Annotated in this window: 52 protein-coding genes and 1 pseudogene (2 of these 53 only partly in view); 21 read left to right on the forward strand and 32 right to left on the reverse strand. The window is 72.4% G+C overall.

Annotated elements, in window-relative coordinates; translation table 11 throughout:
* Positions 1-2221: the 3' portion of a lysylphosphatidylglycerol synthase transmembrane domain-containing protein gene (locus ACWCXX_RS15445; RefSeq protein ID WP_451127284.1), read on the forward strand. The gene continues 626 nt to the left of window position 1, outside the view; the window shows 2221 of its 2847 coding nt (coding positions 627-2847); its start codon lies off the left edge, out of view; the stop codon is at positions 2219-2221.
* A 56-nt stretch (positions 2222-2277) separates the two neighbouring features.
* Here ACWCXX_RS15445 and ACWCXX_RS15450 read toward each other — a convergent pair.
* A pseudogene (locus ACWCXX_RS15450) lies at positions 2278-3073 on the reverse strand (zinc-binding dehydrogenase); the annotation flags it as partial.
* Positions 3074-3239: 166 nt separating this feature from the next.
* Between ACWCXX_RS15450 and ACWCXX_RS15455 the strand changes: the two are divergent.
* Together ACWCXX_RS15455 and ACWCXX_RS15460 are read left to right on the forward strand one after the other, a co-directional pair.
* On the forward strand, positions 3240-4841 hold the full coding sequence (locus tag ACWCXX_RS15455; RefSeq protein WP_451127286.1) for an alpha/beta hydrolase: 1602 nt from the start codon (positions 3240-3242) through the stop codon (positions 4839-4841).
* Between the two features lie 242 nt (positions 4842-5083).
* A complete protein-coding gene (locus ACWCXX_RS15460; RefSeq protein ID WP_451127288.1) occupies positions 5084-6664 on the forward strand; it encodes an alpha/beta hydrolase in 1581 nt (526 codons plus the stop codon).
* Positions 6665-6749: 85 nt separating this feature from the next.
* On the opposite strand, the gene moeZ is transcribed toward ACWCXX_RS15460, so the two are convergent.
* The 12 genes from moeZ to ACWCXX_RS15520 all read right to left on the reverse strand — a co-directional run bounded on the left by moeZ (position 6750) and on the right by ACWCXX_RS15520 (position 21773).
* Positions 6750-7928 (reverse strand): adenylyltransferase/sulfurtransferase MoeZ, encoded by a 1179-nt coding sequence (moeZ, locus tag ACWCXX_RS15465; RefSeq protein WP_451127290.1) that lies wholly within the window; start codon positions 7926-7928, stop codon positions 6750-6752.
* Between the two features lie 85 nt (positions 7929-8013).
* On the reverse strand, positions 8014-8844 hold the full coding sequence (locus ACWCXX_RS15470) for a spherulation-specific family 4 protein (protein WP_451127292.1): 831 nt from the start codon (positions 8842-8844) through the stop codon (positions 8014-8016).
* Positions 8832-9797, reverse strand: coding sequence for an NAD-dependent epimerase/dehydratase family protein (locus ACWCXX_RS15475; protein ID WP_451127294.1), 966 nt, complete (start codon positions 9795-9797; stop codon positions 8832-8834). Before ACWCXX_RS15475 ends, ACWCXX_RS15470 begins: the two co-directional genes overlap by 13 nt.
* 229 nt (positions 9798-10026) lie before the next feature.
* Positions 10027-11394, reverse strand: coding sequence for a hypothetical protein (locus tag ACWCXX_RS15480; RefSeq protein ID WP_451127296.1), 1368 nt, complete (start codon positions 11392-11394; stop codon positions 10027-10029).
* A 94-nt stretch (positions 11395-11488) separates the two neighbouring features.
* Positions 11489-13357 (reverse strand): DUF3492 domain-containing protein, encoded by a 1869-nt coding sequence (locus ACWCXX_RS15485; protein ID WP_451127298.1) that lies wholly within the window; start codon positions 13355-13357, stop codon positions 11489-11491.
* Positions 13358-13547: 190 nt separating this feature from the next.
* Positions 13548-15248: a dipeptide ABC transporter ATP-binding protein gene (locus tag ACWCXX_RS15490; RefSeq protein ID WP_451127300.1), complete on the reverse strand. Its 1701-nt coding sequence runs from the start codon at positions 15246-15248 to the stop codon at positions 13548-13550.
* Complete coding sequence (locus tag ACWCXX_RS15495) at positions 15245-16234, reverse strand: ABC transporter permease (RefSeq protein WP_451127302.1); 990 nt, start codon at positions 16232-16234, stop codon at positions 15245-15247. Before ACWCXX_RS15495 ends, ACWCXX_RS15490 begins: the two co-directional genes overlap by 4 nt.
* Positions 16231-17280 (reverse strand): ABC transporter permease, encoded by a 1050-nt coding sequence (locus ACWCXX_RS15500; protein WP_451127304.1) that lies wholly within the window; start codon positions 17278-17280, stop codon positions 16231-16233. The genes ACWCXX_RS15495 and ACWCXX_RS15500 overlap by 4 nt, the downstream gene beginning before the upstream one ends.
* Before the next feature lie 2 nt (positions 17281-17282).
* Positions 17283-19007: an ABC transporter substrate-binding protein gene (locus tag ACWCXX_RS15505; protein ID WP_451127306.1), complete on the reverse strand. Its 1725-nt coding sequence runs from the start codon at positions 19005-19007 to the stop codon at positions 17283-17285.
* Between the two features lie 216 nt (positions 19008-19223).
* Positions 19224-19319 (reverse strand): Ms4533A family Cys-rich leader peptide, encoded by a 96-nt coding sequence (locus ACWCXX_RS15510; RefSeq protein ID WP_451127308.1) that lies wholly within the window; start codon positions 19317-19319, stop codon positions 19224-19226.
* A gap of 169 nt (positions 19320-19488) precedes the next feature.
* Positions 19489-20823, reverse strand: a complete 1335-nt coding sequence (locus tag ACWCXX_RS15515; protein ID WP_451127310.1) for a DUF3152 domain-containing protein — start codon at positions 20821-20823, stop codon at positions 19489-19491.
* Positions 20808-21773 (reverse strand): alpha/beta fold hydrolase, encoded by a 966-nt coding sequence (locus ACWCXX_RS15520; protein WP_451127312.1) that lies wholly within the window; start codon positions 21771-21773, stop codon positions 20808-20810. The genes ACWCXX_RS15515 and ACWCXX_RS15520 overlap by 16 nt, the downstream gene beginning before the upstream one ends.
* Before the next feature lie 109 nt (positions 21774-21882).
* On the opposite strand from ACWCXX_RS15520, the gene ACWCXX_RS15525 reads away from it, so the two are divergent.
* The 4 genes from ACWCXX_RS15525 to ACWCXX_RS15540 all read left to right on the forward strand — a co-directional run bounded on the left by ACWCXX_RS15525 (position 21883) and on the right by ACWCXX_RS15540 (position 23787).
* Positions 21883-22098 (forward strand): hypothetical protein, encoded by a 216-nt coding sequence (locus tag ACWCXX_RS15525; RefSeq protein ID WP_451127314.1) that lies wholly within the window; start codon positions 21883-21885, stop codon positions 22096-22098.
* A gap of 168 nt (positions 22099-22266) precedes the next feature.
* Entirely contained in the window at positions 22267-22908 is a 642-nt protein-coding gene (locus ACWCXX_RS15530) for a TetR/AcrR family transcriptional regulator (RefSeq protein WP_451127316.1), read from the forward strand.
* Positions 22909-23050: 142 nt separating this feature from the next.
* Complete coding sequence (locus ACWCXX_RS15535; protein WP_451127318.1) at positions 23051-23278, forward strand: DUF3107 domain-containing protein; 228 nt, start codon at positions 23051-23053, stop codon at positions 23276-23278.
* Positions 23279-23517: 239 nt separating this feature from the next.
* Positions 23518-23787: a hypothetical protein gene (locus ACWCXX_RS15540; RefSeq protein ID WP_451127320.1), complete on the forward strand. Its 270-nt coding sequence runs from the start codon at positions 23518-23520 to the stop codon at positions 23785-23787.
* A 94-nt stretch (positions 23788-23881) separates the two neighbouring features.
* Here ACWCXX_RS15540 and ACWCXX_RS15545 read toward each other — a convergent pair whose 3' ends face one another.
* Entirely contained in the window at positions 23882-24628 is a 747-nt protein-coding gene (locus ACWCXX_RS15545) for a ferritin-like fold-containing protein (RefSeq protein ID WP_451127322.1), read from the reverse strand.
* Between the two features lie 485 nt (positions 24629-25113).
* On the opposite strand from ACWCXX_RS15545, the gene ACWCXX_RS15550 reads away from it, so the two are divergent.
* Positions 25114-26946, forward strand: coding sequence for a DEAD/DEAH box helicase (locus ACWCXX_RS15550; RefSeq protein ID WP_451127407.1), 1833 nt, complete (start codon positions 25114-25116; stop codon positions 26944-26946).
* 260 nt (positions 26947-27206) lie between these two features.
* Positions 27207-28052 (forward strand): alpha/beta fold hydrolase, encoded by an 846-nt coding sequence (locus tag ACWCXX_RS15555; protein WP_451127324.1) that lies wholly within the window; start codon positions 27207-27209, stop codon positions 28050-28052.
* Between the two features lie 102 nt (positions 28053-28154).
* Here the strand turns inward: ACWCXX_RS15555 and ACWCXX_RS15560 are convergent, their stop codons facing one another.
* Positions 28155-29042: an NYN domain-containing protein gene (locus ACWCXX_RS15560; RefSeq protein ID WP_451127326.1), complete on the reverse strand. Its 888-nt coding sequence runs from the start codon at positions 29040-29042 to the stop codon at positions 28155-28157.
* 220 nt (positions 29043-29262) lie between these two features.
* Here ACWCXX_RS15560 and ACWCXX_RS15565 point away from each other — a divergent pair, with 220 nt between their 5' ends.
* The gene (locus tag ACWCXX_RS15565; RefSeq protein WP_187438837.1) at positions 29263-29415 is read left to right on the forward strand and encodes a hypothetical protein; all 153 of its coding nucleotides are present in this window, start codon (positions 29263-29265) and stop codon (positions 29413-29415) included.
* A gap of 77 nt (positions 29416-29492) precedes the next feature.
* Here the strand turns inward: ACWCXX_RS15565 and ACWCXX_RS15570 are convergent, their stop codons facing one another.
* From ACWCXX_RS15570 to ACWCXX_RS15580, 3 genes are all read right to left on the reverse strand, one after another.
* Positions 29493-30098 carry a MarC family protein gene (locus ACWCXX_RS15570; protein ID WP_451127328.1) on the reverse strand — a complete coding sequence of 202 codons (606 nt, stop codon included), beginning with the start codon at positions 30096-30098 and terminating at the stop codon, positions 29493-29495.
* Positions 30099-30245: 147 nt separating this feature from the next.
* On the reverse strand, positions 30246-31112 hold the full coding sequence (locus ACWCXX_RS15575) for a PHP domain-containing protein (protein ID WP_451127330.1): 867 nt from the start codon (positions 31110-31112) through the stop codon (positions 30246-30248).
* 201 nt (positions 31113-31313) lie between these two features.
* On the reverse strand, positions 31314-31958 hold the full coding sequence (locus tag ACWCXX_RS15580) for a DUF6758 family protein (protein WP_451127332.1): 645 nt from the start codon (positions 31956-31958) through the stop codon (positions 31314-31316).
* A 157-nt stretch (positions 31959-32115) separates the two neighbouring features.
* Between ACWCXX_RS15580 and ACWCXX_RS15585 the strand changes: the two genes are divergently transcribed.
* Positions 32116-33348 (forward strand): MFS transporter, encoded by a 1233-nt coding sequence (locus tag ACWCXX_RS15585; RefSeq protein ID WP_451127334.1) that lies wholly within the window; start codon positions 32116-32118, stop codon positions 33346-33348.
* Positions 33349-33499: 151 nt separating this feature from the next.
* Here ACWCXX_RS15585 and ACWCXX_RS15590 read toward each other — a convergent pair whose 3' ends face one another.
* Complete coding sequence (locus ACWCXX_RS15590; RefSeq protein ID WP_451127336.1) at positions 33500-34084, reverse strand: suppressor of fused domain protein; 585 nt, start codon at positions 34082-34084, stop codon at positions 33500-33502.
* A 411-nt stretch (positions 34085-34495) separates the two neighbouring features.
* Here ACWCXX_RS15590 and ACWCXX_RS15595 point away from each other — a divergent pair, with 411 nt between their 5' ends.
* Together ACWCXX_RS15595 and ACWCXX_RS15600 are read left to right on the forward strand one after the other, a co-directional pair.
* Positions 34496-35611 (forward strand): magnesium and cobalt transport protein CorA, encoded by a 1116-nt coding sequence (locus ACWCXX_RS15595; protein WP_451127338.1) that lies wholly within the window; start codon positions 34496-34498, stop codon positions 35609-35611.
* A gap of 74 nt (positions 35612-35685) precedes the next feature.
* Complete coding sequence (locus tag ACWCXX_RS15600; RefSeq protein WP_451127340.1) at positions 35686-36210, forward strand: hypothetical protein; 525 nt, start codon at positions 35686-35688, stop codon at positions 36208-36210.
* Between the two features lie 206 nt (positions 36211-36416).
* Here the strand turns inward: ACWCXX_RS15600 and ACWCXX_RS15605 are convergent, their stop codons facing one another.
* Positions 36417-37181, reverse strand: a complete 765-nt coding sequence (locus ACWCXX_RS15605; RefSeq protein WP_451127342.1) for a hypothetical protein — start codon at positions 37179-37181, stop codon at positions 36417-36419.
* Between the two features lie 205 nt (positions 37182-37386).
* Here ACWCXX_RS15605 and ACWCXX_RS15610 point away from each other — a divergent pair, with 205 nt between their 5' ends.
* The 3 genes from ACWCXX_RS15610 to ACWCXX_RS15620 all read left to right on the forward strand — a co-directional run bounded on the left by ACWCXX_RS15610 (position 37387) and on the right by ACWCXX_RS15620 (position 40438).
* A complete protein-coding gene (locus tag ACWCXX_RS15610; protein ID WP_451127344.1) occupies positions 37387-38661 on the forward strand; it encodes a magnesium transporter MgtE N-terminal domain-containing protein in 1275 nt (424 codons plus the stop codon).
* Complete coding sequence (locus ACWCXX_RS15615) at positions 38651-39208, forward strand: DUF1003 domain-containing protein (protein ID WP_451127346.1); 558 nt, start codon at positions 38651-38653, stop codon at positions 39206-39208. The genes ACWCXX_RS15610 and ACWCXX_RS15615 overlap by 11 nt, the downstream gene beginning before the upstream one ends.
* Before the next feature lie 96 nt (positions 39209-39304).
* Positions 39305-40438: an Mrp/NBP35 family ATP-binding protein gene (locus tag ACWCXX_RS15620; RefSeq protein ID WP_451127348.1), complete on the forward strand. Its 1134-nt coding sequence runs from the start codon at positions 39305-39307 to the stop codon at positions 40436-40438.
* 64 nt (positions 40439-40502) lie between these two features.
* On the opposite strand, the gene ACWCXX_RS15625 is transcribed toward ACWCXX_RS15620, so the two are convergent.
* The 5 genes from ACWCXX_RS15625 to sigE form a co-directional block, all read right to left on the reverse strand.
* Entirely contained in the window at positions 40503-41162 is a 660-nt protein-coding gene (locus ACWCXX_RS15625) for a hypothetical protein (RefSeq protein ID WP_451127350.1), read from the reverse strand.
* A gap of 119 nt (positions 41163-41281) precedes the next feature.
* Positions 41282-41767: a sec-independent translocase gene (locus tag ACWCXX_RS15630; RefSeq protein ID WP_451127352.1), complete on the reverse strand. Its 486-nt coding sequence runs from the start codon at positions 41765-41767 to the stop codon at positions 41282-41284.
* Positions 41768-41866: 99 nt separating this feature from the next.
* The gene (locus tag ACWCXX_RS15635; RefSeq protein WP_451127354.1) at positions 41867-43717 is read right to left on the reverse strand and encodes a trypsin-like peptidase domain-containing protein; all 1851 of its coding nucleotides are present in this window, start codon (positions 43715-43717) and stop codon (positions 41867-41869) included.
* Positions 43718-43827: 110 nt separating this feature from the next.
* Positions 43828-44886 (reverse strand): anti-sigma factor family protein, encoded by a 1059-nt coding sequence (locus tag ACWCXX_RS15640; protein ID WP_451127356.1) that lies wholly within the window; start codon positions 44884-44886, stop codon positions 43828-43830.
* Positions 44883-45644, reverse strand: coding sequence for an RNA polymerase sigma factor SigE (gene sigE, locus ACWCXX_RS15645; RefSeq protein ID WP_451127358.1), 762 nt, complete (start codon positions 45642-45644; stop codon positions 44883-44885). Before sigE ends, ACWCXX_RS15640 begins: the two co-directional genes overlap by 4 nt.
* 185 nt (positions 45645-45829) lie before the next feature.
* On the opposite strand from sigE, the gene ACWCXX_RS15650 reads away from it, so the two are divergent.
* Positions 45830-46495, forward strand: a complete 666-nt coding sequence (locus tag ACWCXX_RS15650) for an O-methyltransferase (protein WP_451127409.1) — start codon at positions 45830-45832, stop codon at positions 46493-46495.
* Between the two features lie 105 nt (positions 46496-46600).
* Here the strand turns inward: ACWCXX_RS15650 and ACWCXX_RS15655 are convergent, their stop codons facing one another.
* Positions 46601-46768 (reverse strand): DUF3117 domain-containing protein, encoded by a 168-nt coding sequence (locus tag ACWCXX_RS15655; protein WP_003966491.1) that lies wholly within the window; start codon positions 46766-46768, stop codon positions 46601-46603.
* Positions 46769-47082: 314 nt separating this feature from the next.
* On the opposite strand from ACWCXX_RS15655, the gene chcB reads away from it, so the two are divergent.
* On the forward strand, positions 47083-47892 hold the full coding sequence (chcB, locus tag ACWCXX_RS15660; protein ID WP_451127360.1) for a 2-cyclohexenylcarbonyl CoA isomerase: 810 nt from the start codon (positions 47083-47085) through the stop codon (positions 47890-47892).
* A 114-nt stretch (positions 47893-48006) separates the two neighbouring features.
* Here the strand turns inward: chcB and ACWCXX_RS15665 are convergent, their stop codons facing one another.
* Both ACWCXX_RS15665 and ACWCXX_RS15670 read right to left on the reverse strand, forming a co-directional pair.
* The gene (locus tag ACWCXX_RS15665) at positions 48007-48594 is read right to left on the reverse strand and encodes a DNA-3-methyladenine glycosylase I (RefSeq protein ID WP_451127362.1); all 588 of its coding nucleotides are present in this window, start codon (positions 48592-48594) and stop codon (positions 48007-48009) included.
* On the reverse strand, positions 48591-49013 hold the full coding sequence (locus ACWCXX_RS15670) for a DivIVA domain-containing protein (protein ID WP_451127363.1): 423 nt from the start codon (positions 49011-49013) through the stop codon (positions 48591-48593). Before ACWCXX_RS15670 ends, ACWCXX_RS15665 begins: the two co-directional genes overlap by 4 nt.
* A 179-nt stretch (positions 49014-49192) precedes the next feature.
* On the opposite strand from ACWCXX_RS15670, the gene folP reads away from it, so the two are divergent.
* Positions 49193-50065 (forward strand): dihydropteroate synthase, encoded by an 873-nt coding sequence (gene folP, locus ACWCXX_RS15675; RefSeq protein WP_451127365.1) that lies wholly within the window; start codon positions 49193-49195, stop codon positions 50063-50065.
* A 105-nt stretch (positions 50066-50170) separates the two neighbouring features.
* Here folP and ACWCXX_RS15680 read toward each other — a convergent pair whose 3' ends face one another.
* Positions 50171-50920 carry an LOG family protein gene (locus ACWCXX_RS15680; protein WP_451127367.1) on the reverse strand — a complete coding sequence of 250 codons (750 nt, stop codon included), beginning with the start codon at positions 50918-50920 and terminating at the stop codon, positions 50171-50173.
* A 102-nt stretch (positions 50921-51022) separates the two neighbouring features.
* Complete coding sequence (gene dapE, locus ACWCXX_RS15685; RefSeq protein ID WP_451127369.1) at positions 51023-52102, reverse strand: succinyl-diaminopimelate desuccinylase; 1080 nt, start codon at positions 52100-52102, stop codon at positions 51023-51025.
* Between the two features lie 293 nt (positions 52103-52395).
* Here dapE and ACWCXX_RS15690 point away from each other — a divergent pair, with 293 nt between their 5' ends.
* Together ACWCXX_RS15690 and ACWCXX_RS15695 are read left to right on the forward strand one after the other, a co-directional pair.
* Positions 52396-53349: a hypothetical protein gene (locus ACWCXX_RS15690; RefSeq protein WP_451127411.1), complete on the forward strand. Its 954-nt coding sequence runs from the start codon at positions 52396-52398 to the stop codon at positions 53347-53349.
* A gap of 296 nt (positions 53350-53645) precedes the next feature.
* A complete protein-coding gene (locus ACWCXX_RS15695) occupies positions 53646-54044 on the forward strand; it encodes an ATP-binding protein (RefSeq protein WP_451127371.1) in 399 nt (132 codons plus the stop codon).
* Between the two features lie 122 nt (positions 54045-54166).
* On the opposite strand, the gene dapC is transcribed toward ACWCXX_RS15695, so the two are convergent.
* Together dapC and fdxA are read right to left on the reverse strand one after the other, a co-directional pair.
* On the reverse strand, positions 54167-55264 hold the full coding sequence (gene dapC, locus ACWCXX_RS15700; RefSeq protein ID WP_451127373.1) for a succinyldiaminopimelate transaminase: 1098 nt from the start codon (positions 55262-55264) through the stop codon (positions 54167-54169).
* 284 nt (positions 55265-55548) lie between these two features.
* Positions 55549-55646, reverse strand: the 3' portion of a protein-coding gene (fdxA, locus tag ACWCXX_RS15705; protein WP_028438930.1) for a ferredoxin. It continues 223 nt past the right edge of the window; 98 of the gene's 321 nt are visible here — the last part of the coding sequence; its start codon lies beyond the right edge, outside the window; it ends in the stop codon at positions 55549-55551.

Raw genomic sequence — 55646 nt, forward strand, 5'->3', positions numbered from 1 at the left:
GCACGGCTATCTCGCCCCCGTGATCGCGTACATGACGGCGGTCGGGATGGCGAGACGGCCGCGCTGGCGGGTGGTGCTGTGGGTGGTGCTGCTGCTCGACGCGTTCGCCATGCTGGTCGGCGGCTACACGACCCCGTTCTCGATCGTCCTGACCGTGCTGATCGGCTGGACCGTCGCGTACGGCACGCTGTACACGGTCGGCTCGCCCAACGTCCGGCCGACCGGTCAGCACCTGATGGCCGGCCTGCGTCACGTCGGCTTCCGCCCCGTCACCGCGATGCGCGCCGAGGACACCCCCGACTCGGGCGACCAGAGCGACCGGGGGCGCCGCTATCTGGTGTCCCTGGAGGACGGGGCGCCGCTCGACGTCACGGTCGTCGACCGCGAACAGCAGGCCCAGGGCTTCTTCTACCGGCTGTGGCGCAGGCTCACCCTGCGCGGCATCACCCAGCGCAGTTCCATCCAGTCGCTGCGCCAGGCCCTGGAGCAGGAGGCGCTGCTCGCGTACGCGGCGATCGCCGCCGGGGCCAACGCCCCCAAGCTGATCGCCACCTCCGAGCTCGGTCCCGACGCCGTGATGCTGGTGTACGAGCACATCGGCGGCCGTTCCCTGGACGCGCTGGAGGACTTGGAGATCACCGACGAGGTGCTGCGCGGCGCCTGGCGCCAGGTGAAGTCGCTCCAGTCACGAAGAATCGCGCACCGCAGGCTCACGGGTGACGCCATCCTGGTGGATCGTTCCGGCAAGGTGTTCGTCACCGATCTGCGCGGCGGCGAGATCGCGGCCGGCGATCTGGTGCTGCGGATGGACGTGGCCCAGCTGCTCACCACCACCGGTCTGCGGGTGGGTGCCGAGCGGGCCGTGGCCGGAGCCCTGGAGGTCCTCGGCCCCGATGCCGTCGCCGACTGTCTGCCGCTGCTCCAGCCGATCGCGCTGAGCCGCTCGACCCGTGCGACGCTGCGTCGGCTGGCCCGGGAGCGTTCGCAGCGGGAGCGCGAGGCGGTGCTGGAGGCGTCGGACGCGGCCCGGCGGGCCAGGGCCCAGGAGCACGCTGCCCCGGAGGGGGCGGCCGACACCGTCACCGAGGCCGAGGCCGACGACCGTACCGGCCGGAAACCGGGCCGCAAGGCCGACCGAAAGGCACTCCGCAACCAGAAACAGGCCGAGAAGCGGGCCCTGGACGACGCGCTGGAGGGGGCCCGCGAGGAGGACCTGCTCTCCCAGATGCGGCAGCAGGTGCTGCTGATCCGGCCGCAGGCGCCGGTCGAGCCGGTGCGGCTGGAGCGCATCAAGCCGCGCACCCTCGTGAGCTGCATCGCCGGTGCGATCGCCGCGTACTTCCTCATCTCCCAGGTCACCCAGGCCGACTTCGGCGCGGTCGTCGAGCAGGCGGAGTGGGGCTGGGTGGCCGCCGCCGTCGGCTTCTCCGCCCTCAGTTATGTGGCGGCCTCGATGAGCCTGCTGGGCTTCGTGCCCGAGCGGGTGTCGTTCGGCAAGACGGTGCTGGCGCAGGTCGCCGGGTCCTTCGTGAAGATCGTCGCCCCGGCCGCGGTCGGCGGGGTGGCGCTGAACACCCGCTTCCTGCAGCGGGCCGGGGTGCGGCCGGGGCTCGCCGTGGCGAGTGTCGGCGCCTCGCAGCTCTTCGGTCTCGGCTGCCACATCCTGCTGCTGGCGGCGTTCGGCTATCTGACCGGCACCGAGCGGACCTCGTCCTCGCTCACCCCGTCCAGGACCGTGATCGCCGGGCTGCTGACGGTCGCCGTGCTGGTGCTGGTGGTGACGGCGGTTCCGTTCCTGCGGAAGTTCGTGGTGACGCGGGTGCGGTCGCTGTTCGCCGGGGTCGTGCCGCGGATGCTCGACGTGGTGCAGCGGCCGCAGAAGCTGCTGACGGGCATCGGCGGGATGCTGCTGCTGACCCTCCTGTTCGTGCTGTGCCTGGACGCCTCGATCCGGGCGTTCAGCGGCCCGGACGTACCGCACCTCAGCTACGCCAGCGTCGCGGTGGTCTTCCTGGCCGGCAACGCCCTGGGCTCGGCGGCGCCCACGCCGGGCGGCATGGGCGCGGTGGAGGGCGCGCTGACCCTGGGCCTGATCGCGGTCGGCCTGCCGAAGGAGGTCGCGGCCCCGGCCGTGCTGCTGTACCGGCTGCTGACGCTGTGGCTCCCGGTGCTTCCCGGCTGGCTCTGCTTCAACCACCTGACCCGCAAGGGCGAACTCTGACGGTTCCCCACTCCCCCGGGAAGACGCTCCCCGGGGGAGGGCGGGGAGCGGTCGGGTCAGGGCTTGAGGAGGGCCTTGACGGCGCGGCGTTCGTCCATGGCCCTGCAGCCCTCGGCGACCCGGTCCAGGGGCAGGACGAGGTCGAAGACCCTGCCCGGGTCGATGCGGCCGGTCAGGACGCGTTCGATCAGGTCGGGCAGGTAGCGGCGTGCGGGGGCGGGACCGCCGCGCAGGCCGACGTGGGAGAAGAACAGTTCCTGCCCGTCGATCGCCACTTCGTGGGAGACGCCGACGAAGCCGACGTTTCCGCCGGGCCGGGCCGAGTGCAGCGCCTGCCGCATGGCCTGGGCGGTACCGACGCACTCCAGCACGCTGTCGGCGCCGATCCCGCCGGTGAGGTCCTTGATCCGGGCGATGCCCTCCTCACCGCGCTCGGCGACGATGTCGGTGGCGCCGAACTCGCGGGCGAGGTTCTGCCGGGACTCGTGGCGGCTCATCGCGATGATCCGCTCCGCACCCATCTCCTTCGCGGCGATCACCCCGCACAGGCCGACCGCCCCGTCGCCGACGACGACGGCGGTGGAGCCGGGCCCGACCTCGGCGGCCAGGGCGGCGTACCGACCGGTGCCCATCGCGTCGGAGACGGCGAGCAGACCGGGCAGGACGCGTCGGCCGGGTGACCGTCCGTGGCGACCAGGGTGCCCTGGGCGTGGGGATGCGCACGTAGTCGGCCTGGCAGGTGCTCATGAACTCGCGGTGCAGGCAGTTGGACTGCCAGCCGCCCCGGCAGTTCGCGCAGGTGTTGTCCGAGGTGGCGAACGAGCCGACGGCGAACTGGCCCGGCCGGACGCGGGAGCCTGACGCCCCCTCTCCTCCCGGTCCACCGAACGTGTCCTGACGGCTCCTCAGCCTCCGGACGGGTGGTCGGCGAGGCCAGTCGGGCGACGGTCCGTGTCCCGACCACCCGCTTGGACCGGTGTCCCGTGCACCCCTCCGGTTCGCCCCGCACGATGGGCCCATGAGGACCTCCCCCGCCCTGCGCGCCGCCGCTCTGGCCGCCGTCGTCACCGTGCTCCTGCCCGTCACCGCCTGCTCGAAGAGCGGCACCGAGGAAGGCACCGGGCCGCGCAGCTCGCCGCTGGCGGCGAACGCCGCCGAGACGACCGGCTCCGGCGACCTCGCCTCCCAGGAACTGACGTGGAAGCCCTGCCCCGCCCCGGTCCCGGCGCAGGGCGGCGGAAAGGCGCCGACCCCGCTGCCCGGCGGCCCTCCCTGGGAGTGCTCGTTCATGCGGGTCCCGCTCGACCACGCGAAGCCCGACGGCAGAACGATCCAGCTGGCGCTCATCCGGGCCAGGGCCCGGGACCAGAGCAAGCGGATCGGTTCCCTCGTCTTCAACTTCGGCGGGCCCGGCGCCTCCGGCGTCGCCACCCTGCCCGCCTTCGGCAGGGACTACGACAAGCTCCGCGCCCGCTACGACCTGGTCAGCTTCGACCCGCGCGGCGTGGGCCGCAGCGCGGGGGTGCGGTGCGAGAGCGACAAGGAGCTCGACGCCCGCTACGAGATCGACGGCACGCCGGACACCCCCGCGGAGGTGAAGACCCTCGTCAAGAGCACCAGGACGTTCGCGGAGGCCTGCGAGCGGAACTCCGGCAACCAGCTCCCCCACGTCGGCACCACCGAGGCCGCCCGTGACATGGATCTGATCCGCCAGGTGCTCGGCGACAAGAAGCTGTACTACTTCGGCATCTCGTACGGCACCGAACTGGGCGGTGTGTACGCCCACTTGTTCCCGAAGAACGTCGGCAGGGCGGTGCTGGACGCGGTGGTGGACCCGACCCAGAACTCCGAGCAGTCCTCGCTCGGCCAGACCAAGGGCTTCCAGCTCGCGCTGGACAACTTCGCCCAGGACTGTGTGAACCGCGGTGCCAACTGCAAGCTCGCCGGTTCCACCCCCGCGGAGGTCGAGCAGGGCATCTCCGGTCTGCTCGCCTCGCTGGAGAAGAAGCCGGTCGAGGGTCTCGGCTCGCGCCCGCTGACCCAGACCCTGGCCATCACCGGCATCGCGACCGCGCTCTACTCCAGGGAGACCTGGCCGCTGCTGGAGCAGGGGGTGGACGAGGCCGAGGGCGGCAACGGAGCGCTCCTCCTCGCCCTCGCCGACTCGCTGAACGGCCGTTCGCAGGACGGCCGTTACGACAACTCGATGGCCGCCAACACCGCCATCAACTGCGCCGACTCCAAGGAGCGGTTCACCGCGGAGCAGACCGAGGCCAAGCTCCCGGAGTTCCGGTCCGCCTCGAAGATCTTCGGGGACTACCTCGGCTGGGGTCTGCTGGCCTGCACCGACTGGCCGGTCGCGGGCGCCTGGAAGACCCCGGACGTCAGTGCCCCGGGCTCGGCCCCCATCCTCGTCATCGGCAACACCGGCGACCCGGCGACGCCGTACGAGGGCGCCAAGGCGATGACGGACGCGCTGGGCGATGACGTCGGCGTGCAGATGACGTACAAGGGCCAGGGGCACGGCGCGTACAACAGCGGCAACGCCTGTGTGCAGAAGACCGTGGGCAGCTATCTGCTGGACGGCAAGGTTCCGGCGGCCGGAACCGTCTGCGCGTAGGAACGCTCCCCCTCGTGACCCGGGGCCCGTCCGGCGAGCGGAACCGGACGGGCCCGTCGCGCCGCGTCCGGGCGCCACGGCCGGACACCACGCCCGGACCCGGCGCCCGGCCGCGGCCCGTGGGACAGCCCTTAGCATGAGCGGACTTCTGCACGCCTCAGCTGCAGGCACCGCCGTACGCCACGACGACAGGCACGCCCCGTGCGCCGTGGGTACGGGCAACAACGGGGAGGACGTACGACGTGGCCGCACACGCACGCGCCGGAGCTCTGGCCGGCACCGCACTTCTGCTGACGGGCCTGCTCGCGGGCTGCGGCGGGGAGACGGACGACAAACCGGCCGACCGCACGGACCGCGGCGCGGCGTCCCCGGCCGGCGATCCGTCGGCCGCGCCGGAGGAACAGGCCGGTCTGCCCCCGCTGCCCGCCTCCCTCACCTCCCAGCAGCCGGACTGGAAGCGCTGCGAGGCCCCGGAGGGCGGCAGCGCGCCCGGCCCTCAGTGGCAGTGCTCGACGGTCCGGGTGCCGCTGGACTACACGAAGCCGGACGGCGGGACGGTCGGGATCGCGCTGATCCGCAAGAAGGCCGAGAACACGGGGCGGCGCCTCGGTTCGATGCTGTTCAACTTCGGCGGCCCCGGCGGTTCGGGGGTCTCGATACTGCCGCGCGCCGCCGGTTCGTACGGGGAGCTCAACTCCCGGTACGACCTGGTGGGCTTCGACCCGCGCGGGGTCGCGGCCAGCGAGGGGGTGAACTGCCGCACCGACAAGGAGCAGGAGGACTCCTTCCGGAAGATCGACATGACTCCGGACACGGCGGCGGAGGAGGCGGCGTTCCTGAAGGACGGCGCGGACTTCGGCGCCGGTTGCGAGCGCCGCTCCGGCAGGCTCCTGCCGCACGTCGGCACGGTGAACGCCGCCCGCGACATGGACCTGGTCCGCCAGGTGCTCGGCGACCGGAAGCTCACCTACTTCGGCATGTCGTACGGCACCGAGCTCGGCGGCACCTACGCCCACCTCTTCCCCCGGAACGTCGGACGCACCGTCCTGGACGCCGTCGTCGACCCGACCGCGGACGTCGTCGGGCACGCCCGCAACCAGGCGACCGGCTTCCAGCGGGCCCTGGAGAACTACCTCAAGGACCGGGGCCAGGACCCGAAGGCGGGCACGCGGCGCATCGCACGGCTGCTGGAGCGCATCGACAAGAAGCCGCTGCCCACCGCCTCGGGCCGCGAGCTGAACGACTCCCTGGCCGTCACCGGAATCGTCATGCCGCTCTACTCCAAGAGCAACTGGCCTTATCTGACACAGGCGTTGGACGAGGCGGAGAAGAGCGGCACCGGCACCAGGCTGCTCCAGCTCGCCGACTCGTACAACGGCCGTGACGAGAAGGGGCACTACGACACCCAGAGCCACTCGCAGCGCGCCATCTCCTGCGCGGACAGCAGGCTCCGGCCGACGGCGGACGAGGCCAGGGCGCTCCTGCCGGAGTTCCGGAAGCTGTCCCCGGTGTTCGGGCCGTTCCTGGCGTGGGACACGGCGGGCTGGTGCTCGCAGTGGCCGGTGGAGGGTGAGCACGACAACCCGGAGACGAGCGCTCCGGGCGCCGGTCCGATCCTGGTCGTGGGCACGACCGGTGACCCGGCGACGCCGTACGAGGGTGCCCGGAAGATGGCGGACGAGCTGGGCAGGGGTGTCGGCGTCCTGCTCACCAACAAGGGCGAGGGGCACGGCGCGTACGGCGGGAACGCCTGTGTGACGTCGGCCGTGAACACGTACTTCCTCGACGGGAAGGTCCCGGAGGACGGGAAGACCTGCTCGTAGGGCGGTCCACAGAATCGATACGGCGAGGGGGCCGGTCCGTGCGGACCGGCCCCCTCGCCGTGTTCGGTGTTCCGGTGCGTCGTGCTCAGTACACCGGCTTCTCGGGCTCGATCTGGTTGACCCAGCCGATCACGCCGCCGCCCACGTGCACCGCGTCGGCGAAGCCTGCCGACTTGAGGACCGCGAGGACCTCGGCGCTGCGGACGCCGGTCTTGCAGTGCAGGACGATGCGCCTGTCCTGCGGGAGGTCCTGGAGGGCGTTGCCCATCAGGAACTCGTTCTTCGGGATCAGCTTGGCGCCGGGGATCGAGACGATCTCGTACTCGTTCGGCTCGCGGACGTCGATGATCTCGATCTTCTCGTCCGTGTCGATCCACTCCTTGAGCTGCTTGGGAGTGATCGTGGAACCGGCCGCCGCCTCCTGGGCCTCCTCGGACACGACGCCGCAGAAGGCCTCGTAGTCGATGAGCTCGGTGACGGTGGGGTTCTCGCCGCAGACCGCGCAGTCGGGGTCCTTGCGGACCTTGACCTGGCGGTACTGCATCTCCAGGGCGTCGTAGATCATCAGCCGGCCGACCAGCGGGTCGCCGATGCCGGCGATCAGCTTGATGGCCTCGTTGACCTGGATGGAGCCGATGGAGGCGCAGAGCACCCCGAGCACGCCGCCCTCGGCGCAGGAGGGAACCATGCCCGGCGGGGGCGGCTCCGGGTAGAGGCAGCGGTAGCAGGGGCCGTGCTCGGACCAGAAGACGGACGCCTGGCCGTCGAACCGGTAGATCGAGCCCCAGATGTACGGCTTGTTCAGCAGTACGGCCGCGTCGTTGACCAGATAGCGGGTGGCGAAGTTGTCCGTGCCGTCCACGATCAGGTCGTACTGGGCGAAGATGTCCATCACGTTGTCGGCTTCGAGCCGTCCCTCGTGAAGGACCACGTTCACGTACGGGTTGATGCCGAGCACCGAGTCCCTGGCGGACTCGGCCTTGGAACGGCCGATGTCGGACTGGCTGTGGATGATCTGGCGCTGCAGGTTCGATTCGTCGACCTCGTCGAACTCCACGATGCCGAGCGTGCCCACACCGGCCGCGGCCAGGTACATCAGGGCCGGCGACCCCAGACCGCCGGCGCCGACGCAGAGCACCTTCGCGTTCTTCAGCCGCTTCTGTCCGTCCATCCCGACATCCGGGATGATCAGGTGGCGGGAGTACCTGCGGACCTCGTCGACGGTGAGCTCAGCAGCTGGCTCGACCAGGGGTGGCAGCGACACAGGAACCTCAACAATGCAGGTGGTCGGTTTCTACGTACTTCAACGGCGTACGGTTGTTCTTCCGGTAACACTGCCACGCCCCTTCTCATTCCGAGATACCTGGTCCGATCCGCGAGACGATTTCGTCCCAGTACCTGGGCAGCGTCGCGAATGGGTCCATTCGTCCGCGTTGACCGTCTCGATCCGTGAAGAAGATCGTGCCTGCTCCCTGCCAGCGGGCGATGCGCATGGCCTCTTCGAGGTGGGTGCGCGGGACGCCGTGGACGAAGTGCGCGAACTTCTCCGGCGGATAGGCCGCGGTCCACTCCGCCACCTGCGACCAGCGGTAGTCGGTCCACGGGCCGCAGAAGGTCACCAACTGGTCGGCGGCCTCCGCGTAGCCGGGGTACGGGTGGGTGCCGGGCGCGAGCACCAGTGGCCCGCGCCCCTCCCCGCGCGGCCGGTCCCCGGCGTCGAGGAGCGCGGCAAGCGTGCCGGTGAGACGGCGCACCGCCGGGAGCCCGGCGCGTTCGGCCGGGCAGCGGTCGAGGTAGAAGCCGTCGACGCGGTACCAGTCGAGGAAGGACCGCGCGTCGGCGATCAGCTCCTCGAAGGGCCGGCCGCCGAGGGCCAGGTCGAGGTGGCCGAGCAGCCTGCCGCCCGCCGCCCGGACCGAGTCGCGCGGGTCCTCGTCGTGCACGGCCCGCTCCCGTGCGTTGCGCAGTCGGCCCGCGGCCTCCAGGCAGTGCGGATCGGGGCGGCTGCCGGGGCCGTTGTCGATGTTGAGGACGGCCCAGTGCAGCGGGGTGCCGGGGCGGGCCAGTTCGGCCCATTCGGCGGGGGCGAGCAGCGGGTGCGCGCAGCCGGGGACGCCGAAGCCGACCTGCTCGGCGCCACAGGTTCTGGGGGCTGTTCCGGTGGCGGTCAGATACGGCACGCCGCCTCCATCCAGATGTCGGCGAGGGACTCCTCCAGATTGATCCGGGGGCGCCAGCCGAGCCGGTCCCTGGCGGTGCGGACGTCGGCCTGCTGCCAGGCTCCGCAGCCGTCGGGGTAGGGGGACGGGGTCGCCGAGAGGTGCTCGATGACCGACTCGTTGGAGGTGCGCTGGGCGCCGATGGGCAGCCGGGGCGGGGGCCCGTCCAGCTCGTGGAGCGCGCCCGCGTATCCGGCGACCCTGGCGAGGACGGCGGCCGCGTCCCGCAGGCGCACGGCGCGTCCGGTACCGATGTTGACGACGCCCTGGGCGGCGGAGAGCGAGGCGGCGTGCACGGCGCGCGCGACGTCGCGCACATCGACGAAGTCGCGCTGCACACCGAGGCCGCTGAGCTTCAGCTCGCCGTCCCCGGACTGCATGGCCCGGCGCATCGCCTCGGCGAGCCTGCCGAGCGGGGAGCCGGCCGGGGTGCCGGGCCCGACCGGGGAGAAGACCCGCAGCACGACCGCGTCGAGGTCGGAGCCGAGGACGAGTTCGGTGGCGGCGAGCTTGCTGACGCCGTACGGGCCGCCGGGCCGCGGCAGCGCGTCCTCGGCGGTGGACGAGCCGGGCTGCGAGGGCCCGTATTCCGAGGAGCAGCCGACCTGGACGAGGCGGGCCTTGCAGCCGCTGCGTCGCATCGCCTCGCAGACGGTGGCGACGGCGACGGTGTTGTGACGGGTCAGCTCGCGCGCGCCACCGCGGGTGGCGCCCGCGCAGTTGACGACGACGCCGGGGTGGACGGCGTCCAGGAAGCGGGTCAGCGCGCCGGGGCTGCCGCTGGCCAGGTCGAACCGCACGTCGGCGTCGTCACCGCGACCGAGTGCCGTGAGGTGCACGGCGGGGTCGGCGAGCAGGCGGTCGGCCACGAAGCGGCCGAGGAACCCGTTGGCTCCGAGCAGCAGCACCCTCATCGCGCGCCCCCTCGGCGCCGACGGCGACCTGCCGGTGAAGGGGATTGGGGGGTCATGTTCGTTGTCTCCTCGATGAAGTGAGATGTGGTGACGCGGCAGCGACCCGCGACGTCGGCTCCGCGGGGCGTGCGTGTGTCCGTATGAAAGGTGAAGGGGGTGGTGGGGGGGGTGATCGCGGGTGCCGCTCGTACCGGGCGGGGTCGGCGATCACGGGGTGGAGCGGCTGTGGTCACCCGGCGGTGCCGCTTTCGTCGGCTCGGGCGGGGGTGTGGGCGGACGCCCGGGGGAGGAGGACGGTGGCGGTGACGAGCAGCCCGAGAGCGGGGACGCCGCAGGCGACGGCGGGGACGGCTCCGGTGCCGCCCGCCACGACGAGGGCGTCGACGGGGCGGGCCAGGAAGTGCAGACCGGGCAGTCTCCCGGCCAGGATCAGGGCGGGCACCAGGGCCTCGACGGCGCAGGCGGTGGCGAGCGCGGCGGTGGCCGGTCCGGGGAAGCCGTGCACTGTCAGCAGCCGGGCCAGCAGGAGCAGCACTCCGAGCGCGGCCGCTCCGACGAACGCCCCGCCGCCCCCGTGCCCGAGGCGGGCGAGGTGCAGCAGGCCGGTGAGGACGCACAGGTGGAGTGCGACGGCGCCGAACAGCAGGGGGCGCACACCGGCGGCGAACTCCTCCAGCGCGCGGCTGCTGTGGAGTTTGCGGTGCGCGTGCACGGAGAAGAGGTGGGCGCACCAGGCGGCCGGGGCGAGCGAGAGGGCCAGCCCCAGCAGCGGTGCGGGGGTGATCGCCCAGGGGCCTTCGGGGCCGCCGCTGAGCACCTGGTCGATCAGGGGTTCGCCGTACAGGACGTAGCCGAGGAGCCAGCAGCCGTACAGTCGGGCCGCGACCGGGGAGCGGCCTTCGGCGCGCAGGGGGCCGTCGCGCAGGGCGAGGGCGAGTCCGGCGAGCACGAGGAGCGCGCCGGTGAGGGCGAGCGCGATCCGGGCCCGTCCTCCGAGCGTCCCTTCGGTGAGTTCGAGGGCGTCGAGGGTCGCGATGCAGACCGCCCCCGGCAGCAGGGCGCGGAACGACCAGGCGGCGCGCGTCTCGACGTCGCGCTCCGGCGCACCGGGGCGGGTCACGGGCTCCGTGGCCGCGCCGGGCACCCGTGCGAACAGCTCCTCGGCGAGCGAGAAGACGTCGCGGTGCCGGTAGCGGGCGGCGACCCGGTCGGTGACGCCGTGGGCCTCCAGCCCGGCGGCGATCTCCAGCGGGTCGACGGCCCGTTCGCACAGCTGCCGGTGCCGGTGCATCAGCGACTTCACGGGGTCGGCGGTGCCGCGCCGCGCGGCACCGGGCCGCCGGGCCGCAGTGGCCCCCGCGATCTCGGGAGCCCGGCGGGCCCCGGCTCCGGCTCCGACCCCGGTGACGAGAGCTCCGGCCCCGGCTTCGCAGACCCCGGACTCGACCTCGGCCCCGGCCCCGGCCCCGGGCTCGGCCTCGGCGACGCGGGTCCCGGCGGTCGGGGGTCGGGTGCTCCCCCTTCCGGCGGTGACCGGCGTGCTTCCACCGGTGACCGGTGTGACGGGTGCGTCGGACACCTCGGTCGGGCGGCCCATGGTGACTCCTCCGTGCTCGTCGCCGGCCGTGCCGGACCCTCCCGGCCCGCCGCGCCCCGGCCCGGCCGCCTCCGGCCCCTGCCGCTGCTCCTGTTCACGCATCCGTGCCACCCGCTCCCCGCACTCCCGCGCAGACGGTCCGGGGCTCGGCGGCCCAGCTCGGCGTGCGCCCGGCCGGAGCGGCGTACAGGTCCGGCCACGGGCCCATGACGTGTGCCTCGGGCGGGGTGGCGAACGGACGCGGTCCGCCGTCGGCCTCCACCGTCTCGGCCTTCCGGCGCACCGGGGCGTGCGCCATCAGCTCCAGGTAGATGCCACGAAATGCCACGAGATTCTGTTCGACGGTGAAGAGTTCGAGTGCGCGGGCCCGCGCCGCCGCTCCGAGCCGTGCGCGCCGCTCGGGGTCCCGCAGCAGCGCGAGACAGGCGTCGGCCAGTGCCTTGGGATTGCGCGGGGGCACCACGAGGCCGGTGCCGCCGATGACTTCGACGACCGCGCCGACGTCCGTCGAGACCGTGGCCCTGCCGCAGAACATCGCCTCGACGAGGCCGGTGGGGAAGCCCTCGGTCACGCTGGAGAGGACGACGACCCCGCCCGCCCCGTACGTCGTCACGGGGTCGGCCGCCCCGAACTCGCCGGGGTCCTCGAAGGAGACCGGCCGGCCGTCGACGGCGTCCGTGCCCGTCGCCCCGCCGGAGAACGGCCCGTCGGAGAACGGCCGATCGGGAAACAGCCGGTCGGCGAGCGCCCGGCAGTGCGCGAGGTAGCCAGCGCCCTCCGGTCCCGGTGCCGGGGCGCCGACGATCCGCAGCCGGGCGGCCGGGGCGGACTTCCGGATCTCCACGAAGGCGTGCAGCAGCGCGATCAGGTCCTTGGCCGGCTCGATCCGGCCGACCCAGACCAGGGTGTCGTCCGGACCGCCGTCGCCGCTCTCCCCCAGCGCCGCGAAGCGGTCGCACTCCATGCCGGGGTGGACGGTGCGCAGCTTCTCGCGCCCGGCCCCGCACCGTTCCTGCCAGCGGCGGGCGTGGGTGTCGCCGGGGGTGACGATCGCGGCCTGCCGGTACACCTCGGCGGCGATCAGCCGGTGGAAGTTGGCGAGCAGGGCGCGCACCGGCGCACTCGATCCGGTGCCGGCCGCGGCGAGGTGGTGCGCCCGCAGCCGTACGCCGTACTCGGTGACCAGCAGGGGCACCCCGAAGAAGCGTTTGGCCAGCAGCCCCGGCAGCGCGGCGGCGCCGCCGGACGTCGCGTGGCAGAGGTCGACCGCGCCGAGGCTCTCCTCGTCGTACCAGTCGAGCGAGAGCGGGCGCAGCGCCCGGCCGAGCTCCCGGGCGAAGACGAGCAGGTCGGGGACGGCGGCGGTCTGGACGGTGCGCCCGGCCCCGGGGGCGTGGCAGGCCGCTTCCAGAATCCGCACGGCGGTCTCGGAGCGGAGCGCCGCGGCGAGTCCGCCGTGCTCGCGGGCCAGTTCGGCGAGCCCGTACAGGCCCTGCGCGAACCGCTCGTCCGCATCGCCGCCGGCCGGCCGCCCCGCGCCCGTCCCGCCGATGCCTCCCGCACCTGCGGCACCGCCCTCGCCCTCGCCCCGCGTCCCGCCGGCCGTGCCGCCGGAGGCCGTGCAGACGGAGGTCGCGAGAGCCGTCAGGTGCGCCGTGAAGCGCCGCCGTTCGCGCCGTCCGTACGGGCGTGCGCCCCCGCCCGACCGCATCCGGCCGAACAGCCCCCCGGGAGCGCGGGTGCCCGGACCGTCCTCGTCGGCGGTCCACATCGGCGCCGTCCGCACCCGGCTGACCTGCATCGGGAGCGGGACCCAGCCCCGCGCCTCCTGCTCGGCGGAGCGGCTGAGCGCGAAGAGATCGAACTCGTGCTGCGCGATTCCGCGCACCAGACGATCGCACCAGAGTCCCGACTCACCATTCGGGTACGGGTAATCACCCTCGGTGAGGATTCCGATCCGCACGAGCACACCTCCGATCTGCCTTGTGGACGGCCACCGTTGACACGGCGACTCACAGCGGAAAGACCGTAAGCGGATACGCCCGTGGCGCGACGGACGGTCGTCCGTCGCGCCACCGGAAGGGGTGAACCGGCGTAACTTTCCCGCCCCGAGGGCGTTTCGCCTCTCAGAGGGGGTGTTTCGTCACTCAGAGTCAGGCGGCGGCCAGCTCCTTGCGGGCCGCACGGCGCACCGCCGCGAGCGCCGGGTCGAGCGCGGGAACGGCCGCCAGGAGCTGCTTGGTGTACGGGTCCCGGGGGTTCCCGTAGACCTCGTCCACCTCGCCCTCCTCGACGATCCGGCCCTGCCGCATGACCGCGACCCGGTCGCTGACCTGACGTACGACGGCCAGGTCGTGGGCGATGAAGACCAGGGCGAGCCCCAGCTCCCGCTGCAACCGGGCCAGCAGGGCGGTCACCTGGGCCTGGGTCGTCACGTCGAGCGCGGAGACGGCCTCGTCGCAGACGACCAGATCCGGTTCGGCGGCCAACGCCCGTGCGATGCCGACGCGTTGGCGCTGCCCGCCGCTGAATTCGTGCGGGTAGCGGTCGTAGTTGTCCGGGTCGAGGCCGACCCGGGTCAGCAGGTCCCGCACCCGGGCCCCGATCGCGGCCTCGTCGCGCTCCCCGGCGGCCCGCAGCGGGTCGGCGACCGACTCGCCGATCGAACGGCGCGGGTTGAGGGAGGAGACGGGGTCCTGGAAGACCATCTGCACCCGGGCCCGGCGGGTGAGCCGGCCCGAGGTGGGTTCCCGCAGCCCGACGAGCATCCGCCCGAGGGTGGTCTTGCCGCTGCCGCTCTCGCCCACGATGCCGAGGGTCTCGCCGCGGCGGACGGTGAGGGAGACGCCGTCGACGGCCGCGAAGGCGGACTTCCCCCGGCCGAACACCTGCCGCACGTCGACGGCTTCGACGAGCACGTCCCCCACGCCGGACGCCCCGGACGCCTCCCCCGGAGCACCGGAGGCATCCGAAGCCACCACGGCGCCCGCGGCCTTCACAGTGCCTTCAGCGCCCGAAGCCACCGCGGGACCCACGCCGCCCGAAGCCACCGCGGCACCCACAGCGGACGGCATCCGCGGCTCCGTCACCCGCGGCACCGCCGCCAGCAGCGCCCGCGTGTACGGCTCGCGCGGCGCCACGAGCACCTCGCCCACCGGCCCCCGTTCCACCTCCCGTCCCGACTGCATCACGAGCACCTCGGACACCGACTCCGCCGCCACGCCCACGTCGTGCGTGACCAGCAGCAGCCCCATGCCCGTCTCCCGCCGCAGCTCGTGCAGCAGGTCCAGGATCTGGGCCTGGACGGTGACGTCCAGGGCGGTCGTCGGCTCGTCGGCGATCAGCAGCTGGGGCTCGCAGGCCAGGGCCATCGCGATCAGCGCCCGCTGCCGCATCCCGCCGGAGAACTCGTGCGGCCGGGACCGGGAACGCCGCGCCGCGTCGGGGATCCCGACCCGGTGCAGCACCTCCACGGCCCGCGCCCGCGCCGCCCGGCGGGAGGCCCGGTTGTGCACCCGGTACACCTCGGCGATCTGGTCGCCCACCGCGTAGTACGGGTCGAGCGAGGACAGCGGGTCCTGGAAGACCATCGCGGCCTTCGCCCCCCGCAGCGCCCGCAGTTCCGCGTCGTCCGCCGCGTTCACGTCCACGCCCGCGACCCGCACCGAGCCGCCGACCTCGGCACCGGTCCCCCGGTGCAGGCCGAGCAGGGCGTACGCCGAGGCGCTCTTGCCGGAGCCGGACTCGCCGACCACGCCGAGCGCGCCACCGGCCTCCAGCGAGAACGACAGGTCCGCCACGGCGCGCACGTCGCCGAACGAGATCGAGAGACCGGAGACTTCGACCAGGCTCATGCCAGCACCACCCGTCGGTCGGCCATCGCCTGCAGGATGTCGGCGACGGTATTGGCGAGGACGACGAAGAACCCGGTGACGAGCACCAGGCCGACGACCACCGGAAGGTCCACGTGCTTCACGGCGTCGACGAGTTCCCGGCCGACGCCGGGAATCCCGAAGAGCGACTCGGTGAGGACGGCGCCGCCGAACATCGAGCCGATGTCCAACGCGCCGAGCGCGATCACCGGAGCCAGCGCGCCGCGCAGCGCGTGCCGGCCGACGATCGCCCGCTCGCCGACCCCGTACGCCCGGAAGGTGCGCACATGGTCCTCGGCCAGGGTCTCCAGCATCGAGGCCCGGGTCATCCGGGCGTACGGGGCGGCGGACACCAGGGCCAGGGAGATCCAGGGCAGCAGCAGGTTCCAGGCCCACTGCTCCGGGTCCTCGGTGAACGGCACGTAGTCGGGGAACGGCAGGATCTGGAGCGCCGTGACCGTGATGATGATCAGCAGCAGCCCGATGACGAAGACCGGGGTGGCCATGCCGGCCAGGGTGATCCAGGTGAGGATGCGCTCGGTCGGACGGCCGCGCCGCCACACCGAGAGCAGCCCGGTGCCGACCCCGAGCAGCATCCACAGCACGAAGGCGCCGACGGCGAGCGAGGCGGTGGCCGGGAGCTTGGCCAGGATCAGTTCGGTGACCTGCTGGTCGCTCTGGTAGGAGAGCCCCAGGCAGGGGGCCTGGCAGTGCAGCACGCCGGTCCCGGTCGAGTAGTCGCGGCCGGTGAAGAGCCCCTGGAGGAAGTGCGCGTACTGCACGTACAGCGGGTCGCCCAGGTTCAGCTGTTCGCTGACCTGCGCCACCTGCGCGGGCGAGCAGCGCGGACCGCAGGCGATCTGCGCGACGTTGCCGGGCGCGACGTAGAAGGCCGCGTAGACGAGGATGCTGAGGGCGAGCAGTACGAAGAGCGCCCCGCCGAGGCGCCTGAGCAGGAACCACTTCACGCGGCAGCCTCCTTCTCGCGTCCGGTGCCGGTCCCGGTGCCTGCGCCCGTCCCGGCCCCCTTCCGTCCCGTGCCGGCCCGTTTCCGGCCGGTGCCGACCCGCAGCCGGGACTCGGCGCGCGGGTCGAGCGCGGTGCGTACGCCCTCGCCGAGGACGGTCAGCGCCAGCACGGTGACGAAGAGCAGCAGGGCGGGGATCAGCAGATAGGCGGGGGCCGCCTGGTACCAGGTGTCGGCGTCGCTGAGCATCTGTCCCCAGGAGGGGGTGGGCGGCTTGATGCCGACGCCGAGGAAGGACAGGGCCGCCTCGACGACGATGTTGCCGGGGAAGAGCAGCACGGCGTACGTGATGACGGGGGCGGCCAGGGCGGGCAGCAGTTCGCGCCGGGCGATCTGCCAGGAGCCCCAGCCGCTGAGCCGGGCGGCAGCGACGTGGTCGAGCGATTTCAGGGCGAGCGTCTGGGCGCGCACGATCTTGGAGATGCCGGACCAGCCGACCAGGCCGATGACGACCGCGATCAGGACCGGGCGCGGGAAGCTCGCCGGGACGACGGCCAGCGCGCCGAGCGCGATCACCATGACGGGCAGCGCGACCACGACGTCGGTGACCCTGCTCAGCGCCTGGTCGACGAAGCGGTTGCCGAGCCCGGCCGCGAGACCGACGACGACCCCGATGACCACCTGGAGCAGGGTGGCGGCCAGTGCGACGCCGAGCGAGACCCGGGCGCCGTACACGACGCGGGCGAACAGGTCGCGTCCGGTGAGCGGTTCGACGCCGAGCCAGTGCTCGGCGCTCATGCCGCCGAAGGAGCCGATCGGCACCCCGCCGGTGGCGGAGTCGACGAGGTCCGGGTGGTACGTGGTGGGGTCCTGGCCCTCGATGCCCGCGAGCAGCGGGGCGGCGAGCGCGGCCAGGACCAGCAGGGCGACGACGGCCGCCGCCACGAGCGCCGAGCGCCGGGCGCGCAGCCGCCGCCAGAACGGATGGGCCCCGGAGGCGGGGGCCGCGACGGCCCCCGCCTCCCCGGCCGGAATTGCGTCGGCCATGGTTACTTGACCGCGACCTGCGAGACGTCGAGCACGCCGGTCCAGTCGCTGATCACGACGTTCTTGACGGACTGGCCGTACAGGCGCTTGTAGACCGGGTGGAACAGCGGCACGGTCAGGGCCTGCTCGCCGACCTTCTTGTCGAGCGCGCCCCAGCGCTTCGCGGCGGCGTCCAGGTCGGTCAGCTTGTTGATCTCGTCGATCTCCTTGTTGACCGCGGGGTCGTTCAGCTGGCCGGAGTTGAAGTTGTAGCCGGACTTGACGATCTGGCGCCCGTCGAAGATCGGCGCGAAGAACGGGCCGCCGGACGGCCAGTCGGCGCCCCAGCCGCCGAGGAAGAAGCCGGGCTCGCTCTTCACGTTGTAGACCGTGTCGGAGTAGTCGTTGCTCTCCAGGCCCTGGAGCTTGACGGTGATGCCGGCCTTCTTCAGCGCCTCCTGGATCGCGGTGGCGATCTCCGGGCTCGTGGCGAAGTCCTTGTCGTTGGAGTGCGTGAGGGTGACGGTCAGGCCCTTGGGGTAACCGGCCTCCTTCAGCAGTTCCTCGGCCTTGGCCGGGTTGCCCGACTTGCCCGCCGGGAAGTGGTCGTACGGCGTGTACCCGAAGGCCGCCTGGTTGGGCAGGAAGGTGGTGGCGGGCTCGGCGAGCGAGGAGCCGCCGGCCGCGTTGACCACGGAGGAGCGGTCGACGGCGTACGAGATCGCCTGGCGCACCTTCGGGTTGTCGAACGGCTTCACCTTCGGGTTGAAGGCGATGTAGTTGGTGTAGCCGAAGTGGCCGGTGCCGACGCGGGCGGCGAGCTTCTTGTCGCCGGTGACCTTGGCGAGTTCGGCCGGGCCCAGGTTGGTGTCGGTGGTGACGGCGGCGGCGTCGGCGCCCTGGGAGGCGGACAGGCGCTGGTTGATGACGGCGGAGTCGAGCCCGGAGCGCACCTCGATCCGGTCGGGGTACGCCTTGCGCTCCTCGTCGGTCGCCTCCGACCAGTGCGGGTTGCGCTCCAGGACCAGGCGTTCGCCGTCGCCCTCGTTCTTGACGACCTTGTACGGGCCCGAGGAGATCGGGTGCTCCTCGTACTTGGTGCCCTTGTCCTTGGCCCTGGGCACCGGGGTCGTCTGGGTCTGCGTGGCCAGGAAGGGGAATTCGCCCTCCGGCTTGTTGAGGTGGAAGACGATCGTCTTCGCGTCGGGCGTCTCGATCGAGTCGAGGCCCTTCTTGTCCTTGTACGGGCCCTGGTAGTCGGCGCCGCCGATCAGCCAGTCCCTCAGATAGGGCGCGCCGCCGGAGAGTTCGGCGGCGAAGGAGCGCTCGATGCCGTACTTGATGTCGGCACTGGTGATCGCGGTGCCGTCCTCGTACTTCAGGCCGTCCTTGAGGGTGTACGTCCACACGGTGGCGTTCTTGCTGGGGGTGCCCAGGTCGGTCGCGAGGTCGGGGACGACCTTCGCACCGGCGGCCCCGTCCTCGCGGTTGCGGGTGGTGAGCGTGCGGAAGACGAGGGAGGGGATGTTGCCGCCGCCGGAGGTGTAGAGCCGTGCGGGGTCGAAGTCGTCCTGCGGCTTGCTGTTCAGGACGGTGAGGGTGCCGCCCTTCTGGGGCTTGCCCGCCGCGCCGGAGTTCCCGCCGCCGCCTTTGCTGTCCTCGGGTCCGCAGGCCGCGGCACCCGCTGCCACGACGATTACTGCGGTGGCCGCTGCCACGCGGCGCGATATGACGGACGGTTGACGCATCGGAAGGTGACCTCTCGGAGTACTGCCCGGTGAAACGGATCGAAGGATTCCGCAGGCAGGGACGAGGGCGGTCGGGTCGGGTCGTCATGGGGAGGACCGGCCGGAAACACCGCACTGCCGCGCCTGCGGGCAAGGTGCGCCGGGCGCGGCGGTCGTGCGTGGCCGTCCCGGCCCGTGGGGGCTCGGACGGCGGGCGGACGCGCGCTCGGGCAGGCGTCAGCAACAGTGGATGTCGGCGACACTGTGCCCGGTCACGCCGATGAGCGCCAGCTCTATGGCTGGGCGCTCGGGGGTGACGGGGCTGTGTGACATGCCGAGAAATATGGATCACCGCTCGGACCGATGTCAACGTAATTCGAGACTCCGATCTCACCATTCGGACAGCGCATGGACGCGGAAGTGCCGCCCGCGCGGACGACGGCGGAACCCGCACCCACGTCGGAGGCGGCCCGGTGTCTTCACGGGCCCACCCCCTTCGGGGTCAACTGCCCGGGTGCACCCAGGCGTTGGGGCGGCACTTGACCCCGTCGATGTCCAGGGACTTGGTCTGCTGCTGCATCACCGGGGCGAGGGTGCCGGGCGTGCGGCAACTCACATGGTTGTGACCCAGCCGGTGGCCGACCTCATGGTTGATCAGCATCTGGCGGTAGGCGAAGAGTTTGTCCGGACCGAAGGTCGACGACCCCTGGGCCCAGCGGTAGGCGTTGATCATGACGCGCTCGGTCGCGGCGGAGTCGCACGAGACGTTGTCCTGCGTGGTGTCCAGGCCGGACTTCGCGCACCAGACGCCGGTGGTCCCGGGGCTGGCCAGGGTGATCACGAAATCGGTCTTCCCGGAGGAGACCCGCTCGAAGGTCATCGCCCCGTCGTGCGCCCAGCTGCGGTCGTCGTTGAGGGTCTCCTGCACGGCCCTGGCGAAGAGCGCGGCGTCCAGGCCGAGGCCCTTCTCGACGTCTATCCGGTAGCGGTAGGTGCGCCCGCGCCCCGGCGCCTTCGCCGTGCCCGGCACCGTCTCGAACTTCCCGGACCCCTTGAGCCGGGGGTCGAGCGGATAGGCGCGGGCCATCTTCTGTTCGTACGAGAGCGGCTTGGCCTGCGCCGGCTTCGGGGTGGACCGGTCGTCCGAGCGGGAGGCGCCGTCGGTGCCGTCCCGTTCGACGCCCGGGGACTGCGCGGCCGTGCTCCCGCCGTCGCGGTCCTGGGCGACCTGACCGGCCACGACCACGGCCAGCACCGTGGTCACCGCGGCGGCCGCGATGCCGGTGAAGGTGCGACCCCTGCCGCCCCTGCCGTCCTTGTCGTCCTTGCCGGACTCCGGCGCATCGGTCTCGTCGCCGGGCGGCCGTTCGTCCCACGCACCGACCGAGGCGTACGGATCGGCCGGGCGGGCCGGCGGGACGACCGGTCCACGCGGTGCGGGCGGGGTGTCGAAGGCTTCGACGAACTCGCGCCGCGGCCCCGGTATCAGCGGCCGGGTGTCGGCCGGAGGCTGCTGTGGGGGCGCCGTCCGCTGCGGCGCCGGGGGGCCGTGGACCTGCTCGGGGTACCGCGGCTGCGGACCGGTCCCCCAGCCGCCGCCGGGCTCCCGCTGTTCGGGGTGACCGCCGCGGACGTGGCCGGTCTGCTGGAACGGGGCGCGCCCCTCCGTACCGGTGGGGGCGTCCGCCGCCCTTCGGCGCCGCCCGGTGCCGGGGCCGGTACTGACGGCCTCGTGGTCGCCGCCCGGGTCGACGGCGGCGGCCCCGGTGCCGGACCCCGAGGGCTTGGGGCCTTTTCGGCTGTGTCGTCCCACGCCCCGGATCAGCTCCCGCCGCATTCGTCGAGCAATTCCCGGAAGGCCTGGGCGACCGCCTCCGGGTACTCCATCATCGCCACGTGCCCCGCGTCGGGCAGGGTCAGCAGCCGGGCGTCGCGGAAGGCCGCGGCCGCCTTGTGCGCCATCCGGCAGGAGACGAGCTGGTCCCGTCCGCCGTAGACGAGCTGGGTCGGGGCGAGCACCCGCTCGGCCTGGCGCCACAGTCCCTGCTGGCCGCCGAGCGTGTACGCATCGACAATGCCACGTGCCGAGCGCGCCATCGCGTCCCAGAAGTACGGCAGCTCCATCCGGCGCTCCATTTCGGCCACCGCCTCGCGGAAGCCCGCCTCGGAGACCCGCGACGGGTCGCCGTAGCAGAGCGCCATGACGCCGCGGGTGCGCTCCTCCGCGGTCCACTCCCTGGTCATCCGGGCGAACAGGGCGGCCACGCCCGGCAGCGCCAGCAGGCCCGTCGGCACGGCGGACCGCTGCACCCGGATCTCGGGCAGCGCGGGCGAGACGAGAGTGAGGGTGCGCACCAGGTCGGGCCGGACCGCGGCGACCCGGGTGGCGACGGCGCCGCCCAGCGAATTGCCGAACAGATGCACCGGCCCCCGTTCCCCGGCGTCGAGGAGCCGGATCACGGCACGGGCGTGCCCGGTGACCGAGTAGTTCCCGTCGTCCGGGGGCGGCGAGCAGCCGAAGCCGGGCAGGTCGACGGCCTCTCCGTCGACCACGTCCTGGAGCAGCGGCATCAGGGCCGACCAGTTCTGCGAGGAGCCGCCGAGCCCGTGCACGAAGAGCGCGGGCGGCAGACCGGCGCGCTCCGGCGGCCGGGACCGCACGGTCATCGTCAGTCCCGGCAGCGCGACTGAGCGCAGTTCCTCCCCCTCCGCGACCTTCGCGGCGCCCCCCGCGGGCGGCGCCGCGGCGACGACGGCACGGACTCCCGGCAGCTCGGTCGAAGACATGCGGCAATGTTACGAGACGATCACACCCCGATTCATGTGTTCGCCGTCACAGACCGCGTAGCGGCCCGGGGGTCCAGCTTCTACGCTCGAAGCGAGGAAGGGAGGCCCCATGACGGTCGACCCCAGCGACCCGGAGACCTTCGAGGACGTTCAGCCGGACGAACCGGACCAGGAGACGCCCCGGGCGGACGCCGCCGAGCAGCGCACCGATCTCCAGCAACGCCGCGACGAACCGCTCACGGACATCGACCGGACCAGTGCCAACGAGGCCGATGCCGCGGAACAGGCCCGTGTTGTCACACAGGATGAGGACGATTACCGCTGATACGACCTGCTTTGTCTCATCGATCGTCGAATCTGTGGCTACCGCAGTCGTCCGGTCCGTGAAATTCTGCGTCCGCGCCGCGCACAGCCGGGTTACCCAAAAGTACGATGGCTGTACGGCGCAGCGTGCACGGAAAGGCTGTGTTCGATCACAAATTTGGGAGGCGGCGTGACAGCCATCGAGCAGACCGAGGCGGCGCGCCCGAGGGGTACTCGCCTGCCCCGCCGCGCCCGACGCAATCAGCTGCTGGGCGCCGCGCAGGAAGTTTTCGTGGCCCAGGGCTACCACTCCGCCGCGATGGACGACATCGCCGAGCGGGCCGGAGTCAGCAAGCCGGTGCTCTACCAGCACTTCCCGGGCAAGCTGGAGCTCTATCTGGCCCTGCTCGACCAGCACTGCGAGGCGCTCCTCCAGGCGGTCCGTACGGCACTGGCGTCGACGACCGACAACAAGTTGCGCGTCGCCGCGACGATGGACGCGTACTTCGCCTACGTCGAGGACGAGGGCGGCGCGTTCCGGCTGGTCTTCGAGTCCGACCTGACCAACGAGCCCGCGGTGCGCGAGCGCGTGGACCGGGTGTCGTTGCAGTGCGCGGAGGCGATCTCCGACGTCATCGCCGGTGACACTGGGCTGTCCAAGGACGAGTCCATGCTGCTCGCGGTCGGCCTGGGCGGGGTGTCCCAGGTGGTCGCCCGTTACTGGCTCTCCAGCCAGTCCCCCGTCCCGCGCGACACCGCGGTCCAGCTGCTCACCTCGCTGGCCTGGCGGGGCATCGCGGGTTTCCCGCTGCACGGCATCGACCAGCACTGAGCCCGGACCCGGGCGACGGCCGTCGTCCGTGTTCGCTGCGGGCGTTCCCCGTCGACCACTGAGGGTTCCCCGCAGCGGGCTAATGTGTGCTGCGTACGGCGCGGTTCACCGCGCAGGGACTGACCGTCGGAGGGACATAGCCGTGGAGGTCAAGATCGGGGTGCAGCACGCCCCCCGGGAGATCGTTCTGGAGAGCGGGCTCACCGCCGAAGAGGTCGAGAGCACGGTCGCCGAAGCTCTCACCGGCAAGGCGCCGCTGCTCAGCCTCACGGACGACAAGGGCCGCAAGGTCCTGGTGCCGGCCGACCGGATCGCGTACGTGGAGATCGGCGAGCCCACCACGCGTCGGGTGGGGTTCGGCGCGCTGTAGGCACGTCGAAGCGGTGATCGAGGCAGCGGCCCGGCGGGATTCCCGCCGGGCCGCTGCCCGTTGTCGCGGCCGTGGTCGGTCCGCAGTCGGCCTGATCTGTCCGCACATGCGTCCAGCAGGCGATTTCTGTGCGAACCCGGCCCCAAGGGCTGTCCCGTAGGAGGATTGCATTCCGCACCCTTCGGGTAGGACCGCTAACGACCGATTTACCCGCCCCGCCGCTCGCGAGGTGATCATCTGTGATCCTGGAACCGCTCGGTGCCGTCGTGCTCGGACTCGCCCTCGCCTGGTTGGCGCTCCGTTCTCTGTCCCACCGGCTCCCGCCCCGCCGCGTCGTCCTCACCACCGGCGCCCTGGGAGCCCTGTTCGGCACGTTCCTCACGCACTCGGTGCTGGGCCCGGGTCATGGTGTGGCCACGCTGATCGGCGCGGTGCTGATCGGCGCGGTGACGCTCTCGCTGCTGGTCCGTCCCCGCAATCACGGTCTGAGCCGGTCGGCGGCGGCCTGAGCGGTGCCGTCCCGTTCCCGGGGCCGTTCCCGACGTTCCGGCCCCGGCGGGAGCCGGTACCGGGGCCGCGCTTCCGGCCCCGGTGACCGTCCTGCTACGCGGCGAGCCCCAGCGCGGCCATGCGCTTGGTGTGCGCCTCGGTGATCCGGGAGAACATCCGGCCCACCTCCGCCAGGTCGAAGCCGTCCGCCACGCCGCCGACCAGCATCGTCGACAGCGCGTCGCGGTCGGCCACCACCCGCTGGGCCTGGGAGAGCGCCTCGCCCATCAGCCGGCGCGCCCACAGCGCGAGCCGGCCCCCGACGCGCGGGTCGGCCTCGATCGCGGCGCGCACCTTCTCGACGGCGAAGTTGCCGTGCCCGGTGTCGTCGAGCACGGCGAGGACGAGGGAGCGGGTGTCCGAGTCGAGCCGGACGGCGACCTCGCGGTAGAAGTCACTGGCGATGGAGTCGCCCACGTACGCCTTGACCAGTCCCTCCAGCCAGTCCGACGGCGCGGTCTGGCGGTGGAAGTCGTCGAGCGCCTTGGCGAACGGCTCCATCGCGCCGGTCGGCTCCACCTCGATCGCGGTCAGCCGGTCGGTCAGCCGCTCGAAGTGGTGGAATTCGGCGGAGGCCATCTTCGCCAGCTCCGCCTTGTCGGCCAGGGTCGGCGCGAGTTTGGCGTCCTCGGCAAGTCGCTCGAAGGCCGCCAGCTCCCCGTACGCGAGTGCTCCCAGCAGGTCCACGACCGCGGCCCGGTACTGCGGCTCCGCGGACGCGGTGGCCCAGTCCTGGGCGGCGATCCCGGTGGGTTCACCAGTGGGTTCAGGGGTTTCAGTGGCGTTGTCAGGCGTCTCCATGGACCGCAGAATAGCCCGCCCGACGGGGTGCGTAAGGGCCCGGCCGGTACGCGACATCACACCGTTCCGATGAATTCGCCCAACACACATGCGCGAATCCGGGGTACAGTGGTATTGCGTCTACTGAGTATTTTGGATGTGCTTACGGCGCAAAAAATGGTGAAAAGAATGAGGATGCCCGGTCGGTGGCCCGATCGGCTCCGACCCGACAGCCCTCCGCGCGGGTCGTGCGACACCGTACGACCGCAGATGAGGGGCCCCCTCAGCGGCACGAGCGCTCGAGCGACGGCAGTGGTCCCGCGCCACCCGGCCCATCCGCGGCCGGATGACCAACCCCGGCACGGTACGACCCCCATCGTTCGCCTCGGACCGCGTCTCACAGAAGAGGCAGCACCCTGACTACGTTCCGAGAACTCGGGATTCTTTCCGAGACCGCCGAGGCCCTCGAATCCGTCGGCATCGTGTCCCCGTTCCCCATCCAGGAGATGACGCTCCCCGTCGCGCTCTCCGGCTCCGATGTCATCGGCCAGGCCAAGACCGGCACCGGCAAGACCCTCGGTTTCGGGCTGCCGCTGCTGGAGCGCGTCACCGTCCCCGCGGACGTCGAGGCGGGCCGGGCCCGGCCCGAGCAGCTGACCGACGCGCCGCAGGCACTGGTCGTCGTCCCCACCCGTGAGCTCTGCCAGCAGGTGACCAACGACCTGCTGACCGCCGGCAAGGTGCGCAACGTCCGCGTGCTGGCGATCTACGGCGGCCGTGCCTACGAGCCGCAGGTGGAGGCCCTGAAGAAGGGCGTCGACGTGATCGTCGGCACCCCGGGCCGGCTGCTCGACCTGGCAGGACAGCGCAAGCTCGACCTCTCGCACGTCCGCGCGCTGGTGCTCGACGAGGCCGACGAGATGCTCGACCTGGGCTTCCTGCCCGACGTCGAGAAGATCATCACCATGCTTCCGCAGACGCGCCAGACGATGCTGTTCTCGGCCACCATGCCGGGCGCCGTCATCGGTCTCGCGCGCCGCTACATGTCGCAGCCGACGCACATCCGCGCCACCTCGCCCGACGACGAGGGCGCGACCGTCGCGAACATCTCGCAGCACGTCTACCGGGCGCACTCGATGGACAAGCCGGAGATGGTCTCCCGCATCCTGCAGGCCAACGGCCGCGGGCTGGCGATGATCTTCTGCCGCACCAAGCGCACGGCGGCCGACATCGCCGAGCAGCTGGACCGGCGCGGCTTCGCCTCCGGCGCGGTCCACGGCGACCTCGGCCAGGGCGCCCGCGAGCAGGCGCTGCGCGCGTTCCGCAACGGCAAGGTGGACGTGCTCGTCTGCACCGACGTCGCGGCGCGCGGCATCGATGTCGAGGGCGTGACCCACGTCATCAACTACCAGTCGCCGGAGGACGAGAAGACGTACCTCCACCGCATCGGCCGCACCGGCCGGGCCGGTGCCAAGGGCATCGCGATCACGCTGGTCGACTGGGACGACATCCCGCGCTGGCAGCTGATCAACAAGGCGCTCGAACTGGACTTCAACGACCCGGTCGAGACGTACTCCACCTCGCCGCACCTCTTCGAGGAGCTCGACATCCCGGCCGGGACCAAGGGTGTCCTGCCGCGCTCCGAACGGACCCGTGCGGGGCTGCGGGCCGAGGAGGTCGAGGACCTCGGCGAGACGGGTGGCCGCGGTCGCAAGTCCGCCGCCGCGCCCGCCGCGCGTGAGGAGCGTGCGCCGCGCACGCCGCGCCAGCGCCGTCGCACCCGGGGCGGGGCCGTCGTCTCCGCCGACGCGTCCGTCGCCGCCGTGCCGGCCCCGGCCGCCGAGGTCTCCGACGCCCCGGCGGAGCCGCGTACGCCGCGCCGCCGTCGTCGTACCCGTGTCGGTGCCGCGGAGGTCGCGGCCGAGGCCGCGCTGAACACGGTGCAGGCCCCCGCCGAGGCGGTGGCCGAGGCCGGTCCGAAGACCGCCGAGGTCCCGGCCGAGACCAAGCCGCGCCGCCGCCGCGCCCGGGTCGTGAAGCCGGCCGAGGACGAGGTCGACTTCCAGATCGCGCCGATCTCCGAGCCGGTGGCCGAGGCGAAGACGGTCACCAGGCCGCGCCGCCGCGCCCGGGTCGTCAAGCCGGCCGAGGACGAGGTCGACTTCCAGATCGCACCGATCTCCGAGCCCCGGCCGGAGACCAAGCCGCGCCGCCGCACCCGTGCGGCCGCCAAGCCGGCCGCGGAGACGGCGGTCCAGGAGGCCCCGGCCGCCGAGGCCGAGACGAAGCCGCGCAGGCGGCGGGCGCCGCGGGCGACCGCCACGAAGGCCGAGGGCTGAGCCCGGCCCCTGACACGGGGGCACGTTTCGCCGGACGGGCCCGAGGGATTCCCTCGGGCCCGTCCGGCGTTCCCGCACACCGGCGCCCGGGGACAGCGGCGTTCCGGGACTCGGACGCTCGGGGGCACAGGTTCCCCGCGCACGTGCCCTGGAAGGTCCGGTGGCACGGCCGGGCCGCGCGGCCTTCCTGTCGCGCGGCCCGTCACCGGACCCCGCCCCCGGTCCGGCATGATCCGGACAAGAGGCCCTACCCTCGTCCCATGAGCCGGCCGCACACCTTCACCCCGCCCCCCTGCGCCCACGCCCACCAGTTGCGTACCGCGCGCGGCGACTTCGCCGTGCTGGACGCCCCGCCGTCCGGAACCGTACGGGGCACCGCACTCCTGCTGCCCGGCTACACGGGCAGCAAGGAGGACTTCGTCGCGCTCCTCGAACCGCTCTCGGCCGCCGGGTACCGAACCGTCGCCGTGGACGGCCGGGGCCAGTACGAGAGCGAGGGGACGGACCGTCAGGAGTCTTACGAGCAGGCCGAGTTGGCCCGTGATGTGCTCGCGCAGGCCGCCGCGCTCGAAGCCGGTGAGGGCGGTGTGCACCTGCTGGGGCACTCCCTCGGCGGGCAGATCGCCCGCGCCGCCGTGCTGCTCGACGCCTCGCCGTTCCGTTCGCTGACCCTCATGTCGTCGGGGCCCGCCGAGGTCGTCGAGGCCCAGCAGCTCAAGGTGAAGATGCTCGGCGACGCGCTCGCGACGCTGACCATGGACCAGGTGTGGGACGCGATGCGCGCCTTCGACCCGCCGGAGGACGCGGCGACGGACGGCGAGGATCTGCGCCGGCGCTGGCTGCGCCACCGGCCCGCCCAGCTGATCGCCACCGGCCGCCAGCTGGCCACCGAGCCGGACCGGGTGGCCGAACTGGCCGCCGCGGGGCTGGCGCTCCATGTGCTCTCCGGCGAGCGCGACGACGTCTGGCCGGTGCCGCTGCTCGACGAGATGGCGACCCGGCTGAACGCCCGGCGCACCCGGATCGCGGGCGCCGAGCACTCGCCCAACACGGACCGCCCGCAGGAGACGGCCGCCGCGCTCGTCGCGTTCTGGAACGGTCTGTAGGGCCCGTACCGCGCGCTGCCGGAGGCCCCGCGAACGGACCTCCGGCAGCCCCGGCCCCACGAGCAGGCCCACGGGTTCAAGCCGCGAACCGGCCCCTCGGCCTCAGTACTGCGCCTGCAGGTGCTGCCAGAAGCCGTCCCGCAGCGCCCGTCGCAGCTGTGCGTGGCCGCGCAGCGACCGCTGGAGCAGCCGTTCGGCCTCGACCAGCAGGTCCTGGTCGACGGAGCCCGGCAGATACGGGTGGCCCGGCAGCAGGTCGGCGAGCGACTCGCGGCCCCGGGCGGCCAGCCAGGTCGCGGCGATCTGCGCGCCGACGAAGCGGACGTCCTCGCGCGAGGGCACGGGGGCGTCGTCCTCGTAGGTGGTGACGGGGCGTCTGGTGACGTACGGGCGACAGAAGTCCAGGTCGAAGGTGCGCTGGCTGTCGACCTCCCAGAGCAGCGGTTCGGCCTGGTTGCGCCCCTCCCCCGCCTCGATGCCCCACAGGTGCACCCGGGCCCCGTAGCCCTGTGCGGCCTCCACCGCCGAGACCAGGTCCTCGTCGCCGCCGACCAGGGCCGCGTCGCTGATGGCCCGGTGCCGGGCGAGCGATTCGAGGTCGGTGCGGATGAGCGAGTCCACGCCCTTCTGCTGGTTGTTGGCGTTGAGGTTGCCGAGTCTGACCTTGACGTCGGGGAGTTCGGCGATGGACTGCTGCTCGGCGGTGTGGATGCGCCGCCGGGCTCCGTCGTACCAGTACACGCGCAGCAGTCGGCTGTCCGCGAAGATCGTCCGGGCCTTGTCGATGAAGGCCTCGATCAGCCCTTCCGCGTCGAGGTCGAAGGAGCGGCGGTCCTCGGTGCCGGTGACGAGCAGTCCGGCCGCGGCGTACACATAGCCCGCGTCCACGAAGATGGCGTGGGTCGAGGGGGTCTTCGACACCTCGGCGAGCACCCGCTGGAGCAGCCCGTTGGTGCGGTCCAGGCGCTCGCCGATCTCTGCCTCGTTCATTCGGGCCTCGTCATGGACCTCGTCACCGGTTCGTGCTCGGTGACCTGCTGATACTTAGACATCCAAAAAATTTCCTTAGCGTAGGGAATGTTTGCAAGGGGCAAGCCGTTGTACCTCCTGTGAGCGCGGGACAGCGGTGTCGGGCGCTCACATCCTTGCGGACGGGCCACCCGTCCTCCCAGTAGTTCTCCAGCAGGAGGATCAGACGAAGGGAAGCCATATGCGCTTCGAGATCATGCGACTCGACGACGTCGACGGTACCGCCGTGGACAGCACCGTCGTGGACGCCGCCTCCGTCAACCGGATCGTGCAGCAGGCCGCAGCCGTGGGCCAGCGCATCTACATCCGCCCGGCCGAATCCTCGGCTTCGTAGCGCTCTACGACGCCCAAAGACGAAGCGCCCCCGTACGGAAGGTCCGTACGGGGGCGCCGTGGTTCCGGCCGGGGCGGTCAGGAGTTCTGGACGACCTGGGTGACGCCGTTGATGATCTGCTGCACGGCGATGGCGGAGAGCATCATTCCGGCGAGCCGGGTCACCAGCACGACCCCGCCGTCCTTGATGACCCGGATGATCAGCAGCGAGTAGCGCATGGTCAGCCAGAGCACGATGTGCATCGCGACGATCGCCGACCAGACCGAGATCTGGCTGCCCACGCTGTCGGCGTGCTGCACCGCCAGGATCACCGAGACGATCGCGCCGGGGCCGGCGAGCAGCGGCATGCCCAGCGGTACGAGCGCCACGTTGACGTCCTTGGTCTGCGTCGGCTCGTCGGTCTTGCCGGTGAGCAGGTCGAGCGCGATCAGCAGCAGGAGGAGTCCACCCGCGATCATCAGGGCGGGTACGGAGACGTGCAGGTAGTCGAGGATCTGCTGGCCGAGCACACCGAAGACCGCGATCACGCCGAAGGCGACGGCGACCGCCTGGAGCGCCATCCGGCGCTGCATCCGGGCGGGGCGGCCCGCGGTGAGGGCGAGGAAGATCGGGGTGATGCCCGGGGGATCCATAATCACAAAAAGCGTGAGAAAAAGGGATCCGAAGACGGCGACGTCGAACACAGTGAGCCTTGCGAGAAGAGAGAAACGAGAGGGAAGGGCGCACCGGCGGGGCCGCGGGGGCAGCCGGACGCGCGCGAGTGAAACGTGTAAGTGATACGGACAGCGGTACGCGGGGGCGGGCGGAGCCGTACGTCCCCGCGCGTGCCGTTACGCGGTGCGGAGTCCGCCGGCGCCCGGCACCGGGAAGGCCCCCGTGGCGCGCCGGGTGATCTCGCCGTAGATCTCGGGGTCGGTGGTGTACTCGCCGAGCCCGACGGTCTTGCGGCTGCCGTGGTAATCGCTGGACCCGGTCGTCAGCAGCCCCAGTTCGCGGGCGAGGCCGCGCAGCCCGGCCCGGGTCGGCTCGTCGTGGTCCATGTGGTCGACCTCGATGCCGTCGAGGCCGGCGGCGGCGAGCCGCGCGATCGACGACTCGGGCAGCACCCGGCCGCGCTTGGCGGCGGCCGGGTGGGCGAAGACGGTGACGCCCCCGGCGGCCTTGACCAGTCGGATCGCGTCGAAGGGGTCGAGTTCGTGCTTCTCGGCGTAGGCGCGCCCGCCGTCGGCGAGCCACTGCGGCGTGAAGGCGTCGGAGACGGTCTCGACGACGCCGAGCTCGACGAGCGCGGTGGCGATGTGCGGCCTGCCGACCGATCCGTCCCCGGCGATCCTCGCGACCCGGTCCCATTCGACCGGCACGCCGAGCTCCTGGAGCTTGCCCACCATGGTGCGGGCGCGCGGCACCCGGTCGTCCCGGACCAGTTCGCGTTCGCGGGCCAGCTCGGGCTCGTCGGGATCGAAGAGGTACGCCAGCAGGTGCAGACCCACCCCGTCCAGTCGGCAGGAGAGCTCGGCGCCGGTGACGAACGTGAGCCCGTCGGGGAGGGCGGCGATCGCCTCGGCGTGGCCGCGCACGGTGTCGTGGTCGGTGAGCGCGACGACGTCCAGCCCCGCGGCGGCGGCGCCCAGCACCAGCTCGGCGGGGGTGTCCGTGCCGTCCGAAGCGGTGGAGTGGGTGTGCAGGTCGATGCGCACGACGCATACTCCAGTGCTCGGGGCCGGACAAGGGGGACGTTCAAGGATAACCGGCGTTCGAACACCCCCCGGCCGGGGCCGGGCGGGCACGGGGCGGCACCCGCCGGGACGGCTCCGGCGTACGCCCCGGGCGGCCCGGACGCGCGCCCTGGGCAGCGGTCCGCGCTCAGGGCGCGTCGGGCCCCGGGGCCGTGCCGACGTTCAGGGTGTGTCGAGCAGGCGCGGTGTGAGCGCCCCGCACGGCACGAGGTCCATCTCCCCCCCGGCCTCGCGCAGATCGGCGAGCACCAGCTCGTCGTACATCAGGAGGCCGGACTGCTCGGGCCAGACGACCGCCCAGAGCCAGAGCCCGCGCGCCTCGCCCGCGAAGACCGCGCGGTCCTCGGGGGCGCCCTTGACGTGCCAGAGCGGGGTGGGGCGGCCTGCCGCGAGCACCTTGACGTCGGGCGGGCCGTCGACCTCCAGGTGGGGGCCGGGGTCGGGGCCCTCGATCCCGGCGTACCGCGCACCGAGGCCGAGTCCGAGCTCCTCGGTGACGAGCAGCAGCTCGCCGATGCCGCCGACGGGGCCGGGGCCGGAGCAGGCGACGACGGTGGCGCGACCGCCGCTGCGGTCGTCGCCCGCGCTCGCCACGCCGGTGAACAGCCAGCCCACCGGCAGCGGCCAGGGCATCCACACCGGCACCTGGGCCCGGCGCACCACCGCTCCCAGCGCTTCCACGCTGGGCGGGACGACCGGCTGCAGCGGCTGCACGCTGCCGTGCAGGGTGCACTGCCAGGTGTCGGCGAAGAGACCGGGTGCCCTGACCCGGCCTCCACACTTCGGGCAACTGGGTTCGCCCCTCATAGCGACCAACGGTCCTCCAGGACCGTCGCCGCGTCAAGGACGATCACCCGTCCGTAGCGCGGCCCTCACCGGCAGATTTAGATGTAACTTGCACTCATTAGTCTATCTAACTTATTCTGTGCACACTGCAACGACCTAGTGGAGAGCGAGGAGATCCATGCAGGGAGAGGATCCGTTCGATCAGGGCGCGGGCAGCATCCTGCGCCAACCGAAGGCCGTCTGGGCCACGGCGGGCGCCTCCGTGGTCGCGTTCATGGGAATCGGCCTGGTGGACCCGATTCTTCCGTCCATCGCCAAGGGCCTGGAGGCGACGCCCAGCCAGGTGTCCCTCCTCTTCACCTCGTACTTCCTGATCACCGCCGTGGCGATGCTCGTCACCGGCTTCGTCTCCAGCCGACTGGGCGGCCGCAAGACGCTGCTGGCCGGTCTGGCGCTCGTCGTCGTCTTCGCGGCGCTCTCCGGCACCTCCACGTCCGTCGGCGAACTCGTCGGCTTCCGGGCCGGCTGGGGGCTGGGCAACGCGCTCTTCGTGTCGACCTCGCTCGCCGTGATCGTCGGCGCGGCGGCCGGCGGCAGCGCGGCGGCGATCCTGCTCTACGAGTCGGCGCTCGGCCTCGGCATGGCGTGCGGACCGCTGCTCGGGGCGCTGCTCGGCGACGCCAGCTGGCGCTACCCGTTCTTCGGCACGGCCGCGCTGATGGCGATCGGCTTCATCTGCATCACCGCGTTCCTGAAGGAGCAGCCCAGGCCCGCCCGGAAGACCTCGTTGCTGGACCCGGTCAAGGCCCTCGGCCACGGCGGTCTGGCCTCGGTCGCGGCCTCGGCGTTCTTCTACAACTACGCGTTCTTCACGATCCTGGCGTTCACCCCGTTCGTGCTGGACATGACGCCGTACAAGTCCGGCGCGGTCTTCTTCGCCTGGGGCCTGCTGCTCGCGGTCTTCTCGGTGCTCGTCGCCCCGCGGCTCCAGAAGCGCTTCGGCTCGCTGAAAGTGCTCGGCGCCTCGCTGGTGCTGCTCGCCGTCGACCTGCTGGTCCTGGGGTACGGCAACCACACCGCCGCCATCGTCTGCACGATCGTCTCCGGTGCCTTCATCGGCATGAACAACACCGTCTACACGGAGCTGGCACTCGGCGTCTCGGACGCGCCGCGCCCGGTGGCGAGCGCGGGGTACAACTTCGTCCGCTGGTTCGCCGCTGCCGCCGCCCCGTACCTCGCCCCGAAGATCGAGGAGTGGAGCAACGTCCACGTCCCGTTCGTGGTCGCCGCGATCGCGGCCGTCGTCGGCGCGCTCGTGGTCCGGGTCCGGCGTACGGCGCTGATCCACGAGGCGGAGGTGCTGGAACCGAAGCACGCCACCGAGGACGGGGTCGCGGCCTTCGCCGACTGACCCGCCGTCCACCCCGCACCGGCCCACGCCGGACCGGGCCGGAAGCCCGGGGCCGGAGACCTGGGCCCGGATGCCTCGGACCGGAGACCCGGGATCGGTCCGCACGCCCCCACCGGGCCGAAGTCCCGGCCCCCGGGCCGGAAGCCCGGGATCAGTCCAGCGGCACCGAACCGCGCAGTGGGTCGCGCAGGTCCGTGCCGTGCGAGAGCCACCGCTCCTGGAGCTCCTGCGCGCCCCGGACCCGCTTCCACGCGGCCTCGTTGGGCGTCATCGGCAGCAGCGGCAGGAACATCACCGGATCCATCCCCCCGCCCGGCTCCAGGTTCTCGACCAGACCGCCCGGCTCCGCGACCAGTACCGAGCTGAACGGCGCCCCGGGCCACAGCGGTTCGCCGACGTCCAGCGAGGCGCCCGGCGTCACCACCAGCCCCTCGACCTGCGGGGAGGCCGCCAGCACGGCGAGCGGGCGCAGCACCTTGTCGGTGTCGGCGAGCCCGGCGCGCACCGAGAGGACCAGCTCGGCGCGCGGCCCCTTCACCGGGTCCGCGAGGACCGCGGTCGGGTCGGCCATCGGCTGGGCGGACATGCCGAGCGTGGCGTAGCGCACCACGTCGCCGTCGACGAAGCGGAGCACCTCGATCCGGTCCGTGCCGAGAAACGTCACCGCGGCGCGCGCGTCCGGTTCACCGAGGGCCGTCAGCAACCGGGCCTCGACCAGAGCAAGAATTTCTCCCATCCCGCGAGCATAGAACGCGTATGGAACGGGCAAAGTAAAGGATTGGCCGTCGGTCGGCTGATAGTCTTGGCCGCTGGTCGGGGCAGCACGCAGAAGCGTCGCTCTCAGTCCCGACGACACGTCATCCCCCAAGGGGGACCGGCTGGAGGAGGTGGGGCTGCCATGGATCGAAGTCGACCGTGCAGTACCAACCGCTCTTCCGCATCTCACCTTCCCCCGGTGATCTGAAGCCTTCTCGGTCAAGGCCCATGGCATTGCGCACGACGGAAGAGCACTTCCTTCTTGCCTGTCTGTAGCGAACGCCGTCATCGCGCCGCTGCGGTGCCGCCCGCTTTGCGGACGTGAGCGCACGTCCCCATTCCGGGCTGTTCCACGTGCCCGACGACGGCCCTCCGTGAAGAGGAGCCAGCCATGTCGATGATCCGCGACCTGCGCGCCGTCGTGCGCCCGTCCCTGCGCAAGAGCAACGCCCTGCACAACGCCTACGACACCACCCGCGACCCGTCCGCCTCCAGCGCGGTCGTCGACTGCGCGGTCTACCGCGACGGCCGGCGCGTGGAGCACGAGGGCTGTCGCACCCCGCACGAGGCGATGCTCGAAGTGCGGAAGAAGGGCGGCTTCGCCTGGATCGGTCTGCACGAGCCCACCGAGCAGGAATTCGCGGGCATCGCCCGGGAGTTCGGGCTGCACCCGCTCGCCGTCGAGGACGCCGTCCACGCCCACCAGCGGCCGAAGCTGGAGCGGTACGACGACACGCTCTTCACGGTCTTCAAGACCATCCACTACGTCGAGCACGCCGAACTCACCGCCACCAGCGAGGTGGTGGAGACCGGGGAGGTGATGTGCTTCACCGGCCGGGACTTCGTCATCACCGTGCGGCACGGCGGGCACGGCTCGCTGCGGGCGCTGCGCCACCGGCTCCAGGACGACCCCGAGCTGCTCGCCAAGGGCCCCTCCGCGGTCCTCCACTCCATCGCCGACCACGTCGTCGACGGCTACATCGCGGTGGCCGAGGCCGTGCAGGACGACATCGACGAGGTGGAGATCGAGGTCTTCTCCACCCCGGCGAAGGGCAGTCCGCGCGGCTCGGACGCGGGCCGGATCTACCAACTGAAGCGCGAGGTACTGGAGTTCAAGCGGGCGGTGTCGCCGCTGCTGCGGCCGATGCAGCTGCTGAGCGAGCGGCCCATGCGGCTGGTCGACCCCGACATCCAGAAGTACTTCCGGGACGTGGCCGACCACCTGGCACGGGTGCACGAGGAGGTCATCGGCTTCGACGAACTGCTGAACTCGATCCTCCAGGCCAGCCTGGCGCAGGCGACCGTCGCGCAGAACGAGGACATGCGCAAGATCACGTCCTGGGCGGCCATCGTCGCCGTGCCGACGATGATCTGCGGCGTCTACGGCATGAACTTCAAGCACATGCCCGAGCTGGGCTGGCGGTACGGCTACCCGATGGTGCTGGGCGTCATCGGCGTGGTCTGCTTCTCCATCCACCGCACGCTCAAGCGCAACGGCTGGCTCTGACGCCCGGTCCGTCGGCCCGTCGGCCGACGACCCGGCCCCGGTCCCGGTCCCGGCCGATCCCATAGAGTTCGGGCATGACTGCTGCCGCCGCCGACCTGCCGCTGGGCCGGGCCCTCGTCGAGGAAGCCACCAAGAAGTCCGGCCTGATCTGGGTACGGGGCACCGGCCCCGCACGGGCGTTGTGGCACGTGTGGCACGAGGGCGCGGCGCACCTGGTCGGGGACGGCCCCGGCGAGCAGCCGTTCCCGGCCGGGCTCGGCGACGGGGCCGCCGCCGAGGTGACCGTGCGCAGCAAGGACAAGGGCGGCAGGCTGGTCGCCTGGACGGCCGCGGTGACGGAGCTCGCGCCGCACTCCCCGGAGTGGGAGGCCGCGGTCGCCGAGCTGAAGGGCAAGCGGCTGAACGCGCCGGACGCCGAGCTGATGACGGAGCGGTGGGCCCGGGAGTGCCGGGTGCTGCGGCTGACGCCCGGTGCGTTCCGTACGGAGCTGCCGGACGGCTCCCTGGCCGCGGCGCCCCTGCCGACGCCCGCGACGACGCGCCGCCCGATCCCCGCCGGGCTGCCGCGCCTGCTCCTCAAGCGCGGCCGCAAGCGCTAGTGCTGTGGCCGGAAGGGTTTGCCGGAAAGCTCGCGGCGTCCGGTGCGGTGCATCGCAAGGCGGAGCATTGCCCGCGTACTGGACGTACTCGGGTGATGCGACAACGCGGCGAGGTGCCGTGCCGGGCGTCGCGAGCCGGTGAACCCTTCCGGCCACAGCACTAGCTGTACCGCCCTGCGAGGCCGGGGGCCCGTCCGGGCCCGGAGTCAGGACGTCGTCCTCGGCAACTGCTTCCCGTAGTCGACGGTGTCCTCCTTCTCCGGCGCCTCCAGGGTGAAGTCCTTGCCCCAGTCCGACAGCATGACGGTCCCCCCGCCGCCGCCGCGCGCGAAGCGCAGCGGGTACGCGGTGCCCTCCAGCGAGACGTCGAGCGTGCCGCCCGCGCCCTCGTCGCCGGCGATCTGGATGGTCCGGGTCGCGCCGATCTCCTTCCGGTCCCCCTTGGCGAGGGTGCCGTGCAGCGTGAGCAGGCCGTCCAGCAGCGTCTTCTTGTCCGTGAAGCCGCGCAGCTGCTTGTACGTGGGGTCGTCCTGGGGCACCTTCACGTACTTGTCCCGGAGCTTGTCGGCGGCGGCCCCGCCCGCCTCGCTGTCGGCACCGGCCCCCTCGTCGTGGCTCCAGAACCCGGCGTCCGCCTTCAGGTAGAGCTCGTCGCCGATGCGCAGCAGTTCGAAGGTGCTGTTCTTCGAGACGACGGAGCCCGTGCCGCCCTCCGCCTTGAGCTGCATGTCGAGCTTGTACGTGCCGCCCTTGCCGACCAGCGCCCCGGCGAGGCGCACCGCGGGGGCGGAGTCCGCCGCCTTCTGCGCCTTCTTCTCGATCTGCGTGGCGGTCAGCCTGCCGACGCCGTTGGTCCCCTCGTCCGGGTCCTCGCCACCGCATGCCGTGAGCGCGGCGGTCAGCCCGGCACAGAGCGCCACGGCGAGGGCGGTGCGGCGTCGGGCCCGGACGGGCGGGGCGGGAGGGGTCACGGGCGCACTGCCTCTCATCTGCGTGGCGGGGGTGGCAGACGGCAGCGTACCTGTGCCGCACCCGCCTTCCGGCAGGGAGCCGTACGGACGGGCCCACCGCGCAGGCCCCGAGCGGTACGGGCTAGCCTGATCACGTCATAACGGTCGATTGACCACCAAACGGGCCGGACACGGAAACCTCGCACGGAAGAAGGAGGCGCACACCATGGCGGCAGGCGCCCCCCGGGTCTTCGTCTCGCACCTCTCCGGCGTTCCGGTCTTCGATCCCAACGGCGACCAGGTGGGCCGGGTCCGCGATCTGGTCGCGATGCTGCGGGTCGGCGGCCGGCCGCCCCGGCTGCTCGGCCTGGTCGTCGAGGTGCTCAGCCGCCGCCGGATCTTCCTTCCGATGACCCGGGTGACGGGCGTCGAGTCCGGTCAGGTCATCACCACCGGCGTGGTCAACATGCGGCGCTTCGAGCAACGGCCCACCGAGCGCCTGGTGCTCGGCGAGTTCCTCGACCGGCGGGTGCGTCTCGTGGAGACCGGCGAGGAGGTCACCGTCCTCGACGTCGCGATCCAGCAGCTCCCGGCCCGCCGCGACTGGGAGATCGACAAGTACTTCGTGCGCAGGGGCAAGGCCGGGGCGCTGCGCCGCAAGGGCGAGACCCTGACGGTCGACTGGTCGGCCGTCAGCGGGTTCTCGCTGGAGGAGGTGGGGCAGGGCGCCGAGACGCTGGTCGCCACCTTCGAGCGGCTGCGCCCGACGGACGTGGCCAACGCGCTGCACCACCTGTCGCCCAAGCGGCGGGCCGAGGTGGCCGCCGCGCTCGACGACGACCGGCTCGCCGACGTCCTGGAGGAGCTGCCCGAGGACGACCAGGTGGAGATCATCGGCAAGCTCCAGGAGGAACGTGCCGCCGACGTCCTGGAGGCGATGGACCCGGACGACGCGGCCGACCTGCTGTCCGAGCTGCCGGAGGAGGACAAGGAGCGGCTGCTGACACTGATGCGGCCGGACGACGCGGCCGACGTGCGGCGGCTGATGTCGTACGAGGAGCGGACCGCGGGCGGTCTGATGACGACCGAGCCGATCATCCTGCGGCCGGACGCGACGATCGCCGACGCCCTCGCCCGGGTCCGGCAGGCCGATCTGTCCCCGGCGCTCGCCGCCCAGGTGTACGTGTGCCGTTCGCCGGACGAGACGCCGACCGGCAAGTACCTGGGCACCGTGCACTTCCAGCGACTGCTGCGCGATCCGCCGTACACCCTGGTCAGCTCGGTCGTGGACAGCGATCTCGTCCCCCTGACGCCGGACACCCCGCTGCCGGCCGTGACGAGCTATCTGGCCGCGTACAACCTGGTCTCGGTCCCCGTCGTGGACGAGAGCGGGTCGTTGCTCGGCGCGGTGACGGTCGACGACGTGCTCGACCACCTGCTGCCCGAGGACTGGCGGGAGACCGACTTCCACAGCGAGGAGGGGGTGGCCCGTGGCCGCTGAGGACCGCTCGAAGGCGGCACCGGTGGGCGCCTCCGGCATCGTGCGCCCGCCTCGCCACCGGCTGGACCAGCCGAAGGGCCCGCGCCGGAAGGTGCTGCCCGACTACGACCCCGAGGCGTTCGGCCGGCTCTCCGAGCGGATCGCCCGCTTCCTGGGCACCGGACGGTTCATCGTCTGGATGACGCTGGTCATCGTCGTCTGGCTGATGTGGAACGTCTTCGCGCCCGCGTACCTGCGGTTCGACCCGTACCCGTTCATCTTCCTGACGCTGATGCTTTCGCTCCAGGCGTCCTACGCGGCCCCGCTGATCCTGCTCGCGCAGAACCGCCAGGACGACCGCGACCGGGTCACCCACGAGCAGGACCGCAAGCAGAACGAGCGCTCCATCGCGGACACCGAGTACCTCACCAGGGAGATCGCGTCGCTCCGGATGGGGCTCGGCGAGGTCGCCACCCGGGACTGGATCCGCTCCGAGCTGGAAGATCTCGTGAAGGACCTGGACGACCGGGGGGCGCTGCTCCCGGCCGAGAGCGACGAAGAGCGCTGACGGGGGCTACTCGCGCGTAGCAGTGTGCGCCGTACCGCCCTCCCGTGGCCCACCACCACCCTCAAGGAACACTGCACTCACCCGTACTATCGAGGTATGGCTACGGAAGACGCGGTGCTTGAGGCACTGGCGACAGTGAACGACCCGGAGATCCACCGCCCGATCACCGAGCTCGGCATGGTGAAGTCGGTCGAGATCGACGCTGACGGTGCAGTCGCTGTCACGGTCTATCTCACGGTCTCGGGCTGCCCGATGCGCGAGACGATCACCAAGAACGTGACGGACGCGGTGTCCCGTGTCGAGGGCGTCTCCCGGGTCGACGTCACGCTGGACGTGATGAGCGACGAGCAGCGCAAGGAGCTGGCGGCCTCGCTGCGCGGCGGTACGGCGGAGCGCGAGGTGCCGTTCGCCAGGCCCGGCTCGCTGACCCGGGTCTACGCGGTCGCGTCCGGCAAGGGCGGCGTCGGCAAGTCTTCCGTCACGGTGAACCTCGCTGCGGCGATGGCGGCCGACGGCCTCAAGGTCGGGGTCGTGGACGCGGACATCTACGGGCACAGCGTGCCGCGGATGCTCGGCGCGGACGGGAAGCCGACCCAGGTCGAGAACATGATCATGCCGCCGTCCTCGCACGGCGTGAAGGTCATCTCCATCGGCATGTTCACACCGGGCAACACCCCGGTGGTGTGGCGCGGCCCGATGCTCCACCGCGCGCTCCAGCAGTTCCTCGCCGACGTGTACTGGGGCGACCTGGACGTCCTGCTGCTCGACCTGCCGCCGGGCACCGGTGACATCGCGATCTCGGTGGCCCAGCTCGTGCCGAACGCCGAGATCCTGGTGGTCACGACCCCGCAGCAGGCGGCGGCCGAGGTGGCCGAGCGGGCCGGTTCGATCGCCGTGCAGACCCACCAGAAGATCGTCGGTGTCGTCGAGAACATGTCGGGCATGCCGTGCCCGCACTGCGACGAGATGGTCGACGTGTTCGGCACCGGTGGTGGTGCGAAGGTCGCCGAGGGCCTGACGAGGACGGTCGGCGCGGAGGTGCCGGTGCTCGGCTCCATCCCGATCGACGTGCGGCTGCGCGAGGGCGGCGACGAGGGCAAGCCGGTCGTCCTGTCGGACCCCGACTCCCCGGCCGGCAAGGCGCTGCGCACCATCGCGGACAAGCTGGGCGGCCGCCGGCGCGGCCTGTCGGGCATGTCGCTGGGCATCACCCCGCGCAACAAGTTCTGAGACGGCGGGGCGGTGACCGGCTTCCGCCCGGTCACCGCCCCGCACCGTTCGTACCCCGGACCGGCTACGCGTACGACGCGATGTCGCCGATCACCGAGAAGCCCAGCCCGTACGCGCTCATGCCCCGCCCGTACGCGCCGATGTGCACCCCGCCGGGCGCCGAACCCGCCAGTACCCAGCCGAACTCGGACTCGCGGTAGTGGAACGGCACGGGGACGCCGTCCACCGGCAGGGACAGCACCGACCAGACGGGGCCCTCCAGGTCGTCGGCGAGCGCGAACGCCGTCTCCGTCTGCTGGTCCAGCCAGTCGTCGCGCAGGGCGTGGTCCAGCTGCGGCGGCCAGGTGTAGGCGAGCAGCCCCGACCCGGCCAGCCAGGCGGCGGAGGAGACCGTGGTCGCGTCCAGCACCCCCGTGCCGTCGCCGCTGCGCCGCACCGGGCTGCTGCCCAGTGACACGACGACGGCGAACCGCTGCTTCTCCTCGCCCGCGTCCGCCCGCACCGACGGCTCGTCGCCGTGTCCGACGGAACCGTGCTGCACCGCGCCGTCGGCGGCGGTGCCCACCTGCATCAGCCAACGCGGCCCGGTGAAGGCCTCGTCCAGTCCGTACCAGGGGAATCCGGCCGCCAGGTAGCCGTCGACGATACGCCGGGCCACCGGACTCCCCTCTGCGGTGACTGTGCTCGGCGCGTCTTCCGCGCCCACCCGACTCGTCGTCCCCATCTGCCCGGCCGCCTCCTCGATCCGTTGGGCCCGGAGCGGCCCGCCCCCCGACGGGCGTACTCACTTCCGGACAGATGGAGAATAGCCATACCGTCCGGACGAGCCCGGTTGGCGGGGGGTCAGGTGGCGTCGGCGTCGAAGGGCGGGTGATTGTCCCTGACCGGCTGGTCACGCTTCTTGAGCAGGTCGGGAGCGCCTGCGGAGCCGTTGGCGGCGGTGATCGCCGGGCTGCTCGACACGCCGCCGGGCGAGTCGGCGGACTCCACGGCCGCGCTCTCCCGACCGTTCACCGCGTCGGTGATCTCGTTCAGGTCCTTGCGCAGGTCGAAGCTCTCGCGGATCTCCTTCAGCCCCAGGTCGTCGTTGCCGTCCATGAGCTGCTTGCGGACGAACGTCTTGGGGTTGAGGTCCTCGAACTCGAAGTCCTTGAACTCCGGGCCGAGCTCCGTGCGGATGTCCTCCTTGGCGCTCTCCGAGAACTCACGGACCTTGCGGATGAAGCGCGAGGCGTCCTGGATGACCTTGGGCAGCTTGTCCGGGCCGAAGACCAGCACGCCCAGGATCCCGAGCGTCACCAGCTCGAGTACGCCTATGTCATTGAACACCCTGTTGCTCCTCGTGTTCTCCGGGGCCGTGTCGGTCGAGGTCCGGACCGGGCCCACGGTACCCGTCGAAACTGTCGTCGCGGTAGCGCGCGCGGGCCGTCACGTGCCGGTTGCCGACCCGAGAGTCAAAGAGATGGACAGGTCTTTACCACCGCGTGTCAGACCGAGGTCGAGCCGGTCTCCGGGGCGGTGCGCGCGGATCTTCACGATCAGTTCCTCGCCGCTGTGCACCCGCTGTCCGTCGACCTCGGTGATGATGTCGCCGGGCCTGATGCCGGCCTTGGCCCCGGGGCCGCCGGGCGTCACCGCGGGGTTGCCGCCCGCGCCCTTGGTGCCGACCCGGGCGCCGTCCCCGGTGTACTTCATGTCGAGCGTGACGCCGATCACCGGGTGGGTGGCCCGGCCGGTGTTGATCAGTTCCTCGGCGACCCGCTTGCCCTGGTTGATCGGGATGGCGAAGCCGAGGCCGATGGAGCCGGCCTGGCCGCCCTCGCCCGACGAACCGCTGTCGGCGGCGCGGATGGCGCTGTTGATGCCTATGACCCGGGCCTGGCCGTCGACGAGCGGGCCGCCGGAGTTGCCCGGGTTGATCGGGGCGTCGGTCTGCAGCGCGTCGACGTAGCTGATGTCGCTGCCGTCGCCCTTCTCGCCGCCCGCGGTGATCGGCCGGTCCTTGGCGCTGATGATGCCGGAGGTCACGGTGTTGGACAGGTCGAAGGGGGCGCCGATGGCCACCACCGGGTCGCCGACCTGCACGTTGTCGGAGTTGCCCAGCGGCAGCGGCTTGAGGCCGGAGACGCCGGAGACCTTGACCACGGCCAGGTCGTAGCCGCTGTCCTTGCCGACGATCTCGCCGCGCGCCGTCTCACCGCCGCTGAACGTCACGGTGATGTCGCCGGACGAACCGGCCGGGGCGACGACGTGGTTGTTGGTGAGGATGTGGCCGGACTTGTCGAGGACGAAGCCGGTGCCGGTGCCGGACTCGCCGGTGCCGCTGACGTGCAGGGTGACCACGCTCGGCAGGGCGCTGGCGGCGATCCCGGCGACGCTGTCGGGGGCCCGACCGCCGCTGTCGCGGCCGGCCTGCGGCAGCTCGATCCGGGTGAGGCCGCCGTTGCGTTCGACGTAGGCGCCGATGCCGCCGCCGATGCCCCCCGCCACCAGGGCGAGCAGCACCGCGCCGATGAGGAGGGAGCCGCGTCGCTGCTTCTTGCGGCCGGTGTCGGCCCCGAGCGGCGGGCCCGGGTTGGCGGTGAGCGGCTGCCGGGGCGCGCCCCAGGGGTCGTACTGGAGCCACTGCGTCGGCTGCGGCTGGAGCGGGGCGGGGGCGGCCTGGGAGTGCGGGGGGTGCGGCTGCTGGGACGTGTGGGGCGGGGGCGTGAAGCCGGGGGCGGGCGCGGCCTGTGCCGAGGAGGCCGGGGCGAGTGGTGCGGGGATGCCCGCTCCGTTCGTTCCCGCGTACTGCGGGGGTACGGAGGTGCCGTGCGCGGGGGTCGGGACCGGCCGCTGCACGGGGGGCGCGGGCGCCCAGGGGCCGGGGCCGCCGTAGGGCGGGGTGCTGTACTCGTCGGGCTCGTGCAGCGGCTTCATCGGCTGCCCGGACGCCATGGGCCCGACGGCCGGGGCCGGGGCCTCGGGGGCCGGAGGGCGGGGCGGTGTGTCGGTGGTGACGGGGGTGTCCGCCGCCGGGGCGTGGGGCCCGGCGGCGGTGGGTGCCCCGGTGGTGCGGGAGTCGTCCGGCGCAAACGGCTCTCCGCCCGCGGGCGCCGGTACGGTGTCCGCCGCCGGGAGCACGGCCGTCGCGTCCGTCGGCGCGCCCGCGGCCTCGGCCGCGGGCGGCGCGTCCTCGACGGGGGACGAGGGCTCGTCCGGCGTTGTACGGGTGGTGCGTCCCGGTGTGGGGCGGCTCCACCACTTCGCCTTCGGCCCGGTGGACTTCCCGTCTTCCATGCTCTCCCCGCAACTGCCTCAACTGGCCCGTGCACGCCCCGGCAGGGGCGTCCCTCCCGGAACTGCTCCAGGAATTCAACCAGGTTTGCGAATGCTTGCGCAGACCCCGGTCAGCGACGGACGGAAAGCGGCAGGCCGCGCTCGGTGGGGGTGGGAAGGGCCGAGGCCGAGGGTTGCGTCCACGACGACGGCGGTGGCGGGGTGTAGGGCGTCGTGGGTTGCGGGGCGAGGCGTCCGAGCACCTTGGCGAAGAGCGGGGTGGGGTCGGTCGGGCGTATCAGGGGTGGCGCGGAGACGTTCATCAGGACCGGGGCGGACACGTCCGTCAGGACCTGCGTGGTGAAGGGTCCGCCCACCAGACTCCCGGTGGACAGCGGCTCGGGCGCGGCCGACGTCGCGGGGGCGGCCGCGGGCGCCGCGCTCGGCGCGGCCGACGGGACCGTCGCGGCCGGGCTGCCGCCCTCCTCCGTCGCCGTGAACCTGCCGGGGCCGCCGCTGCCGTTGCGACGGCCGGCCGGGCTGCCGCCCTCGCCGCGCGCAGTGGTGTCGAAGGGGGTCACCGCGTTCCCCGAGCCGGAGCCGGAAGCGCGGGCCGCGGCACCGCTCCCGGAGCCCGTGGGCAGGGCGCCGCCGAGGGCGATGGCCGCCAGCGAGACGGCGCTCGCCGCCGCGAAGGCGAATCTCCGGCCGCGCCAGGGCGAACGGTCCGCCTCGCGTCCCACCTCATGGATCCGGAAGCCGGAACGCGAGGAGCTGCCCGGCAGCACCGCGGTCGAGCCGTGCGGGGCGGGCAGGAAGCCGAAGCCTCCGAGCGGAGAACTCCCCGGCGTGTCGGGGCGACTGCCGGACGGCTGGATCGCGGGGAAGAGCCCGCCGGCGAAGCGTCCGGTGCCGCCGAACGGTCTTCCCTCGTCGTCGCCGTCACCTCCCGGCCCGCCGGGAAGTCCCTGCAGCCGGGCGAGGAACCCCTCGGACGGCGAGGGCGGGGCGGACTGCGCGAAGACGCTCTTCAGACGCCGCTGGTCCGCGGCCTCGGCCTTGCACTTGGCGCAGGTCGCGAGGTGGGCGAGCACCCGGTCCCTGGCGTCGTGTTCGAGCTCGCCGTCGACAAGCGCGGCGAGGCGGTCCCCCAGGTGTTGTTCCGCGGGGGTCGGACCTGTGCCACTCACGCCGTTCCGCCCTCCCCCGCCAGTACCGCGCCCGCCAGCGAGCGCTGCTCGGCACGGGCCGCGGGCGAACGGTGCTGCAGCGCCTTGCGCAGGTGCGAGCGGCCACGGTGGATACGGCTGCGCACGGTGCCGAGCTTCACGCCCAGCGTCGCCGCGATCTCCTCGTACGAGAGGCCCTCGATGTCGCAGAGCACGACGGCGGCACGGAACTCGGGCGCGAGGGTGTCCAGCGCCTGCTGGACGTCCGCGTCGAAGTGGCTGTCGTTGAAGACCTGCTGCGGGGACGGCTCGCGGCTCGGCAGCCGCTCGGCGGCGTCGTCGCCGAGGGAGTCGAAGCGGATCCGCTGCTTGCGCCGGACCATGTCCAGGAACAGGTTGGTCGTGATGCGGTGCAGCCAGCCCTCGAAGGTGCCGGGCGTGTAGGTCGACAGCGACCGGAACACGCGGACGAAGACTTCCTGGGTGAGGTCCTCGGCGTCGTGCTGGTTGCCCGTCAGCCGGTAGGCGAGGCGGTAGACCCGGCCGCTGTGCGTGCTGACGATCTCTTCCCATGAGGGCGGTGTCCACGCCTGGGAGTCCGCATCGGAGGCGAAGGTCGCGGTCGGTGCGGAGTCGTTGGAAGAACGGTCAGCGATGTAGGTCACGGATTTCGGCTCACCCGCCGACCTGAGAAAGCGCCGCAGCGCTCCTCTCCGATCCACAGGCGCAGCCGCACCTCCCCTGTCGGCTCTGGTGGTGTCCAGTGGAGTCCCTACCATAGCCACCTCGCCCGTTAGCTCCGGATAAGCCTTTTTCCTGCTGGGGCCGGGGGTCGCCCCCGGAAAGCACCGGCCCGTGGCTCTCCGGACCCGATCCGCGGGGCCGGTCCCACGGGCTTTCCCCCGCCTCCTCATAACGCCCGGTCCCATCTGCGGGTTCCCGGGTGCAGCGGATACAGTCACCGTTGCGCCAACTACGGGGACAGGAGAGGGTCATTACCGCCAACCGGCAGACGAGCTGGGCGTTCGCCGACGCCTTTGTCGCCGAGGACGGAGCAGTGCGCTGGGCCAGGGACCGGGCCCGGGAAGCAGGGCTCCGCTCGGTGTCGCCAGGCACCGGCGCAGCGCTGCGCCTGCTCGCTGCCACGACGGACGCCAAAGCGGTGGCCGAAATCGGCACCGGCACCGGCGTGTCCGGCCTCTATCTGCTGCACGGCATGCGGCCCGACGGGGTGCTGACCACGGTCGACCCGGAGCCCGAGCGGCAGCAGTTCGCCCGCGAGGCGTTCCGGGCCGCGGGCTTCGCCGCCAATCGCTCCCGTTTCATTCCCGGCCGCGCCCTGGACGTACTGCCGCGGCTCGCGGACGGCGGATACGACCTCGTGTTCTGCGACGGCGACCGGCTGGAGAGCCTGGATTACCTCGCTGAATCGTTGCGCCTGCTGCGCCCCGGCGGCCTCGTCTGCTTCGAGGGCGTCTTCGCCGACGGCCGGACGGTCGACTCCGCGGCCCAGCCCGCGGAGGTGCTGCGGCTGCGGGAGCTGCTGCGCGCGGTGCGGGAGAGCCAGGAGCTGATGGCGACGCTGCTGCCGGTGGGCGACGGGCTGCTGTGCGCCGTGCGGCGGGGCTGAGCGGCCGGTGCCGTGGGGGCGGCCCGGCCCCGGATCATCGTGAACGCATCACTGCCCCGGCACGGACACCGTGCCGGGGCAGTGATGAAGAGTGAACGCCTCTGTTCAGCCGACGACCTTCTTGAGGGCGTCGCCGAGTGCATCGGCCTCGTCCGGCGTCAGCTCCACGACAAGCCGACCGCCGCCTTCGAGCGGAACGCGCATGACGATGCCCCGCCCCTCCTTTGTCACCTCGAGCGGGCCGTCGCCCGTCCGCGGCTTCATGGCCGCCATGCTCGTTCCCCTTCCTGAAACCAGCTCATCGCAACCGGCGGCCCCACTGACAGGCGCTGTGTCACCGGCATCGAACACATTGCTTCCAAGCCATTATCCCGCATCACAGACCCCGATGACCAACCTCGGTCGGCATCGCTTGTGCAACGCACTCTCGCAAAACCACCCATTTCGGCGATCGACCTGCGATACTCCGCCGCCCTCGCCCCTCCGACGGGGTGCAATTGTTAGACGCAGGTCACATGTCGGCTTCCGCCCCGGTCGGCCATGCTTGCCTGGACAGGCTTTGCCCGAGGTCCGGAGGGGACAACGAAATGGCCGATCACATGGCGGACAGCGTGCTCTACGAGGTGAGCGACGGACTCGCGACGATCACCATCAACCGCCCCGACGCGATGAACGCCATGAACACGGCGGCCAAGGTGGCGCTCCGGGACGCGCTGGAGGCCGCTTCCGCCGACGCCGCCGTACGGGCCGTTCTGCTCACCGCGACCGGGCGCGCCTTCTGCGTGGGTCAGGACCTGAAGGAGCACGTGGCCAAGCTCGCCGAGGCCCAGTCGGGCGGCGGCGACGCGCTGAGCACCGTGCGGGAGCACTACAACCCGATCGTCCGGGCCCTCACCGGGATGCCCAAGCCGGTCGTCGCCGGGGTCAACGGCATCGCCGCGGGCGCCGGTTTCGGCTTCGCGCTCGCCTGCGACTACCGGGTGGTCGCCGACACCGCCTCGTTCAACACCTCGTTCGCCGGTGTCGCCCTCACCGCCGACTCGGGCGTCTCGTGGACGCTGCCCCGGCTGATCGGGCAGAGCCGCGCCGCCGATCTGCTGCTCTTCCCGCGCTCGATCTCCGCGCAGGACGCGTACGAACTGGGCATCGTGAACAAGCTGGTACCCGCGGCCGACCTGGCCGCCGAGGCCGCCGCCGTGGCCCGCACCCTGGCGTCCGGCCCCACGGTGGCGTACGCCGCGCTCAAGGAGTCCCTGGCCCACGGCGCCGGCCGCACGCTCGACGAGGCGCTGGAGAAGGAGGAGGAGCTCCAGAGCCGGGCGGGCGCCTCCGAGGACCACACAATCGCGGTACAGGCGTTCCTGAACAAGGAGAAGCCGAAGTACCTCGGCCGGTAGCGCCGAGAACCCGGGCGTCCGGTACTCCGAGAAGCCCGAGCGCCCGGGGCCCCGGTAGCGCCGGGCCCCGGGCCCTCCGGTGGTCTGTCGGTCCGTCGGCCGCCGACCGTCGGGCTACGTGCCGGTGCCGCGTGCCACGCAGTCGGCCAGGTGGTCGTCGACCAGGCCGCACGCCTGCATCAGGGCGTAGGCCGTCGTGGGTCCGACGAAGCGCAGGCCGCGCTTCTTGAGGTCCTTGGCCAGCGCCGTCGACTCGGGCGTGACGGCGGGGACGTCGCCGAGGGTGCGCGGGGCGGGGCGGCCCACCGGGTCGGGGGCGTGGGACCAGATCACCTCGTCCAGCTCACCGGCGGACCAGCCGGCCAGCACCTTGGCGTTGGCGAGGGTGGCCTCGATCTTGGCCCGGTTGCGGATGATGCCGGTGTCGGCGAGGAGGCGTTCCTCGTCGGCGCCGGTGAACTCCGCCACCGCGGGGATCTTGAATCCGGCGAAGGCGGAGCGGAAGCCCTCGCGGCGGCGCAGGATCGTCAGCCAGGACAGGCCCGACTGGAACGCCTCCAGGCAGAGCCGTTCGAAGAGGGCGTCGTCGCCGTGGACGGGGCGGCCCCATTCGGTGTCGTGGTACGCGAGGTAGTCATCGGTGGCCAGTCCCCACGGGCAGCGCAGACCGCCGTCCTGGGCGGCCACGGCTCCGCCGCTCATCGCCGGGGCTCCTCTCCGGGGTGGCGGGGCTCCGGCTCGGGCGGCTCCCACGGCGCTCTCGGGCGCTCCTCGCCCGGCTCCGGGGCCGGATGCTTGAACAGGTCGGGGCCACCGACCGCGGTCGCCTGGGCACCCGCCAGCGCCGACTCCAGCTCCGCGATCCGGGCGTCCCGCTCGGCGAGTTCGGCGCCGAGGCGGTCGAGCGCCTCATCCACCTCCGTCATGCGGTAGCCGCGCGCGACCACCGGGAGCCGCAGCGCGTCGACGTCCGCGCGGCCGACCGGGCGTGTCGCGGGCAGCGGGTCGGCCGGCTGCTCGGGCGCCACGTCCTGGAGGACCGCGCTCTTCCCCCCGCCGACCACCGCGAGGGTGACCGCGGCCACGACCACCACCATCGACAGCAGCAAGAACCAGAACACGCGCATCTCCCCGGGAGCGGAAACCTGTCCGGGTCCGATCGTGCCATGCGGCACCGACAACCGGGGCCCGGCCCGGCTGGGACCGTGGGACCGACGGCCGGGACCAGGCGATAACTTGGCGGACACGGCCCAGGGGTGCAGGCGCCCCACGGGGCGATCTACCGGAGGAGAGACACGGGATGCGAAGCGGTGCGCTCAGGCTGGGACGGCGCGAATTCGATGCGCACGAGCCGGTGATCATGGCGATCGTGAACCGCACCCCGGATTCCTTCTACGACCGGGGCGCGACGTTCCGGGACGAACCTGCGCTCGCCCGGGTCGAGCAGGCGGTCGCGGACGGCGCGGCGATCGTCGACATCGGGGGCGTGAAGGCGGGCCCCGGCGAAGAGGTGACCGCCGAGGAGGAGGCCCGCCGCACGGTGGGGTTCGTCGCGGAGGTGCGCCGCCGCCACCCGGACGTGGTGATCAGCGTCGACACCTGGCGGCACGATGTGGGCGCGGCGGTCTGCGAGGCCGGGGCGGACGTGCTGAACGACGCGTGGGGCGGTTTCGACCCGAAGCTCGCGGAGGTCGCCGCGCGGTACGGCGCCGGGCTGGTGTGCACACACGCGGGCGGCGCCGAGCCCCGGACCCGGCCGCACCGGGTCGTGTACGAGGACGTGATGGCGGACATCCTGCGGGTGACGGTGGGGCTGGCCGAGCGGGCGGTCGCGCTCGGGGTGCGGCCGGACGGGATCATGATCGACCCCGGTCACGACTTCGGGAAGAACACCCGGCACTCCCTGGAGGCGACCCGGCGGCTCGGCGAGATGACGGAGACCGGCTGGCCGGTCCTGGTGTCGCTGTCCAACAAGGACTTCGTCGGCGAGACGCTCGACCGGCCGGTGAAGGAACGGGTGCTCGGGACGCTGGCGACGACGGCCGTGTCGGCGTGGCTGGGCGCGCAGGTCTACCGGGTGCACGAGGTGGCGGAGACCCGGCAGGTCCTGGACATGGTGGCGTCGATCGCCGGTCACCGGGAGCCCGCGGTGGCCCGCCGCGGGCTGGCCTGAGAACCGCGAGCGCGGGACGGGAAGACCGCGAGCGTCAAAACGTGAAGAGGGCGGGCGTCGGGGCGGGCGCCCGCCCCGACGCCGTTGTCGCGGGAGCCGGGTCGCCTACCGGCCTACCTCCTTCGTCACGAGGTCGACCGCCTCGTCCACGTCGTCCGTGACGTGGAACAGCAACAGGTCGTGCTCGGACGCCTTGCCCTGGGCCACCACCGTGTCCCGCAGCCAGTCCACGAGGCCGCTCCAGTACTTGGTGCCGAACAGCACGATCGGGAAGCGGGTCACCTTGCCCGTCTGGACGAGGGTGAGGGCCTCGAAGAGTTCGTCCAGGGTGCCGAGGCCGCCGGGCAGCACGACGAAGCCCTGCGCGTACTTCACGAACATCGTCTTGCGGACGAAGAAGTAGCGGAAGTTCACGCCGATGTCGACGTGCGGGTTGAGGCCCGACTCGAAGGGCAGCTCGATGCCGAGGCCGACCGAGACGCCCTTCGCCTCCCGCGCCCCCTTGTTCGCCGCCTCCATCGCGCCGGGCCCGCCCCCGGTGATCACCGCGAAGCCCGCCTCGACCAGAGCCTTGCCGATCCGTACGCCCGCCTCGTAGTCGGGCCCGCCGGCCGGTGTGCGGGCGGAGCCGAAGACGCTGATGGCACTCGGCAGTTCGGCCAGTGCGCCGAAGCCCTCGACGAACTCCGACTGGATGCGCATCACCCGCCAGGGGTCGGTGTGCACCCACTCGGAGTCGCCCTCGGTGTCCAGCAGCCGCTGGTCGGTGGTGCCGGGCTGCACCTGTTCCCTGCGGCGCAGTACCGGTCCGAGCCGCTGCTCCTCGGGGACACGTGCTCCCTCGGGGTTGCCCATGATCTGCTCCCTCCGACGACGATCGACGGCCGCCCGACGACGGCCATCCGTTGTCAGGTCAGGGTAGATCGGCAGAGGTTACGGGCAGGGGAAGACCGTGGGTCAGCCGGTGAGCCAGGAGCGGAGCCGCTCCTCGCAGTGGGTGATCCGCTCGACCTTCACGTGCTCGTCGCGCTTGTGCGCCAGGAGCGGGTCGCCGGGTCCGTAGTTCACGGCGGGGATGCCGAGGGAGCCGAAGCGGGAGACGTCCGTCCAGCCGAACTTGGGCCGGGCGGTGCCGCCGACCGCCGCCATGAACGCCTCGGCCGCCGGGTGGGAGAGGCCGGGCATGGCCGCGCCCGAGTGGTCGTCGACGACGAATTCGGCGACGCCGCAGCCCGCGAAGACCTCGTGGACGTGGGCCAGCGCCTCCTCGGCGGTGCGGTCGGGGGCGTACCGGTAGTTGACGACGACGGTGCAGGCGTCGGGGATGACGTTGTTGGCGACGCCGCCCTCGATCCGTACGGCGTTGAGGCCCTCGTGGTATTCGAGGCCGTCGATGACTGGGCGGCGCGGTTCGTACGCGGCGAGGCGGGCCAGGATCGGGGCTGCGGCGTGGATGGCGTTGGACCCCATCCAGCTGCGGGCGGAGTGGGAACGTTCCCCCTCGGTGCGGAGGAAGACCCGCAGGGTGCCCTGGCAGCCGCCCTCGACCTCGGCGTCGGAGCCCTCCAGCAGGACCGCGAAGTCGCCGGTCAGCCAGTCGGGGTGGGCGTCGGCGATGTGGCCGAGCCCGTTGAGGTGCGCGGCGACCTCCTCGTTGTCGTAGAAGACGAAGGTGAGGTCGCGGTTGGGTTCGGGCACGGTCGCGGCGATCCTCAGCTGGACGGCGACGCCCGACTTCATGTCGGAGGTGCCGCAGCCCCACAGCAGGCCGTCCGCGTCGAGCCGGGACGGCACGTTGTCCGCGATCGGCACGGTGTCGATGTGCCCGGCGAGCACGACCCGCTCGGCCCGGCCCAGGTGCGTCCTGGCCACGATGTTGTTGCCGTGCCGGTCGACGGTCAGGTGCGGGAGCGTGCGCAGCACCGATTCGATCGCGTCGGCGAGGTCCTTCTCCTGACCGCTGACCGAGGGGAAGTCGACGAGCGCGGCGGTGAGCGCCGGACCGTCCAGGGTGAGGTCGAGTGTGGTTTCGGGCATGGCACCGACCCTAACGACCTCGCCCGTGATCGGCAGCGACGTCTCACCGCCGGCCACGGGCGGCGGGCGCCATGCGCCATGCGCCATGCGCCATGCGCCATGCGGCGGGCAGCGGGCAGCGGGCAGCGGGCAGCGGGCAGGATCGTACGGGACCAGGGCCTTTCGCCCGGTCCGGGGCGGATCGGACCCCTCGGGCCCGTCGTGATCCGGACCAGGGCCCCTGGGCCCTCGGCCCCGGTCCTGTACTCCAGTACGGTGGCCCCGTGCCCCGCACCGTCTCTTCCGCCTCTGCCGTGTCCTCCGCGCCTTCCACCGGTCGACGCACCGGCCGCAGCCGCCTCCTCCGCGTCGCGGCGGCTCTTGTCGTGCTCGCCGCGCTCGGCGGCTATCTGGCCGTTCAGTACGTGACCGGCAGCAAGCTCGTCGAGGGCTGCACGGTGGAGTCCGCCGACGGTTCGGACGGCGGGAGCCGTACGTACCGGATGAGCCCGGAGCAGGCGTCCAACGCGGCGACGATCTCGGCGGTCGGCACCTCGCGCGGGATGCCGGAGCGCGCCGTGACGATCGCGCTGGCGACCGCGCTCCAGGAGTCCGGGCTGCGCAACATCGAGCACGGCGACCGGGATTCGCTGGGCCTGTTCCAGCAGCGTCCCTCGCAGGGCTGGGGCACCGAGGAGCAGATCCTGGACCCGGTCTACTCCGCCGGGGAGTTCTACCGGCACCTGGCGAAGGTCCCCGGTTACTCGCGGCTGCCGCTGACGGTCGCCGCACAGCGGGTCCAGCGCAGCGGCTTCCCGCAGGCGTACGCGAAGCACGAGCCGGACGCGGCGCTGCTGGCGGCGGCCCTGACCGGCCGGACGCCCGCCGCGCTGAACTGTGTGCCGCCGCGGGCGACGGCCGCGGGGGCGGACGCGGCGAAGGTGCGGTCCGAGCTGGTACGGGCCTTCGGCAAGGACGTGCTGCCCGCCGCGCAGGGGGACGCGTCCTCGGACGGGAAGTCCGCGGCCGGTGCGGCGGCGACGAGCACGGTCTCGGTGCCGGTGCGCGCGACCCGCGCGTCCGGGGGCGGGAAGAAGGGCGCGGACCGGCGCGGCTGGGAGCTCGCGCACTGGGCGGTGGCACGGTCCGAGGCGCTCCGGATCGACGAGGTGTCCTACGCGGGCCGGGTGTGGGAGGCCGGGGCGGGCTGGCGGACGGAACGCAAGGAATCGGGCACCAGCCGGGTCCGGATCGGGCTCGCGCAGTAGTTCGTCCGGTCGCCCGCAACGGTCGTCCGGCGCTTCCCGGACGTTCCCGTACACGGGCCGACGGGACATCCCCCACCCCTTTTCGAGCCATCGTCATTTCCCTTGCGGCACAAGAGAAGTGACGATTCATCCGAGCTGCGGGGAAGCCGCGGACCGACCGGATTCAGCCGCTGCGGGCCGCGCGGTGCGTTACCGACTCTTTACCTCGGCCCACCGCAACCTCTCCCGCCCTCATGACGGTTGTCATTGCGTCCGATCAACGGACAGACAGATTCCTCACCCGTCGAAGGAGCATCATGTCCCTCCCCCTGACCCGCCGGATCGCCCGTGCCGCGCTGCTGATCGCCGCAGGCGCCGCTCCCGTGGTCGGCGCGGCCGGAGCCGCGAGTGCCGCGGCGCTTCCGCAGGCCCCGGAGCTCGGCGGTCTGACCACCGTCGACGGCGCCGCTCTCGGCGAGGTGGCGGACGGCGCCGGTCTCGGCAGGGCGGTCGACGGCACGTCCCGGCAGGGTGCCGACGCGGCGAACGAGACCGGCGGCAAGCTCGTCGGTACGGCCCTCCCGGTCGCGAGCAAGACCGTCGGCGAGGCCGGTACCCAGGCGGCTCCCACCGTGCAGAAGGCCGCGGGCGGCCTCGCGGGCAACGCGGGCGAAACCCTCGGCGGCGCGGCCAAGGGCGGCCTGCCGCTCGGCTGACCCGCCCCGGCCACCGACCGGCGCAGCATGTGCGAGGGGCCTCGGGAACGCGTTGCGTCCCGAGGCCCCTCGCACATGTCGCGTACCGACCTCGAACCGACCACCGGCCGCCGACCGGCCGCCTACGGGGCCAGGCGCTTGACCGCTGCCGCGACCCGTTCGTCCGTCGCCGTGAACGCCACGCGTACGAAGCGGTCGCCGGCCGGCCCGTAGAAGTCGCCGGGCGCCACCAGGATGCCGAGCTCCGCCAGGTACGCCACGGTCTCCCAGCACGGTTCGTCGCGCGTGGCCCACAGGTAGAGGCTGGCCTCGCTGTGCTCGATCCGGAAGCCGTGCGCCTCCAGGGCGGTGCGCAGGGCGGTGCGCCGTTCCGCGTACCGCTCGCGCTGCTCGGTGACGTGCGCGTCGTCGCCGAGTGCCGCGACCGTCGCCGCCTGGACCGGGGCGGGCGTCATCATTCCGCCGTGCTTGCGGATCAGCAGCAGTTCGCCCAGTACGGCCGCGTCGCCCGCGATGAAGGCGGCACGGTACCCGGCCAGGTTGGAGCGCTTGGAGAGCGAGTGGACGGCGACGATGCCGTCGTACGTGCTGCCGCAGACGTCCGGGTGCAGCACGGAGACCGGTTCGGCCTCCCAGCCCAGTTCCAGGTAGCACTCGTCGCTGAAGACCAGCACGTCGTGCTCGCGGGCCCAGGCGACGATCCGGGTCAGCTCGTCCTTGGCCAGGACGCGGCCGGTCGGGTTGGACGGCGAGTTCAGCCAGAGCAGCTTCAGCCCGGCCGGGTCCAGCTCCGTCGGGTCGTCGTAGACGACGGGTTCGGCGCCGCAGAGCCGGGCGCCCACCTCGTACGTGGGGTAGGCGAGCCGCGGGTACGCCACCCTGTCGCCCGCGCCGAGGCCGAGCTGGGTCGGCAGCCAGGCCACCAGTTCCTTGGAGCCGACGACCGGCAGGACGTTCTCGTGCGTCACCCCGACCGCGCCGAGCCGCCGCTGCAGCCAGCCGGTGATCGCGTCGCGCAGCTCGGTGGTCCCCCACACCGTCGGATAGCCGGGGCTGTCCGCGGCGGCGACGAGCGCCTGCTGGATCAGCGCGGGAACCGGGTCGACGGGCGTGCCGACGGACAGGTCCACGATGCCGTCGGGGTGCCCCGCGGCGGTCGACTTGTAGGGCGCGAGCTTGTCCCACGGGAAGACCGGGAGACGGGAGGAGACTGCGGACACGGAATCTCTCTGCTTTCTCGTACGGGGTCACGAGTTTCTGCGTACGTGCCCTGCGACCGGTTCCGCGAACGAGCCGCACGGACCGCACGAGCCGAACGGGCTGCACAGACCGCCCGGCCCGCCCAGCCGGCCCTGAACGCAAGGAGCACACGGAGCACACGGCCGGCCCTGAGCACGCGGACCGCCCGGATCGCCCGACACTCGTCACCCGGGTGTGAAAACGCCTCGGCCCCGCACGGTGACGAGCCGTACGGGACCGGGGCGGTGCACGTGGCGGCCGCCGACTACTGGTTCTGCGGCGGGAGCGCGGCGACGAACGGGTGGTCGCGCTCGATCAGGCCCAGCTTGGAGGCACCACCCGGCGACCCGAGGTCGTCGAAGA

Source organism: Streptomyces sp. NPDC001732 (assembly GCF_053596315.1).

What these genes read in the sequence shown, in the direction of transcription:
- ACWCXX_RS15655 (WP_003966491.1), bottom strand. Translation starts at nt 46,768, where the DNA reads ATGGCGGCCATGAAGCCGCGGACGGGCGACGGCCCGCTCGAGGTGACA.
- ACWCXX_RS15610 (WP_451127344.1), top strand. Translation starts at nt 37,387, where the DNA reads ATGGCGGCAGGCGCCCCCCGGGTCTTCGTCTCGCACCTCTCCGGCGTT.
- ACWCXX_RS15525 (WP_451127314.1), top strand. Translation starts at nt 21,883, where the DNA reads ATGACGGTCGACCCCAGCGACCCGGAGACCTTCGAGGACGTTCAGCCG.
- ACWCXX_RS15560 (WP_451127326.1), bottom strand. Translation starts at nt 29,042, where the DNA reads ATGAACGAGGCAGAGATCGGCGAGCGCCTGGACCGCACCAACGGGCTG.
- ACWCXX_RS15695 (WP_451127371.1), top strand. Translation starts at nt 53,646, where the DNA reads ATGTCCCTCCCCCTGACCCGCCGGATCGCCCGTGCCGCGCTGCTGATC.
- ACWCXX_RS15555 (WP_451127324.1), top strand. Translation starts at nt 27,207, where the DNA reads ATGAGCCGGCCGCACACCTTCACCCCGCCCCCCTGCGCCCACGCCCAC.
- ACWCXX_RS15680 (WP_451127367.1), bottom strand. Translation starts at nt 50,920, where the DNA reads ATGGGCAACCCCGAGGGAGCACGTGTCCCCGAGGAGCAGCGGCTCGGA.
- ACWCXX_RS15475 (WP_451127294.1), bottom strand. Translation starts at nt 9,797, where the DNA reads ATGAGGGTGCTGCTGCTCGGAGCCAACGGGTTCCTCGGCCGCTTCGTG.
- ACWCXX_RS15505 (WP_451127306.1), bottom strand. Translation starts at nt 19,007, where the DNA reads ATGCGTCAACCGTCCGTCATATCGCGCCGCGTGGCAGCGGCCACCGCA.
- ACWCXX_RS15480 (WP_451127296.1), bottom strand. Translation starts at nt 11,394, where the DNA reads ATGGGCCGCCCGACCGAGGTGTCCGACGCACCCGTCACACCGGTCACC.
- ACWCXX_RS15500 (WP_451127304.1), bottom strand. Translation starts at nt 17,280, where the DNA reads ATGGCCGACGCAATTCCGGCCGGGGAGGCGGGGGCCGTCGCGGCCCCC.
- ACWCXX_RS15490 (WP_451127300.1), bottom strand. Translation starts at nt 15,248, where the DNA reads ATGAGCCTGGTCGAAGTCTCCGGTCTCTCGATCTCGTTCGGCGACGTG.
- ACWCXX_RS15665 (WP_451127362.1), bottom strand. Translation starts at nt 48,594, where the DNA reads ATGAGCGGCGGAGCCGTGGCCGCCCAGGACGGCGGTCTGCGCTGCCCG.
- ACWCXX_RS15625 (WP_451127350.1), bottom strand. Translation starts at nt 41,162, where the DNA reads ATGGGGACGACGAGTCGGGTGGGCGCGGAAGACGCGCCGAGCACAGTC.
- ACWCXX_RS15515 (WP_451127310.1), bottom strand. Translation starts at nt 20,823, where the DNA reads ATGCGGCGGGAGCTGATCCGGGGCGTGGGACGACACAGCCGAAAAGGC.
- ACWCXX_RS15600 (WP_451127340.1), top strand. Translation starts at nt 35,686, where the DNA reads ATGACTGCTGCCGCCGCCGACCTGCCGCTGGGCCGGGCCCTCGTCGAG.
- ACWCXX_RS15595 (WP_451127338.1), top strand. Translation starts at nt 34,496, where the DNA reads ATGTCGATGATCCGCGACCTGCGCGCCGTCGTGCGCCCGTCCCTGCGC.
- ACWCXX_RS15510 (WP_451127308.1), bottom strand. Translation starts at nt 19,319, where the DNA reads ATGTCACACAGCCCCGTCACCCCCGAGCGCCCAGCCATAGAGCTGGCG.
- ACWCXX_RS15580 (WP_451127332.1), bottom strand. Translation starts at nt 31,958, where the DNA reads ATGAGGGGCGAACCCAGTTGCCCGAAGTGTGGAGGCCGGGTCAGGGCA.
- folP (WP_451127365.1), top strand. Translation starts at nt 49,193, where the DNA reads ATGCGAAGCGGTGCGCTCAGGCTGGGACGGCGCGAATTCGATGCGCAC.
- ACWCXX_RS15550 (WP_451127407.1), top strand. Translation starts at nt 25,114, where the DNA reads ATGACGCTCCCCGTCGCGCTCTCCGGCTCCGATGTCATCGGCCAGGCC.
- ACWCXX_RS15545 (WP_451127322.1), bottom strand. Translation starts at nt 24,628, where the DNA reads ATGGAGACGCCTGACAACGCCACTGAAACCCCTGAACCCACTGGTGAA.
- dapE (WP_451127369.1), bottom strand. Translation starts at nt 52,102, where the DNA reads ATGCCCGAAACCACACTCGACCTCACCCTGGACGGTCCGGCGCTCACC.
- ACWCXX_RS15620 (WP_451127348.1), top strand. Translation starts at nt 39,305, where the DNA reads ATGGCTACGGAAGACGCGGTGCTTGAGGCACTGGCGACAGTGAACGAC.
- ACWCXX_RS15520 (WP_451127312.1), bottom strand. Translation starts at nt 21,773, where the DNA reads ATGTCTTCGACCGAGCTGCCGGGAGTCCGTGCCGTCGTCGCCGCGGCG.
- ACWCXX_RS15590 (WP_451127336.1), bottom strand. Translation starts at nt 34,084, where the DNA reads ATGGGAGAAATTCTTGCTCTGGTCGAGGCCCGGTTGCTGACGGCCCTC.
- chcB (WP_451127360.1), top strand. Translation starts at nt 47,083, where the DNA reads ATGGCCGATCACATGGCGGACAGCGTGCTCTACGAGGTGAGCGACGGA.
- ACWCXX_RS15585 (WP_451127334.1), top strand. Translation starts at nt 32,116, where the DNA reads ATGCAGGGAGAGGATCCGTTCGATCAGGGCGCGGGCAGCATCCTGCGC.
- ACWCXX_RS15565 (WP_187438837.1), top strand. Translation starts at nt 29,263, where the DNA reads ATGCGCTTCGAGATCATGCGACTCGACGACGTCGACGGTACCGCCGTG.
- sigE (WP_451127358.1), bottom strand. Translation starts at nt 45,644, where the DNA reads ATGGTAGGGACTCCACTGGACACCACCAGAGCCGACAGGGGAGGTGCG.
- ACWCXX_RS15455 (WP_451127286.1), top strand. Translation starts at nt 3,240, where the DNA reads ATGAGGACCTCCCCCGCCCTGCGCGCCGCCGCTCTGGCCGCCGTCGTC.
- ACWCXX_RS15635 (WP_451127354.1), bottom strand. Translation starts at nt 43,717, where the DNA reads ATGGAAGACGGGAAGTCCACCGGGCCGAAGGCGAAGTGGTGGAGCCGC.